We start from the raw sequence: 57,671 nt of genomic DNA, 5'->3' as shown, positions 1-57,671 counted from the left end.
CCGACGCTAACTATATACAAACCATGCAAGCCTTCAACCGCGCCATCCTAAACCCCGTATTCTTCCTTACTTTCATGGGCACCGTTTTCCTGCTGCCACTATGTACCTACTCCCAGTTCAATGGCTGGCAATCCCCCAGGTTCCTGTTCCTGCTGGCCGCCAGCGCCTGCTACCTCATCGGCGTATTCGGTGTAACCGTAGTAGGTAATGTTCCCATGAACAACACCCTCGAAGCCTTCCAGCTACAAGGAGCCTCCGCAGAAGCCATCGCCGCCCAACGCCTGCAATTCGAACAACCCTGGAATACGTTGAACCATATACGTACCATCGCCGCCACCATCTCCGTAATACTGATAACCCTGGCCTGTTTAAGTCCGGCCAGGGATTAGTATAATCATATTATTATTATAGGGAAGGAGTTTAACAGGCTGACAAAAAAACATTACTTTAGTGCCTTAAAATCAATTCCCAATGCAAATCACCTCTACCAGTATCCTGAATGAAAACAGGGTCCCCTTGGAAGAAGCGCAAGCGCGCATTGAAAAATGGCTGGACAATGTCACTCCGCTCTTCCGCGAAGACCCAAACGCTACTCCGCGTGCCCTTTTCATACCTATGGAAGATGTTAAAGCACTGCTGGCCGAACATCCCCATGCAGATGGCATCCGCGTATATTATGGCATTAAGCCGCCGGTAACAAAACTCCCGCCTTCCCTGGATCCCCCGCTATCCCTGGAAGTATGCGGCCTACTGGTACCAGTCGTACAAGACGACGCTGGCAACCACACCGACGTACTCTCCGGCACAATCAATGAAGATGGCACCGTCAGCAAAGAAAAAGAAGATGACGACAACATCTACGACTTCACCACACCTTGTCCGGTGTATTGCGACAGAAGCAGCAAACTCTTTCTGCCTTTACCTGATCAGGCCGTAAACGGACAATAGTATCTATGACGAAATACTTGCTTGCAGGTGTAATAGTACCTGCAACTGTACTAGTGCCGCTGGGGGCGGCCGTGTATAAGCGCCGATACGAACATCCTGTATCCCGAGCGATGTTTGCATACGTAGTACTATCGGGCTTAACCAATGTAATAGCCAGGGTCTTGGGAAGCTATGGCGTCAACAATCTCTGGGTACTGCATATTTATACCTTACTCGAATGCATCATCTTGCTCTATTATTACCAGCTATTATTTCGAAACAGGACCATTACAAGATTAACTATTTGGGGCATGATCCTGTTCACATTGTTGTGTGTCGTAAACTTTTTCTTTATTCAGTACGGGAATCGATTTAATTCTTATACACGGTCGCTGTCAGCAGTCTTTTTTATTACATTTAGTGCAGGATACTTCCTCCAACAGAGTGGAAAATCTCAAACGTCAGCCTGGTGGGAATCTGAAGCAAACTGGATCAATACCGGTATCCTAATATACTATGGTAGTGCACTGGCACTATTCGCATTCGCTAACCTGTTATATCAGACAGCAACAGTAAAACAACAACTATTGGTAGGCAATATCCATGCAACACTCGTCATGGTAGCTTACCTGCTGTTCGCTGCCGGCTTTTGGTATGGAAAAGATCGGAGATAACGTATTCCTACTGGTACTCATTAGCATGGGAGGAGTGTGCCTCCTCATCGTCCTGTTCGTACTAGTATTCGCCCGCTATCAGGGACGACTGCTCCGACAACAGGAACGCCTCCACGCCGAACGCATGAAACACCAGCAGGAACTACTCGAAGTACTCATACAGTCCCAGGAAGAAGAACGCCGCCGCATCGGCCGCGACCTCCACGATGAAGTAGGAAACGCCCTCTCAAACCTACGCCTCACCGTAGACGTATTCTCCGCTCGCGTACCCACCGCCGACGCAATGGTAGCGTTTACCCGTGACTGTAAACAAACAATCGACAGGGTCATCAAAGACGTAAGAGCCATCTCTCACGACCTGTCTCCCGTAACACTCGAACTGCTAGGCCTCGAAGAAGCCATCGCAGAACAGGCAGAAACCATCAGCCGATCCGGTAAAATCAAAGCCCACTTCGAAAACCAAGCCGGCCAATGCGTGAACCGCCTCTCCGATAACCAGGCACTGGCCTGCTATCGCGTACTCTGCGAACTACTCACCAATACCGTCCGACACGCCGGCGCCAGCGAAATAAATATCCTTTTCTCCGATGATGGTAACCACTTCAGTATCCGATATCACGATAATGGAAAAGGATTGCTGCAAAACAACAGCAGCAAAGGAATGGGGATGCAAAATATTGAAAGCCGGTTATCCGCGATTCACGCTATCTTTGAACTGTCTGCCGTGAATGCCGGTTATTTTAGTATGGAGATAAAACTTCCTCACGCATTATTAACTGGAAAGATATGAAAGATGAACTCATCCGTGTTGCAATAGTAGATGATCAGCAGTTGTTCCGACAAAGCCTGGCGACATTGATTAGCCTTACACCCGGACTGTCCCTCGTAGGAGAAGCGGCAGGAGGGGAGCCTTTCCTCGAAATGCTCGCAGCACTACCCGAACTGCCGCATATCGCTCTCATCGATATGAACATGGACGGCCTCAACGGCATCGCCCTCAACGACCGCCTCCATGCCCTCTACCCGCAGATCAAAGTCATGGTCCTGTCGGTACACACACACGAAAGGCTTATCTGTAAAATGATCGATGCCGGAGCTTCCGCTTATCTCGCCAAAAATTGCGACAAAGAAGAACTACTGACAGCCATCACCACTGTCCACAAAAGCGGCTTTTATGTAAACAGCCAGTCCCTCAAAGCTATCCAGCAAAGCGAGTCCTATCGCCACCAGGACATCCGAAACATCAACAACATCCCCATTGTGCTGACACCTCGAGAACAGGAAATTTTACAACTGATTTGTCGTGAATTGACCAATGGAGAAATCGCAGATGCCCTCAACCTTAGCGTTCGCACCGTCGAAGGCCATCGCAACAACCTGCTGCTCAAAACAGGTTGCCGGAATACGGCAGGACTGGCCCTGTTTGCCGTAAAGTACCACATTTTCGAAGTGGAAGTATAACACCACAGTAACTGTCATCCCAAAATATAGGAAAAGATACCAGCGGCTGATATTCAGCCGCCAGATAACGTATTGTATCATATCATACCGGCAACAACCGCTTTATCCGCTCCTTGTCCGTAATAACCTTCGCCCGCAAATCACTCAACATCGAATACAACCCGAAATACGTCCGGTTAATGTACAACGAATGTCGACTGCCACGCGCTACCTTCGACTCCCGCACCTCCTTCAGATTATATACATAATCCATATATGTATAGATCTCCGTAAAATAAGCCTCATCCCCAAAATCAAAAGTTGACACCGTAAATGGCAACGTAAGCAACCGGATCATCTCCTGGAACAACCCGGAGAAAAAAACAATCTCCTGCGCCGTATCCCCCGGATGGATCATCTCCAGGTTAGTATAGATCTCCTTCCGCCGAACATCATCCTTCAATACCTCCTTATCCGTCAGCAAAAAGTAATGGACATAAAAATCCTCCGGTATCTCCTTCACACAACCAAAATCAAAAATCCCTACCGTTCCGTCCTCCCGCAACAGGAAATTACCAGGATGCGGATCCGCATGCACCTTCTTCAAATGATGCACCTGGAACTGGTAAAAGTCCCACAACGCCTGCCCGATCTTATCCCGGACCTCCTGCGAGGGTTCCGTCAGCAAAAACTCCTTCAAATGCTGACCGTTCAGCCAATCCATCGTAATGATCCGCTCCGAAGACAACGCCGGATAATACCGCGGAAACACCAGGTTAGGAATATGCGCACACTGCGCAGACAACTCCTGCGAACGCCGTAACTCCAGCTGGTAATCCGTCTCCTCCAGCAACTTACTCTCTATCTCCTCAAAATACTTATCCATATCCACCTCGTTCATCCCCACAATACGGATCGCAAAAGGTTTCACCAACCGCAGATCCGATTGCACACTGTTCGCCACCCCGGGATACTGTATCTTCACCGCCAACGCCTGCCCATCCTTACTGGCCTTATGCACCTGCCCGATAGAAGCCGCATTGGATGCCTTCATCTCAAACCGGTCGTACATCTGCGCAGGCGTCTTACCCAATGTCTTCATGAACGTATTCACTACCAGCGGCCCCGACAACGGAGGCGCACTGTACTGGCTCATCGCAAACCGCTCCGTATAGGCCTTCGGCAACATGCCCTTATCCATACTCAACATCTGCGCCACCTTCAATGCACTGCCCTTCAGATTACTCAGCGTATCATATATATCCTCCGCATTCTCCTGATGCAACGCCTCCTTAGTAGTAGATGGGTCCATCAGCTTACGGGTATAATGTTTTATATAATTAGTACCTACCTTCAGCCCGGTAGTAACGAAACGGCCTGCCCGCTCCACCTTACTGGTAGGAATGTTGGTCTGCTCTTTCATAACTGCTATTTGCGGGTGAGTATGAATTTTCCAAAGTCTAGCAAGCTATCCAGTGTATTCGACTGGATCAACTGAAAACTCAGGTTCACCGCCTTCTCTATTGCGGCATCCGTCATCTCAAAATTAGCACTGGTATCGTCTATCCAATATTTTAATACAAACAACGCCTGCATCCAGAACCCGTGCACATACTTGTCAGAAATGTATTTCCGCTCCTTGATCTCAGCAGAAACATACCCTTCCTTGATCAACCCGCTCGCATACTCCAGGAACGCCTTCTTAAACGCCGACAACTGCCGGAGCTGCAACGCCGGAAACTGATAACGGTCCTGCTGTAAAAGAATATAACTACGCTCCGCCTTTAACTGCTGCACCCATAGGAAATAAAATGCCAGCAACTTCTCCTGCGCCGTATACTGCTGGTACGTCTCCTCCGTCACCAACTGATCCAGCGTACGCTGGAAAATATCCAGCCAGATATCCGCCTCTATACTCTCAAAAGAAGAATAGTGCGAATAAAAATCAGCCTCCGGCGATTCGATCAGCTTGCACAATGCAAATACCGAAGCAGGCTTCTTTCCATGCTCTAACCAATAGATCTTGTAAGCATCGCGGATAATATGTTTTTCCATATCCAATATCTTTTAAAAAGGTAATGAATCTAAAGTCTGTAGGGGTGGGTCACGTCTCCGTTCTTAATCCACCCTACAAAGGTAAAGCTCACAGGATTATCGAAACGATGATAATTGTCATGTATAAACAACACACTTCCTATACAAATGATAACCAGCCATTTATACAATTTGTTAAATGTTTGCCAACACCGCTATCCTATCCTCGCTTCCGTCGCAACATGCGGCTCTTTCATAGCTGGATCCCGCTCGTTGATCTACACGCCTCAAACCCATCCACCAACCATCCCTAGCTTTGATAACGTAAACCAATGCAGGCGCCCGGCACTGGCGTCATCACCCGCATCTTCATGAATGCACCGATACCAGCAGACAATAAATTCAACGGAAACCAGGCATATAAGGGCTGTCTTAACAGCAAAAGACAGCCTTTTCATATTTAAACCGGGTATACAAAACGCCTACAACTACCACAAACCACCTCGCATAAATGAGCAAAAATCATCTACAATAGATATACAATAAGTGTTAACTTAATATTAATACACTAACAATCAGACAATTGTATTTTTAACTCTAAGAAGGGAGAAGGGGAGGACGTAATTTTAAATTGTACCTTTAACCTATCAACGAATACCTTAATTCACCTGTATGGCACTACCATTTATCGAGATAATAGAATCGATCACACCGGAACCGCAGCTGCTGATGTGGAAATTTCCCGATGCAGACCGGGAGATCAAAAACGGAGCAGCCCTCACAGTACGGGAAAGCCAGGCAGCACTCTTCCTCAACGAAGGACTACCCGCCGATATATTCACCCCGGGACGGCACACCTTGGAAACGGCCAACATTCCCGTGTTGTCCCGCCTCAAAGGCTGGAAATATGGCTTCGAAAGCCCCATAAAAGCAGATGTCTACTTCTTCAATACACACCAGTTCCTCAACCTGAAATGGGGAACACCCGCCCCCGTACTCTTACGCGATACCGAATTCGGACAAGTACGCGTGCGGGCATTTGGCTCCTATAATATTCGCATCTCCGATGTTGCCAGGTTCTTCCGCGAATACGCCGGAACTTATCCGCGCCTCAGCATCATCGAACTGGAATGGCAACTTCGGGATTTCATCGCACCACGCTTCGCAGAAGCCCTGGCCCAAGCCAATATCCCCGTCATCGACCTGGCTGGCAACCTATCCCTCCTCAACGAAAGGATCAGACCACTGGTACAAGCCTGCTTCACCGACCTGGGCCTGGAAGTAACCCAGTTCACCGTCACCAGCGCCACATTGCCCGAAGAAGTGCTCAAACACTATGATAAAATTACCGGCATGAATATGGTAGGAGACATGCAGAAATTCACACAGTTCAACCTCGCTAACGCGATGGAAAACGAAAATAGCGTGGTCGCCGGCGCCGCCGCTGCCGCCCAACAAGCCATCGTAGCAGGCATCATGATGAATGAAGTCAAAACTAATACCCAACCACCAACAGAAGATGTAACAGCAAGACTCAAAAAACTGAAAGAATTGTTCGACATGCAGTTGATCACAGATGCCGAATACACGGCCAAAAAAGAAGAATTGTTGAAATTATTATAAAGCCTATGACTGAAAAAGAAAAACCTAAAAGCACCGCTTCCTATATCGATAAACTTAAACAACAGGCACGCGATCAGAAAAACTATGGAGGAGAGCTGCAACACCAGGCAGCAAAGATGGAAGTACGCGATTGCCCCAACTGTGGCGCAGGAAGAGCATATCAAACAGGACTGACCGCCTGCGCATACTGTGGCTACTCGTTTATGGATATACGATTAACAGATGGCATCTATATCAAAAAGGAAAACAACTCCTGAATATGTTCGGTTTCTTCCACAAAAAAATAGACTACTCCCCGCAGATAGAAAACATGCAACAGATCCGCCAACGCTGGCTGACCTTCCTGCATAAACTCGACGAAAGAGTAGAAGAACTATACCAACAGTCACTTCCCACATTGAAAGAACTGTTCAATGAAGACGAAGATCCATATAAACGCGCCCACGGTCGCATGCTGGCTGGCATCTCAGGACAACTATCCAACATGCGCACCAAAGCCAACGACGTAAAGGAAGAACAGATCATACCAGTCCTCTATTCCACCCAGGCCGTAGACCTGCTTACTAAAGAAGGCCGACAATTCCACGACCAGGTAGAAGACTTCAGAAACACCTGCTTCCTGGCACACGATCGCTTCGAAGACAAAATCAACAAATACCAGGAACACCTCCGCGCCACCGGCCAACGACACGACCTGGAACAACAATACGAACAGGAACTCCGCGCCTTCGAAACGATCAAAGATCAATTCAAATGCCACCAGTGCGGCGGTAATATCAGCATCCCCGGGATGTTCTTCATCGCCACCTACGTCACCTGCTCGTATTGCCACACCCAAAATACATTCATGCCGTCTACCGGCGCACAAATGGTGTTACATAACGCCCGCGCCATCGCAGAGCTACGTACCGCACACCTGTTGGCCGCATACGAACAAAGCGCTCCAAAAGACAAAGAACTGTACCGCCAATACCTGCGCGCCATGTTCGATGAATGGAATAAAATAGTCCCCGACATGACCGCAGAAAACGAAAAATTCTATCAACGGTTATTACAGGATAGCTTCGCAAATCACCATTACTAAATAAAAATCACATCACTAAATAAAAAATCAACGCATGTCTGAGAATCCTTTATTGGCACCCATCCACGGAATCACATTGGAAGATTATAGCGCCGCTTGCGCCAAAATAGGAAGCGGGCTAAGTGAAGACGATGTAGCAAAAGCGCTGGGCGTAGAACTGCCCGTATGGCAGGAAGCCAATCTGCTGTGGCCAGAACGCATGAAACAGGATAGTACATTCGAGATTGTCACCCTCTTCGGTCAGTACTTCGGCCAGGCAGATCAACATCCAAAATTCAGTGGCACACAACCACAAGGCAACACCGGCGGTAATGAAAATACCACTCGCATCAAAGCCGACAAAGATTTCTACCAGGAACTGGAAGTTGCCAGACAAGTAGCCTACGACTACGGCCTCGATGGCGCACAGTGGATACTAGATCAATACGGTATCACCCTGGGCGATTTCCAGATCGCCGCTTCCAATTGGAACGATCAGATCCATAAAGATATCGCCGCCGATTACCAGGGATACAACGACCGCCAGGACGCCTACCGCACCAAATACCAGCAACTATTCGCGGCACAACAAGGAGGCAACGTCGCTGACGATATCACCTTCTAATACCACAAAGCTATAGAGTAGGAGGTAGGCGACCCCATATCGCCGCCTCCTTTTTTATTTTAACAGGAAAGATAACCGGCCCCCAGCGATAACCGGGCGGTAATAATAGCCAGACCAGGCTACCACATTAAACGCAATCATTGTCGCAGCAAAAGCAAGTAAACCCATAAATGCCCCAATAAAAAGATGCATCAGAATGATCAACACCAATACAAAAGGACGCGTCACCTTCACAAAAACCAAAACAGGAAAAAACAACTCAATGAATAATACCCCCCAGCCAGATACCTTAAATAGAATCTCGTAATCAGACAGCCGCCCCGCCATATCCGTTGAAAACGTATTGACCACCAACCATACTGCATCACCGGTAAACCAATCCACCCCCAATACCTTACCAAAGCCGGAAAAAAAATAAATGATACATAACTGTACCTGCAAAAGCCGGATCGCAAAAGAATAAATAGTACGATACAACAACTCCCGCTTTATCACCTCATCCAGGCATATCAGTATGTTTATAAATAACAGGAAAGTAGTCACCGAATCACCACCATGGCTGAATAGAAAACTCGAAGTCACCGTCATCAACTGCAAAGAGAAAGCAACAAAAGCAAACACCAGCCGCTTATAATCCAGTAAAACAAAGATTAATGCCGTCACATAAACACCGATGATGATATAAAAACCAATACCTTCATTAACATGCAACAGATCAAAAAAACGACCCAATAGGGAAAAAGAAGGGACATAACGTCTCACCAGCGGGTCCGGCATTTTCGCACCTACTAACCCATGCGCACCATACAACTCGTAAATATCGGAACCGATCAGCAATAGGTTGACTAAACAAACAACCGCAATTATTTTTGATGATAAACGAGGCGGCAACACCTCCCCGGAATCGAATAGGGATCGGTTACACCAACTGACAAATTTCTTGTAAATCGTGTTCATTTTTTGTCTCTTGTAATGGTAAATGCCTTCAGATGCTTCCGCTCTATATAGTCTGCATGCCTCCTCGCCGCAGAGAGATACGCATAGCGCTCATAATCCAGGTACACATCCAGTTGATACACCTCCGGGTTCAGAGAGAAAATACGCGACGACATCGCCTTCAGCACATCATTCCTGATCGCCTCCTTATCCACATTGGTCAACAGGAAATAAGTAGCCACAATCATTTTGCTCCTTGACTCCCTCGTCTTAAGCGGGATCGTTAACTCCCTGTCATGATCGTAAAAAGAAAATGCAGCCTTTATAGGCGTGATATTTGGAGAGAAGAACGTATACCCCCTGTTCGTACCTGTATAAATACTGTAAATGTTGAATATCCTGAAAGGCCTCGCATTAAGATAACGAAGATATTTATTGTAGATAACGTATTCGCCTACACGATTCAATCGATCCACAGCCACTTTTGTCTTACTTAGCTGATGCAAACCCAGCATATTAAACCGGATACTGGAAAGTACGTGTATACAAAAAATGACGATTAGAAGCACCTTCAATACTCTCATAGGTTATATCGTTTCAACTATGAATGTAACAACTGATCAAGGGGAAGATACCAATGGTACCTTCCCCGTTGCAAGTAGAAAAAGCAACTATTCTGCTGACTCTCCAGCTGAAGGTGTGCTTGTTACCAGCACAAAGCTGCTGCCGAACAGTACATGCCAACCATAAGTCGCTGCCAATGTCTCATCAACAGTTACATTGATGTCATTGGTAGACACTTCTGCCTTACTTGCTTTTGCAGAATCAATGCTGGCAAAAAGGAAACCGGCCGCTACGGCCAAACCAATCATAGGTTTTACCATTTTTTTCATAAAAAAGGGATTTTAGAGTAAAACAAAATCTTATCGTCAAAACGAAAACGAATCAAAAGAATGCAGGAAATGGGAAGTAGTTGCTCTCAGGCGGTAAGGGGCTCAACAATTCCAGTTAGCATTTCAAGCGCATAGGGGGTCCATTCTATCGAAGTAAATTAAGGTATTGAGGTATATAACAAATCACTTATGAATCTCGTATAACGAAATTAATATTTTATTCTACATCTCCAAAAAATAAATTACATGTATGATATACAGTCTGTTATGAAGAAATACTAGGAAAAATATATTCTCTGGAAATAAATACATTGTATTACAATGTATTTATGTATCTTTAATTACATGGATAAAGAATATATATCAAATTGGACTTCCCAACTTAAGAAAGGAGTACTTCCTTATATCATATTGAAGCTCCTGAATAACGAAGCCTATTATGGATACGAGTTGATAAAAGAAATTAAAAACGTCCTCAATACCGGAGTAACAGATGGCACCCTTTATCCAATCCTGAATCGTATGCATAAAGATGGTCTCCTGAGATTTGAATGGGTAGAACAAGGATCAGGTATCCCCAGAAAATACTACTACCTCACCGACAGCGGTAAAGATACGCTAGTATCTATGTCTGACGTCTGGAGCGTATTATCACGCTCAATCAAACAAATCTAAAAATTTCGAAACTCCAACCAATGCAAAAGATACCGTTCAGGGATGCCGCCGCCCAAAAAGCCTATGAAGATTACCTGTCTGATGTAGAAAATGCCATCAGCCATCTCCCTAAACAAGACAGACAGGAAATCATTATGGAACTCAATAGCCACCTGTACGAAGCCTTACAGGAAACTCCGGGTAACACAGAACATGAAAAACTTATCAGCATAATTACACAACTGGGCGAACCCTATATCTCCCTCAGACCGGTAATAGCCGAAAAAACACTTAACAGGGCCATCAAAACATTCAATCCCAGGTTACTGCTATCGGCGCTATATGTTAAAGCTCTCAACAGCATTAAATACACCTGCTTTTTTATACTATACCTGCTTCTGATCTCGATAGCATCATTGCTTTTTTTTAAAGCATTGTATCCCCGTAATACAGGCCTGTTCTATAAAGAAGGGAAAATATCAGGTTTCGGTTTTTTATTGGATGTAAGCGATACCACAGAAGTATTACATGGCTGGTTCTACCCGGTAGTGATAGCCTTGGTCATACTGCTCTACGTAATACTTACACTGGCACTGAGAATAAGTCGAAAGAAAAAATAACAACAGCTCCCCAAAGCCTCCCTATACCTTGTAAGTAATCCCAACACGGTGAGAAGAATAATATTCATATTACTCACACATTGCCTGGCACTAACAGCAACGCTGCACGCACAAACCGTCCTGCTTTCAGGCAAGATTACCATAACAGATGGTACGCCCGCACCTGGCGCCAATATCGTACTACTCGATGCCAATAAAAATATATCAGGTATATACAAAACAAATGAGCTAGGAATCTATAGCCTCTCAATTAACCCTAAAGAAGATAAAGAAGTCTCCGTCAGCTTCTTAGGGTATCGGAAAATTACCATCAGCAGTGACTCCTTGCACATATCTGCCGACAGAAAATCCAGGCTCGACCTCGTACTAAAGGAAGATGCAGTACTATTAAACGAAATAGTTATCATGGATGAAAACCTCGAAAAAGACACCATAAAACTAAAACTGGGTACCCTCCACCTGAAAGAAAATGATGCCTTGGAAGATATCCTGAAGAAAATACCCAACTTCAGAATATCCGAAGATGGTAGCATCCTTTATAAAGGAAAAAACATCGATAAGATCCTGGTCAATAAACAAGGGGCCTTCGTCAACCAAAATAGCATCGCACTGAAGAACATAGAGAAAAAGATCATCGACGATATTGACATCATCAACAATTACCAAAATAGCTTCAACCTCGATTTTGACCAGAGAAATGAGACCGTCTTGAATATTAATACCAAGGAAAACTATCAGCATATTTTCCTCAATACCCTGTCAATAGGATACGGCGTAAAAGATAAATACGATGCACAGGGCAAAAGCTTTTATTTCTCTAAAGGAATAAATGCATTCCTGATCTCTAACACCAATAACACCGGAAGTGCAACCGTCCAGGAACGAGAAATATCAAACATCTTCTCCGTTGTACAGCCATTCTCTTCCTATCAGAAAAGTGCCCTGACGAATCTGTTCATCAGAGATGAAAACCGCACCAGCGACTTCCTGTCTACAAATAATTTCACCGTTCGTAAAGAAGGGGAGAGGTCCCGCTTCAGCAGCTCCGTCTATTATTTTAATGTCAATAATCAAAATAATACCTCTTCCAACAGCTTCTCTGAAACCGGAAAGAACTTACAGAATAAAAAAAGCGAATTCAAATACCAGGGTAATAACATCCTGTCAATAGTTGAATACGACCAAAGAATAGGCCGGAATAATATCCTGCATTACTTCCTGTCAGGAAACATGCTGCGTAATACCAGCAACGTTAGCCAGCTCAATATCACCTCTCCCGATGACCAGGAGAATAACCTGCTTGCCATACAGCAGAGTAATATCTTCTCCATTTTTAATAAACTGGGAATGAGCAGCAAAATCCATAAAAAACTCATACTCGACAACGAAATATCCTATTATCATGAATCCACGGATCAGCCGGACAACAGCATCTCCAATCTTTCAAAAGGAGCAGGGATCATATCACAGATATTAGGATACAAGTCTAACATCTTCGGAGGAAAAAGCGCGCTGAAATATAAGTATAACGATGCGTTAATGCCTTCCCTATGTTTTCAACTGAAATCAAACACAGAGGAAATAAAGTTTAGACCGGCACCATCCGTTGGTCAATTAAATAGGACAGGAAATGATCTCTCCGTCAGCCTCCAGTTTGCAGGAAATAACCTGTATAAAAAATTCAGCTACCTGGCCGCTGTCAGTTATCAATACCTCACGAACAATAGTAGCAACATAAGCAAACAGCGTTCTTTTATCCCCGTAAAACTCGAGCTGGATTATGAGAACAGATCAGATCATGTCAACCTCCAGTATTCCCGTAAAATGACCACCGGAGACATAGACGCAGGTATACTCTCTATAAGGTCTTTTGATCAGATAGTAATGGGTGCAATACCCCTGGCACTAAATATAGTTACCTCCAATGAACTCGCGTTTAGCTATGCATACAATAATTTCTTTAAAGGCATTTCCTACGATGCTAGCTTAAGTTACGCCAGCTACGCAGAGCAGATAAAACAAGGACTCGTATCTATCGATGAAAATGGCATTCAACTGTATAAACTATACCTTATCCCGCTAAGCAGTACCTATAGGTTTGCCGGCAATGCGTCAAGGATCTTATTCAAGTATCATTTCCCTGCAAAAGCAAGCATAGGACTGAATCATACCATCACAAATGCACCAGGTGTATATGATAATGCGATCACGCCGGTTAATAATAAACAGACACAACTCATACTGAATTGCCAGACGCTGACAGGGCACAGCATTAACTTCGAGAACACGCTGAACCTAACATATTCCCGGCTCAATATCGCATCAGCACCCTTTAGTTCGAACTATCTCAGTAATACCACCGCTATAAAGTTCTCCCGCAAAAGAACGGATATCAAATTATCTTTTATCTATCAGCATAACCAGGTACTCAGGCAGCACTATATCAGGAAAAACTGCCACCTCATCGCCAACTATAATATGGAAAAAATTACGCTGGGCATCGAAGCCAGGAATATCGACGACCTCTTCGGCCTGTTCAATAATAAAGCCTACAACACAGTACTTTCCTTCGATAATGGTATCACCAACATACGTGTCAAAAACACGGCATTACACTACGCAATCCTGATTATAAAATATAAATTCTAAAAACAATACTATGAAACAAAAACTCTTAGTTGCAGCGCTGCTCAGCCTGATCACCTGCCAAACCAACACACTATTGGCACAAAACAGCGGCAAAATATTGAAAGTGTCCTATGTCACCACGCCACAATCCCCCAAGATCTTATTATTGCTAAAAAAGCAGATTCCTAATCCCGAACAGTATAACAAGATTGCAGCCTTACTGTCAGAATATAAATTTTATCATACCCTGTACGTAGATACAAAAACACAGGCATCCGTCTTTTCCTTAGATTCTATTCATTCAGTACCCAACGTATCCACCATCGGAAATGTCGTATTCGCGGTAAAAGATGATAAAAATAACTATACGTGTAGAGAGAAATTCGGGGCATCTGAGTTCCTCTTTAAAGGCAACACCGCCGAATTGGACTGGGATGTAACAAAAGAAACAGCCGTTGTCAATGGCTTTAAATGCCTGAAAGCGATGCTGAAAAACTCTCCGGACGTAGCCGCCTGGTTTGCTCCGGATATTCCCATCGGCAACGGCCCCGGCATTTATTATGGCTTACCGGGACTCGTGATAAAGGTGCAAACCAACTACGACGAAACAATCACCGCAAAAGTCAGCTATACAGCAGACGCAAAAAATTTCCAGTCCGCCTATGACGAAAAATCAGAAGCTGCCAGCAAAGGAAAAGTATTAGCCCTAAAAGAAGTGACAACTTCCAAGATCGCATTTATGCGAATGGTAGAAAGCAAAGTCAATGAATAATAGCAGGAGAGAGGAATAAATAAAAAGGCACCCGGTTAAAAAAGGAAAAGCTAAAGCGATCTGGTGATAAAAGGAATCAGATCGCTTTAGCTTTCAATTCATTACAAACAATAATGACCAAGTACTCTATTTAACATAATATAAATTATGGGTAATATTGCGAAGTAGACTTTTAATGGGAATAATAGCCGGATCAGTAGCTGATGGCGCCAAACGAAGGTCTTATTAAGATACAGAAAATATCCCGACGTTAATAATATCACTGTGATGTCAAAATCCATAAAGAACCGTATAGGATAAAAAAAATAAAGGTTCTTTATGGATTTCAATATAAACAAAAAAGTACATCACCCTACTTATATAGCGGACAGCGCTTCAGCATATAACGCATCGCATCCTGGTACGAATCCTCTGATGAAAAGAACGCCGTACGCTGATTGGTATAGATACGCTCATTACGCTGATTGTAAATATTGATCGCTACCTGGTTTTCATATTTTCTCTCCACCGTCGTGTTGGTCATATTCGTCTGATTACGCTTGTTATCTTCTACTTCGGTAGACTTATTCTGGATCGTCTGTACCTCATCTTTACTGCTGCGCGATAATCCTCCGTGTATAATATACCCTACACCGAGTATCTTACACAACTCATCGTACGTATAACCGCTAAGCGTGTTTCCGTCAACACCATTCCGGTATAATAATGCATTCGTCGTCTGCGGATCCTGGAATTTGAATATCCGCGCCTTTTTTGTCATGTAGTTATACGCATCATCCTGCAGCTTCTGTCCTGTACCCTGACCTTGCGAGGGGCCCTCATTCAGGCTACGGTACTTGAATGGCAATATGGCCACCAGGTTAGGGTCTATCGCCTGGGTCGCGATCACCTCATCTTTAGTCTTACTCTGCGCATTGATCACTTCCGTACGGCCGCTGGCAAAGCTGATCTTGCTAATGTCATTCCTTTTTAACGTATACACTAATGTCTCGTTGGCGTGCACAAACTTATAAGTATCAGTGCCGACTTCAAGGATCTTACCGTGTTTTTCTTCTCCGCTCAACATGTAAATAATATCTTCTTTTGCTTTCGCGGTTTGTGACATGGCATAAGAAGAACAAAGTAACAGCAGGCATAATAATACCGGGTGTAACAAGTGGGATTTCGTTTTCATGGTTCTTTTTGGGTTTCAATTTGTGGGCATAAAGATAACGTCTTTGTATCTATTATATAATTACTTATTGTTATTCTTTAGCCACTCTTCCCGTACCATCGCATACAAATACAGATCTATAAATCGATTGTTGACATACTCGCCCTGACGGATAATCCCCTCCTTGGTAAAATGTAAGCGCTCAGGAACAGCCTGGCTCTTTTCATTCAACGTACCACACTTGATCTGTATCCGGTTCAGATGTAACACCTCAAAAGCATAACGTAACAACTCCTCACAGGCGAGTGTTACAACGCCCTGCCCCTGGTAAGCGGTCCCCAGCCAATAACCGATATCTGCAATCCGGTTATACCCGTCAATATTATATAACCCGATCCGCCCGGCTACCGCATCTCCTACCCGGATGATACAAGACAGCTCCTCTCCCAGCTCTGCACGCTTCATCGATGCTACCACAAAAGTTTCAAAATGAGTCACCGTCGTCATCCTCCCTACCCATGGCAGCCACTCTCCCAGTTGCTGCTTATTGGCTTTCACCAGTTCAAAAATGGCAGCTGCATGTTCCTGGCCAATGCTTTCCAATAAAATTTGTGCTGTTACGCTGATCTTCATGACGTTAAGATAGGACATTTCATTCTTCCCGCTGACAAGCAGCGGCCCCTTTCTACAATGCCATCCCATGGCGGGCTTAACAATTACATAATATTAAAGCCCTTCCTTTGCCGCCAGAAGGGTACCCTGCCGGGGACGCAGGGCAAATAGTTTAGACAGATGAGGACAACATTTTTTTTACTACCGCATATTTATATTTTATTAAGTAGCCTGCTTTTCGCTGGCGCATCTGCTAAAGCACAATCACAGCTGCAACAGTCAGCAGAACAGTTACCGGTACATACGATCCCGGCAGAAAATAGTACCAACAGCAGCTTCCTGGTATTAAAAGACAGCTGTAACCTGGCACTCGAAGCCAATCAACCGGTGAAAGCAGCGGGCTACCTGCAACGTATGGGCATCATATGTTTCCACCTGGGGCACTACCCCCAGGCACTCGACTACCTGCTACAAGCCGGGAAGCTATTTCGCCAGCGTTCCTCCTGGTCACAACTGGCCGCCTGTACCAACGACATAGGCATGTTATATTATTATAACAGACAACCTGCTGCCGCCAAAAAAGAATACGAAGAGGCCATGCGCATCTACCGCAAGATCAACGATCCCGCTGGCATCGCCACCACCTACGGTAAGATCGGCCACCTCTACGAAAAAGAACAACAACACGACAGCGCCTTCCTCTACCAGCGCATCGCCCTCTCCCACTATAAACAGCTGAACGACCAGGAAGGCATGGCCAAAATATATGAGAACATCGGCAGCATCTTCGAAGACCTCGAACAATACGACTCCGCATTCGCCAACTTCAACCTCGCCCTCGCACTCAATAAACAAACCAAAGATGAAACAGCACAAATAGAGATCATCAACAACCTGGGAGATATACTGAGAAAAACCGGCCGCTACCATGATGGCCTGCAGTTAAGCCGGCAGGCAGCCGCCATGGCCTTCGAAAGAAAAGAACAATACCAGCTCTGCAGCGCCTACCGGGATATGGGCAAAGCCTTTTACCTGCTAGGCAACAGCGATAGCGCCTACCACTACCTCGAACTAAGCCGCAATTACCTGCTCAATATCTACTCCGCCGGTAATGGCAAACAACTCGCCCTCCTGCAAACCATCTACGATATCGAAAAGAAAAATAACGAGATCGAAAAACTCCAGTATGCCCGCGATATCAACCGCCTCATCACCTACGCCTCCATTGTAGGGATACTGCTATTAATAATACTAGGCTGGCTCGTCATCAGCCGCCAACGCCTGAAAATTAAAAATGAACAACTGCTTAGCAGACAACATAAAGACCTATACGAAACAGAAAAAGCCCTCAAAGAAACCGCCCTCCAACATAAAATACTCCAGGAAGCCCAGCTCAAAGGCGAACTGGAAGTAAAAAGTAAAGAACTCAGTACCCATACCCTCCACATCATACAGAAAAATCAACTCCTGGAAACACTCCGCGGCCAGGTAGAAGTCATGATAAAAGACGAACGCCGCGACCAGAAAAAACAACTCCGCCAGATACTCCAACAGATCAATCAGAATTTTAACCACGACCAACATTGGGACGAATTCAGACAGATCTTCGAACAGGTACATCAGTCATTTTATGACAATCTTCGCCTGCGTTGTGATAATCTTACCTCCAACGACCTCCGCCTCATCTCATTGTTAAAAATGAATATCAGCTCAGCAGACATGGCCACCTTATTAGGCATCTCTCCCGATAGCTTACGCGTAGTCAGATACCGCCTGCGCAAAAAACTAGACCTCAAACAAGGCGATAGCCTCTCCGCTTTTATCCAGTCTCTTTAACCGTTCACATTCCCGTAATGTTACGGTAACATTTACTTAATGTCCATTTTGTTACGCCAAATGTCATTAATTATCAATTAGTTACGGTCCATATGTTAACGGTGTTGCCTGTCTGTCTACGCCCGCTGTAACGTTGTTCACTTTTTGTTTACGGGGCAAATTTGATCTCCAGAACACCTGTTCGCACATTTGCCGTGACAAAAAAAACATGTATGTCAGGTCGCCTTTTATTAGCATTTTTTTTATCCCTATATCTCGCCCTACCTACCTATGCAGGTGTCATTAAAGGTAGGGTCACCGTACAAAGTTCCGGGGAATCAATCCCCGGAGCTACCGTCCGGCTCACAGGCAGCAAATCATTGGGTACCATCACCGGCCTCGATGGCTCCTTCATTATAAAGGATGTCCCTTCTGGCCACTACCAGCTGATCGTCACCTCCCTCTCCTTCACCTCCGCCACCCACGATATACAGGTATCCGGCGACGCCCACGTGATTATCAATATCGTACTCTCCCCTGCCTCCGACAAACAACTCCATGAAGTCACCGTAGCGGGTCGCAGCAATACTACCGCCGAACAAAAGGCCAGGTCTATGGAGAAAGAGGCCCTCCAGGTAATGAACATCGTCTCCGCCAAAGCCATCGCCCTATCACCCGATATGACCGTAGCCAACGTCGCCCAACGTATATCGGGCGTCAGCATAGAACGCAACAGCAACGGCGATGGCCAATACGCCATCCTCCGCGGCATGGACAAACGCTATAACTATACCTTGGTAAATGGCGTAAAGATCCCCAGCCCGGACAATAAATACCGCTATGTCCCCCTGGACATATTCCCTTCCGAACTACTGGATCGCCTGGAAGTATATAAAGCACTCACGCCGTCTATGGAAGCAGATGCCATCGGCGGCGCTATTAATATGGTCATGAAAACAGCCCCTAACGGTCGCTCCCTCCTGGCCAGCCTCTCCTCCGGATATAACGAACTGTTCATGAACCGCGACTTCATGAGCTTCGAAGCAGGCAAAGTGTCCAAAAGCTCTCCTTACGAGAAATTGGGTAACACCTACAATGCCACCCCTTCGGATTTCGCTAAAGTAACCGCCACCTACTCCACCAAACGTCCCGTACCCAACCTATTAGGTAGCTTCTCCGCCGGAGATCGCTTCCTGCACAACAAACTGGGTGTACTCGTAGCCGGTAGCTACCAACGCACCTACCGTGGCAGCAACAGCCTGTTCTACGATGCAGAAGTAGTAGACACCGCCCGCGGCGTCTCACTCACCAAAATGAGCCAACGCGAATACTCCGAAAGACAGGAACGTATCGGCATACATGCCGTAACAGACTACAAATTCAACGATCGGCATAAACTGCAGTGGTACAACGCCTACATGCAGCTCGAAAATGTACAGGTAAGAGACGTAAAAGCCACCGTATTCAACACCGGCGGCTACAATCCCGCTAAAGGTAACGCAGCACTGGAATACAATACCCGCTCCCGCCTCACCAGCCAGCACATATTTACCAGCAACCTCCAGGGCGAACACCAACTTAGCAACCCCCTAAGCCTCCAATGGTCCGCCGTATACGCAAAAGCAGGCAATCGCGAACCGGATAATACCACCATCCCACTCCGCGGCGTCCGCGAAAACTTCGTAGAAAGACGTACCACCATCGGCAATGCCAGCCGCCGCTGGGAACATAATACCGATCGCGACCTCGCCGCATACCTACAGCTCAACTACCTGCAACCCATCGCCGGCATACCCGTAGAATGGAAACTGGGTGGCCTCTATCGCGATAAACAACGCACCAACTTCTATAATAACTACCAGCTGCTGCCAGCCAACCTCACTGCCGAATACGGAAAAGACTTCCAACGCTACGAAGACATCCAGTGGACCGTACAAAACCCACAGGGTAGCGTAGCCTCCGGACAAACATACGATGCCTCCGAAAAGATCAGCGCCGGATTCCTGCAGTTCAACCTCCGCGCCTCCCACCTCGAAGTAACCGGTGGCGCCAGGGTGGAAAATACCCGCCAGGGATATGTCATGCGCTTCAAAGTAGGAGAAGATCGCCCGGAATCCGAACAAACCTACACCGACGTGCTGCCCAGCCTGCATGTTAAATACATGCCGGACCAACGCACCAACCTCCGCGCCTCCTACTTCAGGTCTCTCAACAGACCCGGATTCGCAGAGATCATCCCCACCGGCATCATCCGAGAAGAATACCGCGAAAAAGGCGATCCCGATCTTAAACACGCCACCGCAGACAACTACGACCTCCGATACGAATTTTTCCCCCGCCCTTCCGAACAATTCATGGCGGGCATATTCTACAAGAAAATATACAATCCCATCGAGTTCACCCTGCAACCGGATAAAAACCGCGGACAAGACATCTACCTCATGCCGGGCAACTTCGGTAACGCCACCAACTACGGCCTCGAACTCGATATGATCAAATACTTCCGCCACTTCGGCATAAAAGCCAACTATACCTACACCCACTCCGCTATCACCACCGCCAAATCCAAAAGGATACGCCGCACAGAAAATAATGGCGACCTCGAAACCATCACCGTCGAACAATCACGCCCGCTATACGGACAGTCCGCTCACGTCGGTAACCTCTCCCTGCTCTATAAAGACCTCGCCCACGGCTGGGAAGCCCAACTAGCAGGTAACTATACCGGCGAAAGGATCAACACCGTATCGCAGTTCCTCGACAACGACCTCTGGCAAAAAGGATTCGTACAACTCGATTTCTCCGTGGAAAAAACATGGGGACATATCACCTGCTTCCTCAAAGCCAACAACCTGCTCAATACGCCACTCGAAGTATATATCAAGAACAATCCGAACAACAAAGACTTTATTCCCGAACAGGCACGCAACGGACAAACACTCATCCGCCGCGACTACTACCAACGTACCTACCTCGCCGGTGTACGCTATAAACTATAAACAAAAATCTATCATTCATAAAAAGAACGACACATGAAAAAGTTATGCTTACATGCCTTTGTAGTAGCCAGCCTGCTCTCAGCCTGTAGTAAGAAAGACAATACCACTCCTGATCCCCAGGGCGGCAACCCTACACAGGAAAACGTTTCCGGAGACGTTTCCGGCGTTTGGAAAAAAGGAAGCACCTACAAGATCAGCGGACACCTCTTCATCCCGGAAGGCAAATCCCTCACCATCGAAGAAGGCGTCACCGTATTACTGAATGATACCGTAGTAAAACCCGAGATCATCGTAAAAGGTAACCTCTACAGCCTCGGCACCGCCCAGAATCCCGTAAAGTTCACCGTAGCCGACAACAATAAAACCGCCGCCAACCAATTCGGTAACCTCTGGGGTGGTATCATCGCAGCGCCTACCTGTAATGAAATGGTTCTGCAATACACCACCGTTGAATATGGTGGCGCCGTAACCACCGAATCCTCCGCCTCCGTAAAAGCCGGCCTGTACAAAGCCATCGCTGGCGAACACGTACCGGCCCTCTACTACGGTAACGTTAATGGTAAACTCGTAGTTGTCAACAGCACCATCCGCAACTTCAACGAAGATGCATTCTACCTCGAAGGGGGTAAACTGCTCATCGCCAACAATACCTTCTACACAACCGGTATCTCCGGCGGTGAAGCCATCAACATCAAATCCGGCAGCCTCGCCGACATAGCCTTCAACGTGATCTACAGCCCCAATACCAATGGGATGAAACTGTCTAACGCCGGCGAACGCAGCCCCCAGGCTTATGTGATCGGTTATAACAATACCATCGTAAACGCTGGCTGGAGAAGACCTACCACCAAAGGTGGCTCCATATGGCTGGAAAAAAATGTAAGAGTAGACCTCTACAACAACCTGCTCGCAAACGATCGCTATGGCATCAAAAGAGATAAAGTAAACCCCGAAGATAACCGCTCTACCTTCGGCAATACCCTCTACTACGGCGCTACCCAAGATGGCGTAACCCAGTTCCAGCCGTCCGCAGAGATCATCACTGGTACCAATGATGTCATCAGTACCACCGTAGGCGCTAACGATCCTAAATTCATAAACTACCCGCTGACCACCGATACCAAGAACGCTACCTTCAATACCGCATGGGACTTCGCCCTCCAAGCAGGCTCCCCCGCCATCGGTAAAGGTAAAGTAGGCTTCACCCGCCACCACGCCGCCGGCCTGGTAGTAAATGGAGTAACCTACAAATCTCCCGAACCGGCTTCCTTCATCGGCGCACTCGGCTCCAAGTAATTTTTACGGCGGGCAGGGACACCAACATCCCTGCCCTTCAACTGATCAATTATGATTAAATATGTGATTCCAATAGCTGCCGGCGCATATACCGCACTGGCAGCCTGTACTACCTATGACACAAAAACAGCAGTACAGCAATCTCAAGATAGCACCATACAGCCTGCCATCGTAACCGAAGCAGTCGCCTACGACAGCGATGACCCAGCCATCTGGATCAACCCTGCCAATCCCGCCCAAAGCCTCATCATCGGTACCGACAAATCCGAAGATGGCGCCCTCTACGTATTCAACCTGCAGGGCAAGATCCAACAGGATAAAGTAGTGAAAGGCCTCAAACGCCCTAACAACGTAGACATCGCATATGGCCTACCCCTCCTGGGCAAACCCACCGATATCGCCGTCGCCACCGAACGCCTGAACAGCAAACTACGCATCTTCTCCGTACCCGGCATGCAACCTGTCGACCAGGGCGGAATACCCGTATTCTCCGGCGAACAACCGGAAGATAACCACGCACCCATGGGTGTCGCCTTGTATAAGAATAAAAAAGGACAACAATATGCCATCGTAGGCCGCAAATCCGGCCCCTCCGGTAGCTACCTCTGGCAATACCTCCTCGAAGATGATGGCGCCGGCCATGTAAAAGCATCCCTCGTACGCAAATTCGGCCAATATAGCGGTGGCAAAGAAATAGAAGCTATCGCCGTCGATCAGCAACTGGGATACATCTACTACTCCGACGAAGGAAAAGGTGTCCGCAAATACTTCGCCGATCCCGAAAAAGGTAACCAAGAACTCGCCCTCTTCGCCACCACAGGCTTCACAGAAGACCACGAAGGCATCTCCATCTATCAACTCACCGATAGCACCGGATACATCCTCGTCTCCGATCAGGGCGCCAACAAATTTCACATCTTTCCACGGGAAGGCGCCAATGGAAATCCTCATCAACACAACCCACTCAAAGTCGTGAAAGTGAGCGCCAACCACAGCGATGGCTCCGATGTCGTCGCCATCCCCCTTAACGAGACCTTCCGCCATGGCCTGTTCGTCGCCATGAGCGATAACAAGACCTTCCACCTCTACCGCTGGGAAGATATCGCTGGCAAAACATTAAAGATGGCCCCAAGCCGTTAATAACAAGGGCCCACACACGAACGCCTCCTTCACCGGCAGCTTGTCGCTATCCGGTAAAGGAGGCGTTCCCCTGTATAATCTATCGCCTATTTCAACAGGCTGTTCTTCACATACGTAAAACTCTTCGTCACACTCTCGATCGGATCAATCGTGATCCGGTCCTGCTCCACATACAGATGTTTAACACCTGCCAGCTTCGCCTGCGCAAAGATCTTACGGAAATCAATACTTCCCGTACCCACCTCCGCAAACGTAACACCGCCAAGCAACTGCTGCGAATTTTTACCTTTCGTATCCGTAGCAAACAAACTGGCCGTATTGTTCTTATCCATATCCTTCACATGCCATGCCATAAACCGGCCCGGCGCCTCACGGAATAATTTGATAGGATCAAATCCCGACTTCACCGCCCAGAACAAGTCCAACTCAAAACCAACCAGGCTGGGGTCCGTCTCCTTCAACATTACCTCATAACCCGTACTACCGCCGCCCAGCTGCTTGAACTCCCAGTGGTGATTGTGATATCCCACCTTCAGGTTAAACTGCTTACAATATTCACCGGCCTTATTCAGCTGATGTCCGATATGTTTATAATCATCCGCCGTCAACTCCTTCTCCCACAATCCCAACGGTAAAATAGGCACAATCAGGTACTGCTGACCCAACACCGCCGCCAGCTCCGCCTGCACCTTCAACGCATCATCCTTGCCATTACCGGGCGTCAGGTACTCATTTAGCTGATAGTGCCCACTCGGAGTACGCAGCTGATTGTCCGTCAATACCTTCTTCAGCTCCTTCGGCGTCAATCCCCAGAATAATCCCTTATCCTGTGCACCCTGGTAACCATAAAATGTCTCCGCTTCCCGGAAACCAATCGCCCCTACCTTCGCCAACGTACCCCTCGCATCCTTCGCCAGCAGGTCACGCAATGTATACAACTGCAAACCTATCTTCTTAGGTAACGCCTTATCAGGTGCATAAGCAAAAATACTACGGGGTAATAAAAGACCTGCTGCCAGGAGCCCGGTCTGCTGAAGAAAACTACGTCTTGAACTATTAAGTGCCATAAATCGCTTTACTTACTGCGTGGAATAATGTTTAAACGCCTAATTTAATACTTCATTGTTATTTATTCCGGATTTCTTTTTAGCACATTTTAGCACCCCCCTACCCGATCGCCGTCGCAATACCAAAAGCCGCCGCCGCCGCAATCAACCCGATCGCCGTTACCTTCAACGCCCCCGTAAAGGGCGGCTGCCCCGTCAACTTACTCTTGAAATACCCGAAAATGAACAAACAAACCGTCGTCACCACCACCGACAACAACAACCCGTCATGCGGCCGCGCCGTAAAGAAATAAGAGGACAATGGCAACAATCCCCCCACCACGTACGCCAGCCCGATCGTCAACGCAGAATCCCTCGCTCGGTACTTGTCCGGCTCCTCCAACCCTAACTCGAACTTCATCATAAAATCGACCCACTTGTCCTTATCCTTCGCCAACGCCGTAGCGATCAGCTGCTGCCCGGCTTCATCGATCCCATAACCGGCAAAGACCTCCTTCACCTCCTGCATCTCCTGCTCAGGTACCTCCTCCACCTCCCGGTGCTCCCGCCGCCACTCGCTGGCATAATGCTCCAACTCCGTCTTACCCGCCAGGTAACCACCCAACCCCATCGCAATACTCCCCGCCACAATCTCCGCTATCCCCGCCGTAATAACAATCGAATTACTGGCCACCGCCCCACTCAACCCCGCCGCCAACGCAAAAGGAACCGTCAACCCGTCACTCATACCAATAACCACATCCCGTATAAAATCCGAACTCTTTAAATGATACTCCTGGTGATTCATATACCTAAGATACTACGATTGACACATAAGAACACTCATCAGCAAAAAAGACCATAAGAACCTCATCGCTTTCCAGTCCCAAAGAAAAGCATTCGACCTTGCCAACCCCACCTCCTAACACTATCTGCCATTACTATACACTTTAGTCCTCCAGGATGACAAAGAATCCGTTTCTTTGTTCAACGATCAGCTGGTCATGGGCTCCATCTCCATGACGCCCCTGCTGATCCACTAAAACTGGCTGATTATGCAACTGGATATCTATCAGATCGACGCCTTTACCGATACCCTCTTCGGTGGCAACCCCGCATGCGTAGTACCCTTGACCGAATGGCTACCCGACACACAAATGCTACAGATCGCAGCAGAAAATGCCGTAGCCGAAACGGCCTTCTTCATACTACAGCAGGAAAGCGCCCTCCTCCGCTGGTTCACACCCGACATAGAAATGGACCTCTGCGGACATGCCACCCTCGCCACCGCCCACGTCATCAAACAACACCTGGGCTACACCAATGACCAAATATCCTTTCATACCCTCAGCGGTGAACTCATCGTCACCTTCGAAAACGATACCTATCGCCTCGACCTCCCCGCACGTATGCCTTCCCCCGCACCACTGCCAGATATCATCCGCGATGCCATCAGCATACAACCAGTCGCCGTCCTCAAAGCCCGCGACTACGTCCTCGTATACAACACAGAAACCGATGTCAGGAACATCCGCATCGACAGACAAATATTCGATCAGATCAACCTCGACCCCGGCGGCGTCATCATCACCGCCAAAGGCGAACGGTCCGACTTCGTATCCCGCTTCTTCACACCACAATCCACCATACTAGAAGATCCCGTAACCGGCTCCGCCCACTGCTCCCTGATCCCCTACTGGGCCTCCATACTCAATAAACAGGAAATGTTCGCCTTGCAGGTGTCCAGCCGCCTGGGCAAATTGTATTGTACAAACAAGGGCCAAAGGGTCAACATCAGCGGCAAAGCTCGCACCTACCTCAAAGGCGCCTGCTGGATAGTATAACATTACATGCCTGGTCATTGAGTATACCAACATTTTGGTATTTTAATTCTATCATACTATACAGATCTTGCAGTCATATGAATAATCCCCTGCCTCACTGCCTGCTGATCGTGCTGATCATCCTCCACGCCCTCACCGGTGCAGGACAGGCCCGGGAGCAGCACAACCAACCCATCCTGCAACTCAAAGATCGCAATGACGAACACCTCGCCGACTATTATACCTACTGGCTCCAGTCATACCACGATACCATCAACCCCTTCACCGCTGACAGCGCCTTCATACAGGGCGCCTTCCGCAAATGGACACCCCATCGTACCCTCAACTTGGGATATGTAGAAAAACGTATATGGCTCAGGGTAAGTGCCAGAAACTCCTGTACACTACCCACAGCCTTCCTCTGGAGTATATACAACTTCGTCGATACCGTATCCCTCTTTAAAAAAGATACCGCCGGCATAAAAGCACTGGGACAAAGCTCCTCGCACCTCGTCGCCGCCAACCGCCTGTTCCCCTCCAGGGCCTTAAGTATGCCTTTCGTACTACAACCGCAGGAAAATGCCATACTATACCTGTGCATATCCCATCCCTCCGGAAATATTTACTTCCCCACCGATATCACCACCACAGAAGACTTCCTCAAATGGGAACAACTTTTCCTATTCGACCAGCATTGGTCATGGCTGCTGGGCTTTTATCTCTTTAGCTTCTGCTTCAGCCTCATCCTCTATTGTTTCCTGCGCGACAGGATATACCTCTGGTACAGCCTCTACGTACTCGCCAACACCTGCTTCCTACTCATGGAAGATGGCATCGATGCCCTCATATTACCCCAGTGGCTATACGATGCCGCCTGGTACATCGGGCAGTATAATTTTATGTTGCTAAGCTGCGCCGCAGGTATCATGATCATGCAGCTGTTCATAGGCCAGCAGAAACAGATGCCCCGCTGGAACCGTATCGGCATTCTCTTTACAATAGCATGCATACTTTTTATAGCCATACAGTCTCTCGTCATATATCTTACCTATCGGCATCATCAGTATGCTACCATACATACACTGAAGAAAACAGCCGACCTCATCATCGCACTCTCGTTATTATTTATATTGCTCTCCCTCGCCAAAGGTATCTTACAAGGCCGCCGGCTTTGCTGGTACTATGCCATCACCTTTTTTTTCTTCGCCGCCGGCTGCACCTTGTTTATGCTCAACCACCTAGGCATCACCAACTTTAACCTGGTCAAACCCAACGCACTGGCCTGGGGCCTGTTCTTCGAACTCCTCTCCCTATCCATACTCCTCACCGGCCGGTTCAGATACACCTTGCAGCAGGTAGGCAAAATGCAGGTACAGGAACTGCAAAACAAAGCCTCCCTCTCCGCTCGCCTCATCCTCGCTCAAGACGATGAACGCAAACGCCTCGCAGCAGAACTACACGATGGCCTTGGCGCCAAGATCATGTACATACGGCTCCTCCTGCAACGAAAACAACTGCGCACCCTCATCGAACAATCACCCCTACTCAAGGACTACAGCCAGGAAATAGCACAACACCTCCAATCCGTACAACACGATATCCGCAACCTCAGCCACGAACTCATGCCGGCCGACTTCGCACAGAAAGGACTGGTCACATCCCTCGAAGACTGGATATCCAACATCAACCGCTCCGCCACCATCGTGCTCAGAAGCTATCTCGAAGCCCGGCTGGACATCCTGCCACAGGATATCCAACTCGTCATCTTCCGCATCATGACAGAACTGACGCACAACATCCTCCGCCATGCCAATGCATCAGAAGCCATGATACAGGGCCTCATAGATGATCAACGGATACAACTGATCGCCGAAGACAATGGGAAAGGATACAACACCAACCCATCCACCACCCCCACCGGCATCGGCATGAAAAATACCCGCTCCAGGGTCGAATACCTCGCCGGCGAAATATTCATCGACAGCACACCGGCAGGAACCACCATCATCATTAACATCCCCAACAATTATGCAGCCTCCTGAAATAAATATCATCATCGCCGACGACCATAAAATGCTCGTATCCGGACTCATACACATCCTCGCTGAAGAAGAGGACTATACCGTACAGGAAACATTCTCCAATGGCAAAGACCTCCTCGACTTCCTCCATGCCAACCCGGGCAAAACCGACCTCGTCATCCTCGATATCAATATGCCTGCCCTCGACGGCCTCACCGCCCTCCCACTCCTGCATACCGCCTTCCCCCTCCTCAAAATCCTCGTCCTCAGCATGTACACCTCCGACGAGATCATAGCGCGCGTCCGTAAAGCAGGCGCCAAAGGATTCCTCTACAAAGGCGCCGATGCCCCCGTACTCATCGATACCATCAAAAGCATCCTCCAGGGAAACTACGTATTCCCAAAAGATAAAAATACCTTCCAGGCAGAACTCTCCGATAAAGCATTCATCAAACTATCCCTCCTCTCCCCCAGGGAAAAAGAAATCGCACGCCTCATCCGAGACGGCCTCACCACCCCCATGATCGCCGCCAAACTATTCCTGTCTGAATATACCGTCAACACCCATCGCAAAAACATCATCCATAAACTCGAACTGAGATCAACCGCCGAACTTATCAGGTTCGCCACCGAACATAACCTCTGATCCAACACATCATTCCTATAGCTCTCCTGTAGCATTCCTATAGCATTCGTATAGTCATTGTATAAGCGAGGCATATAGTTGCATATACAATGCTTATACAACGCTTATACAGCCTATAGGCAACAAAATTGCAACCGGCTGATAACGAGATAGATAGTCGAATATAAAAAATCAAGCATATCTTCCGCGGGGCACAAAAAAGAGGCTGCCTCTTCTAAAGAAACAGCCCCTTTTCGCAGCTGCCGTACTGAAAGTACACAACTGATGCCCCCAACCTTACTACGGCCTTTCACTCCCCTTCGTCCGTATCCGATCCAGCTCCGCAGCCAGCTCCTTCACCAACGCAGGATGCGTCGCCGCCACATTCCGCTGCTCCCCAAGGTCCTTTCGAAGATCATATAATTGCGGAGCCGGATCATTACCGAGCTCTATATTCACGTGATTGTCCTTCCGGGGCCCTTTAGAGGCAGGAATATACTTCCAGTCACCTCGGATAATGGAAAGTACCCCGGCGTGCGCTACGAGGCTGTTACGCCCCTTTTCTGATTGATGCAGGAAAGCGGGCAACATATCAAAACTATCCGGCGCATCCTCCTGACCCAAAGACTGCCCCGTCAGCTTCGCCAGCGTAGCTAACAGGTCCACCTGGCTTAACAAAGCCCCGGAGGTCCCCTTCTTTACCTGCCCCGGCCAACGCACGATCATCGGGATACGCGTCCCGGCATCAAAAGCACTGTACTTACCTCCGCGCAATGGCCCGCTCGGCCGGTGACTTCCCAACAACTCCACCGCCTGGTCCTGGTAACCGTCATCCACCACCGGCCCGTTATCACTGCTGAAGATCACAATCGTATTATCCGACAGCTGCAATCGCTGCAGCGTCTCCATAATCCGGCCTACCGTCCAGTCCAGCTGCAAAATGGCATCCCCGCGTGGCCCCATACCGCTCTTACCCGCAAACTGCGAATGCGGCACCCGCGGCACGTGTATATCATGCGTCGCCAGGTACACAAAAAAGGGCTGCTGCCGGTGCTGCGTTATAAAGGAGATCGCCTTATCCGTAAATGTCTTAGCCAGGTCCTCATCCACCCACAACGCCCGCTTCCCACCGGTCATATAACCAATACGCCCCACGCCGTTCACAATCGCCTGGTCATGACCGTGAGAGGCTTTCATCTTCAGCAACTCCGGATTATTACGCCCCGTAGGCGCATCCCCGAGCGGCTGCTTATAACTTACCGTAATAGGATCTGCCGGGTCCAGGTTTACCACCCGGTGATCCTCCACAAACACACAGGGCACCCGGTCAGCAGTAGCTGGCATCAGAAACGCATAGTTAAATCCTACCTCCAGCGGCCCGGGCTTCAACTCCCCATTCCAGTCCGGCCCCTCCGGCCCACCTATACCTAAATGCCACTTGCCGATAGCTGCCGTCTGATAACCAGCACGCTGCAACATCCCCGGCAGCGTGATCCTGTCCTGCGGAATGATCAACGCCGCATTACCGGGCGCAATACCCGTACCCGCATGCCGCCACGCATACTCCCCCGTCAACATAGAATACCGCGATGGCGTACACGTCGACGAAGAAGCATGCGCATTCGTAAACCGTACCCCCTGCCGCGCCAGCTGGTCAATATTAGGCGTCGAAATCCGCTTCGCACCATAACAACTCACATCCCCAAATCCCAGGTCATCCGCATAAATAAGCACAATGTTAGGCCGCTGCGCAGATTGCCCGTATACAGAAATACTTAACAGCGCACAGATGCCTATACCGGTCATTCGCAGCTTTAATCGCAATCGCTTCATCATTCATCGTTTTATAGTCAATTAAATACTTACTTCGTTACGTACCTCCCTTCAGCAAGCTATCACCGGCAGGATATGCGCCCGCCGATGACCACTGTTCTTCGCTTGCCTGGAATAATAGCTGCTTATTCCTGCGATAGAGTACTTATCGCTTATTTTAAATTAGGATTGATATTCGTCTCACTCTGCGGCACCGGCCACACCTCGTCCGTACCCACCCGGAATGCCCGCGTCGTCACATACCAACGGCTATAAGGGTCCGTCACCGTTCCCTTCTTTCGCAACTTCACCGCCCCGGGATATGGCGCCCCGTAAAAATCCCCGTTCAACGCCTGCCCCGCCACCTTCCATCGCAACAGGTCCCAGTAACGGATACCCTCACAGGCCAGCTCCACCCGGCGCTCACGCCGCACGATATCCCGCAGCAATGTCACATTCGTCTGCGTGATCCGAGGCATGTTCACCGTCGCTCGGCCTCGCACCGCATTGATCGTCTGATCCAGCAAAGCCTGCGTCACCGGCTGCCCACTCTCCAACACCGCCTCCAGATAACTCAACAACACCTCCGCATACCGGATCACCGGCACATTCCCCCCATAGTTCACCAGGTTACCCGAAAACCCTTCGTCCACAAACTTCTTTAGTCCATAACCCGTCTGCGTCGTCTGCTTACCGGCCCCCAACTGATCCGGCGTATTGAAATCCGGATGCGTACTATACGCCAGCCCCTTAAAGGGCTGCCCGTTATATAAGATCGTATACTTCAACCGCGGATCACGGTCCCTACCTATATCAACAGCCGTATAACGGGCATCCGTATAGGAAAATGGCGTGCCGTCCGCAAACTCAAATGACTCCACCAGGCTGCCCAGCGGGCAGAAAATATGCCAGCCGCCAGCCACCGCCGGAAAGAAATGCTGTAACATCCCATTCGGCTCCAGATTCTCCAGGTACTGCGTACTGAACACATGCTCATTACTGTTCTTGTTCGATACCAGGAATATCGTCTGGAAATTAGGGTCGATGATATTATCGCCAAAATCAATGATCATCTTGTAAGCAGCGGCCGCTTCCGCATAACGCCCTTCCGCCAGCAGGATACGGCCTAAAAATGCCAGCGCAGCCTGCTTGCTCGCACGCCCCCGCTCCGATGCGGGTATATCCTTGTGACGGGGCAATACCGCCGCTGCCGCCGTCAGCTCGTCGATCACAAACTGCACCACCTGCCCCTTCGGCGCCTTCCGCACCGTATTCGCCTGCTCCGGCGTCAACGTCTGCGTCACCAAAGGCGCCGCCCCCCAATATTGCGATAAATAGAAATACTGACATGCCCGGATAAACCGCACCTCCGCACTCAATCGCGCCTTCAGCACATCAGATATCGGCGCCTTCCCCACATTCTCCAGGAAATAATTACTGCGCGCCACCCGTACATAACTGTTCGCCCAGTACTGCGGCAAAATACCATTCGTAGCCGTCAATGTACCGTCACTCAGCTTATGAAAGGGCGAATTCTCCCCCCGCCGGTCAAATGCATTGTCACTGGCAAATTCCAAAAATAACAACCCGTTATAAGACCACCAGTCCGTCGGACTGAACTCCGCACCGTTCGCCTGTATATTACCTCGGTACACCCCCGTCAATGCCAGCATCACATTCGTCTCGTTCGTCCAGAATGTACTGGTGTCAAACCGGTCCAGCGGCGACTTCTCCAGCTCCTTGTTACAGGCCACACCGCCTAATAATAACAGCAATAATAGTTGTATATAGTAATTGCGTATCTGTCGCATAATCAATAGTTGAATAGTTAGAACTTCACATTCACACCAAAAGTATAATTAGCCAGTATCGGGTAATAAGCCCCGCTGGTATTGATCTCCGGATCCCAGCCCTTACGGTAACGACTCCACGTATACAGGTTCTCTCCGCTTACATAAAATCGCAGCGACTCTATCCGCATACGTTGCAACAGCGCCTTCGGCAAACCATACCCGAGCTGCACATTCTTCACCCGCAGATAAGATCCGTTGATCGCCCAGAAAGAAGATACCACCGTATTCGGTGTACCCGAATTAGGGATCAGCTCCAGCCGCGGATAACCGGCATTACGGTCCGGGTTAGCAGCCGTCCACCGCTCATCCATCTGCCATTGCTGCACCGATGCCGTATTGTAAAATGCCCAACCTGCCGTATTATCCAGGTATCCCTTCACACCCGTCACCCCTTGCAACAACACACTGATGTCAAATCCTTTATAGTCAGCGCCCAGATTCAATCCAAATGTGTACTTAGGAATAGAACTACCCAGGAACACCCGGTCATAGGTAGCATCCACCTTCCCGTCCGGCTTGCCATCCGGACCGCTGATATCACGATAACGGATATCCCCTGGCTTCGCATTAGGCGTCACCGCCCGCTGATCCGCCCAGTTCTTTACATCGTCCGCATTGGTGAACAATCCGTCCGACACATAACCATAGTACATACTCATAGGATAACCGATAAACAGGTTACTCCCGTTACCCACCATACCATTTAACTGCCGGATATTACCCACTCCCAGGTCCAGCACCTTGTTGTTGATAATAGATAGATTACCGCCCAACCGGTAAGTAAGATCCCCTACATGATCATTATATCCGAGCGAAAACTCCCAGCCGGTGTTCTTTAATCTACCGGTATTCTGCGGCGACAACTGGTACCCCAATACCGCCGATACACTGGCACTGGGACTGTATAAGATATCATAGGTATAGCGATCAAAATAGGTCACCCCGAAATTCAGCTTACTCTTGAACAGACTGCCTTCTATCCCCACGTCCGTAGTACGGGTAGATTCCCATTGCAGCGTACTGTCCGTCAGCGTCGTCCTCGCTGCCCCAGAAGTGATCACCCCGCCGAAAGGATAACTATATGCCGATCCAGATACCAGCGTGTTCTGATAGGGATAATATTCCTGCCCGTTACTGTTCGTGATATTCTGGTTCCCCAACGTACCAATAGAGGCCTTTAACTTCAACTCATTCACCCACGATACATGGTCCTTCATAAAATTTTCCTGCGAAATACGCCAGCCTACCGCCACAGAGGGAAAGAAAGCATACTTACGGCTGGTAGGAAAGCGCGAAGATCCGTCAAACCGCGCCACCGCCTCCAGCAGATAGCGACTGTCGTAGTTATATCGCACACGCCCGAACACCGACTGCAATCCCCACTCATTCGCCCCACCGTTCGCCTTCTGGTTGTCTTCCGCACCCACACCCAACTCCGTCAGACTGTTGCCGGGCAACTTATCCCTCGATGCCGCCAACGTCTCCAGCCGGCTGCTCTCCAGCGAATAACCCGCCAGCACCCCCACCTGGTGACGCCCCACATGTTTGTTGTACTCCGCCAACGCCTGCACCGTCTTGTAATAAGTAGTATTGTTATTCTGATTCAGCTGATTCGGCCCAAGCAGGATATTCGCATTCACCCGCTGCGTCGCCAGAAAACGTTTATTGTTAAAGTTCACCTGGTTATAACCGCCTATCAACGACAACTTTAGATCAGAGATCACCTGCCAGTCCAATCGCAAATTGGCATTCAGATCCATCCTCCGCTCCTTGTAAAACGACTCGCTTTCCAGCCATGATACCGGCGTACCTTTCTGTACCACACCTACCCCATAATAGCCGTTGGATAACTTGTCCGCATATATGGCCGGATAACGAACCGACTGCCCGATAATACTCACCATATCATTGAAATCCAATGTAGCAGGCGGCGCCGGCTCATTCGTCACCGTACTGATACCGGCCAGCCGGGTCGTCAGCTTCAGCTTATCGTTGATCTGGCTCGTCATATTGAATCGCAGATTGTAACGCGAATAGTTATTCTTTACCACAATACCGTCCTGGCTCAGGTAGCCCAACGATAATACGTACTGATTCGTCTTTCCGCCACCACTAAGCGATAGATTATGCCCCGTCTGCACACCACTGCGTGAAAACACCGACTTAATAAAATCCGTATTCGGAAAGTTATCCCGGTCACTGCCATCCCTGAATTTCTGAATGTCTGCGGGCGTATAGGCCGTACTGTTAGTTGCCTCGTTATACAATTGCGCATAATCCCAGGAATTCACAAACTTCGGATAAGCCGTCGCCCGCTGGATACCGACATACCCGTTATACGACACCTTCGTCTTCCCTTCCTTACCCGATTTCGTAGTCACTAATATCACCCCGTTAGCAGCTCTCGCCCCGTATATCGCGGCGGAAGATGCGTCCTTCAACACCGAAATAGTCTCTATATCGTTAGGATCAATATCGTTAAAGGAACTGGTAGGTATCCCGTCTACTAGTATCAACGCTCCTGAAGCAGCACCAAAAGACCCTACCCCTCGTACATTGATAGCGCCGCCGGAATTACCTGGCCGCCCGGATCGCTGTATCACCGTCACACCGGGCATCTGACCCGTCAACGCATTCGATACCTGCGTCACCGGCCGGTTGTTGAGCTGCGTAGCAGACAACTGCGACACCGATCCGATCACATCCACCTTCTTCTGCGCTCCATACCCCACCACCAACACCTCATTCAGGCTGCTGCTCGACGCCGCCAATACCACCGTCAGCTCCGTCTGTGCCCCTACCGTCACCGTCTGCTGCTGGTATCCGATAAAGCTGAACTCCAGGCTCGCCCCCTCTGGTATCGACAACTGGAACTGTCCGTTCACATCCGTGATCACCCCCTGCGGCCGCCCGCTCACCTTCACCGACACCCCGGGCAGTGGCGTCCCTAACTGGTCCTTCACCACACCCTTCACCACCTTGTCCGCCACAACCGCCGCCGCCGGCTCCATAGCTAGGTTAGCACGGCCCGCCGGCACCGAAGTCGCCGGCACAACCACCGGCTGTATCACATACTGATGCGTACCCGTCTGCACCAATCGCAAACCGGCTTGCTGCAACTGCTGCGTCACCTCCGCCAGGCTACTCGCTCGCACATTGCTGACATACTTACCCTTCAGCAACGCCGGGTCATAAATGAAATGAATCTTCTTTTCTTTACTGAATCGCAGCAACCATTGCTGCAATTGCGTACTGTCATTCGTTAAGCGCTTTGCTGCATACGGAACAGTCGTATAGTCGGAAAACATGGCCGCCTGTAAAGGACATAGCGGTAGTACAATGAGTAGCAAGCTCGCGCAACTACCCACAGATCTGGTTGATAATCGTGGCATCCACATGGCATGGAAATTTAACTGTTAGTTAGAACGATTCGGTATGATAGTGATAATATTCTCCTGCTGAATAAAATTGATACGGAATGCGACAGATAATGTATAAAGTAAAGAGGACTCATTGTCAGCAGCAATACTACCGCTGATCTTTCTGCTCAGCAACCCCGGTTCGTTCGGACAACGAACCTCGTAGCCATAAGCATACGCTAATAGCGCAATGATATCTTTCATCGTGGTATTCTCAAATTCCAGTTTTCCTGTTCTCCATCCGGAATATAATTGTATATCTATTGTCTGCTTGCGCAAATGTGTACCACTGCGGTAAGCAATCTCCCCAGGTTCCAACAACACCTCCCGATGTGCCTCCGTCACCTTCACCCGCCCTTGCTCCAGCATCACATGCTGCTGCCGCTGACGGCTCATCACATTAAACCGGGTCCCCAACACCACCACTTCCATACTGTCCAAATGCACCACAAAAGGCGCCTCCCGCTTACTCACATCCAGCCACGCACCGCCCTTCACCCATATCTCCCGCCGGCCAGCCCTCGCCAGGTCCGTATAATAACGACACTCACTGCCTGGCTGCAATACCAACCGCGTACCGTCCGGCAACATGATCTCACGTGCCCCCGCCTTCGTCATCGCTACCACCTTAGATGGCAACTGCCACCAATAAACCACCCCTCCGCCAATACCGATCAACAGTAATATAGATGCCGCCAACGCCACCATCCGCCGGCTACGATATACCGGCCGGGACACCGTCTCCGCTGCAATACGCTGCCATACCTCCTCAACATCAACCGCCGTCGGTACCACATCCTCCTGCATATGCATCAACCGGTACAACTGCGCAGCCATCTCCAACTCCTGCTCCCGCCCGGGATAACGCTCCCGCCAGGATAGCCAGAAATCAGTCTCATATGGCCTCGCCGTACGCATAGACGACAGAAACCCAGGATGCTGCAACAGATCATCCGCAGCATAGTCCGGATAGTCATTGTTCATATGGAAAAACAGGTAGTATTTGCTATAAAGACTAACGGGTCAAACAAATCACCCCACAGTACAGTATATTTTTTTAATTTTTTTTTCCTTCCCGAAATAACCCTGCCCCCCCCCCACAACATCATCCTCCCAATACGCCCAATAACAACACCAGCAACGTCCACCAATGACGGATACCGGGAATATGCTGCAGGTTCTCCCGCAACGTCTCCAGAGATCGCGCCATCAGCTTATAACCGGCCTTCACCGTAATCTGCATTATGTCACACACCGCCTCATAAGACATCCCCCGCATATAACGCAGGTAGATCATCTCCCGCTGCCGCGGCGTCAACTTCTTCATCGCCACCTTAAAATGCGCATACAATAACGCATGCTGCTCATCCCGGATCAACCGGTGCACCACCGGATAACTGATCTCAAAATCATAGTTCTCCTCCTGCAGCTCATCAAAAATAACAGTGGTCTTGGAAGATAATCGCGTCAGCATCCGGTTACGCATCGCACGCACCAGGTATGCCGGGATATCCCGCACCGCCTGCAACTCCTCCCGCCGGTTCCACAGCGTAATGAAAAGATCCTGAATACACTCCTTCACCACCGCCTTATCCCGGCTGAGATACATGCCATAAGTAAAAAGATCCGAAAAGAAATGATGGTACAAACGGGTGAACGCAGACTTGTCACCTTGCGTAAATGCATGCCACACTGCTGGTAGCATCAACTGTTCACTGTCTTGGTATGCTGGCATTAATATGGATTCGCCCCCCTAATTGGTCTTAAAAATAACAATAAATGCCAAATTTCCAATTTTTATCCCTCACACACTTTTCCAACGCTTTTAGGTAATTTCATCATAGCTATTAAAACAACCATTGCCATGCTCATGAAAAAATTACTCCTGCTGCCAGTACTACTCCTGTCACTACATGCCGTCGCTCAAAACAATGACCTCGTACAATTCGTCAACCCGGCATCCGTATCCACCCCAAAAGGATATTCACATGCCGCCGTCGTCGATCTCGGCACCTGCAAAATGATCATCATCGCCGGACAAGTAGCCCTCGACAAAGCTGGTAATCTCGTCGGCCCGGGCAATCTCGGGGTACAAACAGACCAGGTTTTTCGTAACATCAAAAATATCGTAGAAGAACTGGGGGGCAACATGAACAACATTGTTAAACTGTCCTTCTTCACCACCGATGTCTCCAAGATCACCGACATCCGCGATGCCAGGGATCGTTATATCAACACAAAGGCCCGCCCAGCCAGTACCCTCGTACAGGTAAGCCGGCTATTCCGCGAAGACCTGCTCATCGAAGTAGAAGCCACCGCCATCATCCCCAAAGACAACACTAAAAAGTAGCCGCCGCCGGCTGCTTCGACCGCACATTGATCAGGATACGGTTAATGAACGGCGCCGTCACGATCAGGCACATCACCGCTATGATCAATAAGGTGATCATCTCGTAATAGTCCATAGCGAAATGTAAGAAGGCTTGCTGCTGGGTCGCCCTATCCAGCAATCCTTGCGCAGCCTTCGCCGCCTGGTCCGATCCCATCCCACGGTACTGCAACGCCGCACGATATACATACAACCGCTCCTGCACCCCCTCATCCACACCCGAAAGATGATCGCTCAAACGCATCGCATGCGTACGCGAAAAGAATAACTGCCCGTAATTGATCAACGCAATACTGGCGGAAAAACAGGCAAAACGGATAAACACCCCCGCAGATGCCGCCGACTGACTCATATGCTCCGGCACCGCCGATACCATAAACAGGATAATAGGTGTCATCAACATACCCGCTCCAACACCTTGTAATACCAAAGGCCATACAAACGTCATCGCATCCGCCTGCGCACTGAATAAAAAATACATCCACACATGAAACACCCCCATCAAACCAAAACCTATCATCCATATCAACTGCATCGGCCGCTTCCGCTTCACCATCGCCGACGAACAGAAGATACCGGCTACAATACCGCCGATATTAAATAATAACAACTCATACAGATTATACGGGTCCATCCCCAGCACATTGGCAAAATAAGCAGTCGTAATGTTTAAAGAGCCCCTGATAATATACAGGATCGCCAACAACAAAGCGCCGAGCAAAAAACCCTTACTACGAAATATCCCCAGATGCATAAATGGCCGCTTCCGCCGGTACTGACGAATACCATAACCCATCGCCAGCAACAAGATAGCCATCAGCACACCCGAAATACGGGGATCCTCCAGCCAGTAATATTGCTGCCCATATACCAGCACATACCCAATACCTACCAGTAAAGCAGCATATAGTATAAAACTGGACCCATCCAGCTGATACAACGGCGTTTTAGGGCTCAACCGCACATTCCTCATCAATAACAATAACAATACCGCGCCGGGCATAAACGTGAAAATAATCGCCTTGTAAAGCACAGGGTACTCGAAATTATCAACCAACGGCGCACTGAGTAAAGAGGTCAGCGGTGCCGAACAAAGGATCATCCCGTAAAAAATAGCATAACCCGTCTCCCGCGAATACTCCGACCGCAATCGCCCGAACAGCAACGTCAGACAAATACTCGTCACCCCGCAATTGATCATCCCTTGCAAAAAACGGCCTATAAACAGTACCGGTATCTCCCGCGTCTCATAACAACACCAGGTCACCAACACCTGCAATACCAGGCAAAGCAGGAAATACTCCTTCGTAGCAATACGACTGAAGAACCGCCGCTCCAAGGGCGGAAAACATGCCACCGCCGCATAGAACAACAACATCGAAAACTGCACATCCGCCGGCTCCGCACCATAATACCCCGCCGCAGCATTCACATTCGCCACAGACAATGCAAACAACATCACCGTCGGCAACATCACCAGCACGATCGTCAACCGTATCAACCACTCCGGTACCCGCGACCGGAATACATCCGCTGCCATATTACCCCTTTTGATTTTTGACGACACACACAATCGCACTCATCCCCGCATTCAACCACCGCAACGTTTCAGGGGGCCCGTTTAATTGTATACGCACCGGTATCCGCTGCGCGATCTTCACAAAATTACCCGTAGCATTATCCGGTGGCAACAACGAAAACCGCGACCCCGTAGCTGCCGATAAAGAAACGATCGTCCCCGAAAACCGCTGCCCGGGATACGCATCCACCGTAATAGCTACCTGCTCGCCAATATGCATATGCCGGATCTGCGTCTCCTTGAAATTCGCTATCACCCACTTACCGGCCTCGTGATCCACAATATATGCCAGCGTCTGCCCCGCCTGTACCAGCTGCCCGGGCTGTATCGTACGCCGGCCCATCTTACCGTCATAAGGCGCGTTGATCACCGTATAAGATACATCCAGCTCATTCTTTTTCAGTATCGCACTACGACGACCCACCTCGGCAATCGCCACATCCTGCTGCGTACGAGCATCTTCTATCCTCGCCAGCGCAGCAGCATAGGTCTCCTGCGCCGCCGCATACTCCGACCTCGCCACCTCCAGCGCCGCCTGCTCCCGCTCTAGCTGCTGCCGCGTAGCCGACTCCACATCATATAGTTTCCTGTAACGCTCATACTCCTGCTCATGATGCCATAACCGCGCCTTCGCAGCCGATATCTGCGCCTCACTCACCTTCGCCGACTGCCCCGAAGTATGTATCGCACTGCGCAATACCCCGATCTGCGCCTCCGCATTATGCAACGCCGCTACCGCCTCCTCCTGATGCGCCGCATACTCCCGGTTGTCTATCAGCACCAACGTATCCCCCTTCTTCACCTCCTGGTTCTCCTCATACCGGATCTCCGCAATATAGCCTGTCACCTTCACCGTAACCGGGTTAATGTACTCATCCACCTGCGCATCATTCGTCTCCTCATATTTCAACTGGTACAGCAATGTGCGCCCTCCCCATACCACCAGGCATAACACCACCAGGATAGCCATACCCGTACTGATCCGCGCAATCACCTTGTCCGTACGATTCGATTTGTGTTGTTGATTCATATAGTTTATAAATTGCCTATAGCTTTCTGTAATTGATAATAACGTACCCTGGCAGCCACCTGCGCCGTCGTCAGGTCAAATTGCGACGATAATAACTGCGTCTCCGCATCCAGCAGATCCGTCAGCAGCGACAACTGGTTGAAATAAGTATGGCGTACAATACGGTAGTTCTCCTGCGCCTGCACTATGTTCTCCCGCGCTACACCGATCCGCGTCAACGCCTCCGTATACCGCAGATACGCCGTATACACCTCCTCCCGGATATGGTCTTCCATATCAGCATGCACCACCTCCGCTTCCGCGTGTGCAATACTGGCTGCCTGCACCTTCCGCTTGTTATGATAAAAGGCAGATATCGGCACACTGGCCTTCACTCCCGTCTGCCCCAACCCGTAGGGCGCTACCGAATAGGGATAGAACTGTATCTGGGGGTAAGTGTAGGCATACTCGGCAAAAAACTGAATAACCGGTAGTATGCCTGCTTTTACCTCCCCGAGCGCTAACGCACTGAGCGCCGTTTCATAACCGGAGATCTTAAAGGCAAACGAATGCTGATGTGCCGCCTCCAGGCACGTCTCATAAGAAGATACCGGCATCGGCTGTACCAATGTCGTATCCTCCGCTACATGCAAATCCGTACTGTCTGGCAAACCAATCATAATGCTCAGCTGCTGCATCGCTATACGGATACTATTCTCGATCTCCAGCAACGACATCCGCTGCTGGGACAACTTCAACTCCGCCCTTAACAGATCACTCTTGAGCACCACCCCGTTCTGATGCAACTGCCGTATCTCCTGCAACTGCCGCTCCCGCTCCGCTATGTCCTGCAGGACCAACGACCGGTAACGCCGGCTACGGTAAATATCCAGGTAATGCAACGCAGCAGTGTAATGCACCTCCGCAGCCGTCAGATGCTGCCGCTCCTCCGCCAGGTGTGCTGCCGTCTTTTTTATACGGATATTCCTGTTGATACTGCCGCCCCGGTAAATAGCAAGGGTGGCATCCGCCCCGGCCTTGTAAAACGTATGTACCACCGGATACTGACTGGGCGTTTTTAATAACCCGGCTTCATAGATCGCCAGGTTCGAGACCCGGGCATATAACCCTTCCGCCTTTATCTCCGGCAAACGGGCCTCCGTCGCTATCTCCACCTGCGCATAACTATGCTGTACCTTCAGCTGCTGTATCCTTAATTGCTTATTGTATTCGTCGGCACGCCGCCAGATATCGGAAAGGGTCATCCCGTCAGGCACACGACCGTCTTGTGCCCCCGCCGGATGACAGACACACAAAGTGAGCAAAGCCATTAGCCAGCCACACTTTTTGCTGTTTAAGATCATACTGCTTATAATGAAGACGCAAAGTTCCGCCAGCAGCAGTTATTTTATTTTCTATAAATTGCCAGAAAATTGTTAGATCCGGCCAAATGAAGAAAGTAGGACTCGCTCAGCTGCTCACCGCCGTAGAAGAAATACCGGCTGCAGCATTTATATGGCACGAAAAAGAAGAACACAACCTCCCCTATCACCAACACAACAAAGGACAACTCATGTACATAGATGGTGGCGCCGCCTTCCTCTATACTAGAGATCAAACCTATTTCCTGCCCGCCAGACACTACATGTGGGTGCCCGCCGGCGTCGAACACTATTTCGAACATCGATACCCGGCCAACTACATCCGTACCATCTACTTCTTTCTCGATCCCACAGAACACTCCGATCCCTTCTACAATAAAACAGGCATCTACCCCGTCAATAACCTCCTGCTGGAAATGATCATGTACACCGCCAAATGGGATGGCAATATCCTGCCGGGCACAAAACCTTTCCAGTTCCTCACCACCCTAAAACAACTACTCCCCGAGATCAGTATCCAACCACTACCCATCTCCATCCCCACCACCCACCAGGAACGCATGCGCCCCATCCTCCTCTATATACAAACACACCTGCACGAACCCCTCTCCCTCGAAAGCGTCGGCCATACCTTCGGCTTCAGCGAACGTACACTCACCCGCATGTTCCGCTCCGCAATGGACATCTCCTTCTTCCAGTACCTTAAACTGGCCCGCATCATCCGCGCCATGGAACTACTGCTGCAAACAGATAAGACCATCAGCGAAATCGCCTACGATACCGGCTATAACAGCATATCCGCTTTCAGCAATACCTTCTGCAAACTCGTCGGTCAACGCCCTTCCGCATTCGCCGCCAGCGCCACCGGCAGCATACGCGAAGAAGAAGAATGACCGCATATCGCATATAACGCCCAAAGCCGGTACAGACATGCTGTACCGGCCTGACGGTATCCATCTTGTAACAGGTGCAATTATTAACTGGTTATTTCCATACGGAATACAACTCTATCTGCATACGGGAATTAAAGAGCGTATTATAGTCAATCCACATACAGCCACGGTTAGAAGCATCTCCACCACTGGTACCCCAGCTGTTCTGGATCAGGACCGCATTTTTAGCATCACTATAACCAATGATACAAACCGCATGTCCACCCAGTACAGAACCAGAAATGGTTTTGAAAGTAGTACCGTAGCTGAACGCAGTTTCAAAACTGCTGTACACAGTAAAGCCCATCAACACAGGCAAGTGCATACTCAACGCAGTCTTTACATCATTCAGGTTAGATAAGGCTGCATAGTTCACTACCTTGTCAGTGGCAGCACTGGTATTCATAGCAGCGGTAGGCCGGCGACAGGGAGAACCTAACGAAGGATCAGCCGCATAAGTAGGCACACCGTAATTGATCAGGATATCCAAACCGGGTGTCAGGTACATACCGTCATTCGGATCACAGTTGCCAGCAGCAGAGTGGTCCATCTGGTATACATACCAGGGACTCCGCGGATTGGTAACGCCAGCTACCGGAAACTCATTGTTCAGTGTACCACTCAACGCATAACCAGATGCCCAGGATACACAAGTACCCGTACTGCCCTGATCACCAATAGAGGGGTGATTGAGAATAATACTGCTGGGCAACGCAGCTGCCTTCGCATTGCTGGATACCTTCTCACCAAAACCCAACTTCGTCATACGCGCACGCACCTCGTCAAAGTTGATATGACGCATATTGCGGAAGGCTTCCGGATTAAGTCTCGCTCCTAAGCCATATTTCGGGGTAACAGTGGTATTATCAGGTGTGCTGCCGGCTTCATTGCCCGCGTTATCTTTTTTACAGGCAGTCATGCCCCATACGATTGCTATCACTAGCAACGATAAACGTACATTTTTCATAAAAATAGTGTTAGAGATTTTGGTGTTGTTTGGTGTTCATGAAGGGTTGAAGTAGGTTACAAAATGGATACATGGGTCTTTCAATCTGATGATTTTGCTCCTAATGCCATGCTTGTTTTGGTTTATACGGATATCAGTAACACGCACCTGTCACACACATCTTCCGTCGACAAGAAGATGCAGACAATATATCATCGCCGCCTGTAGCCAGTAACAGAACAATACACTTGCCCTGACAGACAATGGCGCTGAGATAAATAAGTTCGCATTAAATGAAAATCCAGTCAGAGGATCTGCCGGAGGGAACAGGGGTTGAAGTCGGGTTCCCAAGGATACTAATACAATTCGCTCATAGAATGTTTCAACTGCTTGATGACGCTGGAATCACAATATTGGTTGAGACATGCAGTTATCAAATACGCCGATAAAGTTATCTAATTCCAGCTATATAAAAAAACAGACAACCACCAATTACAGAATTATTAATACTTACCTAATAAGCATCGGTTGCATTTCCGCTTCATTTAAAATCCGGGCACAGGCAACGGTCCACTAATACACACCTGCCCGTAACCCTATCGCACAAACACCGCCTCAGCTCGCTGGCTGCTCCTTCGTCACATCATGGATACTACTCCCACTCTCACATAGCTCATCTACATTCACCTGTACCACCTTACGATCCGGATACAACCCTTGTATCACCTGCCTCGCCTTATCATCCGCAGTCTTATCGCCATAACAGGGCATGATCACCGCACCATTACATACATAATAACCGGCATAGCTGCGCACAAATCCCGCAGAGGCCGAACGCACCTTCTGCGGCACCTCTATCACCTTCACCTCCAAAGCCTGCCCGCTGGCATCCTTCGTATGCTGCAATACCTCTATCGCTTCCCGTATCACCTTCGCCTCCGCACTGTGATACCCCTCATCCCAACCTGGATATCGCTCCGCTAATACCACCCCGGGACGCACAAATCGAATAAAACCGTTAGCAGGCGCCGCCGTCATACGCAACTCCTGCCGCCCCTTCATCCAGATCACCTTCCGTACTCCCAATGTCGCCGATAACTGACGCTCCAGCATAGGCTTCGACACACCCTTACCTGCTTCCCCAGGTATCAATAAATACTCCGAAGCGATCAACGTACCAGAACCGTCACCTTCCAATGCCCCGCCTGCTGCCGCAAAGCCTGCACTGACCACCGGAATACCCAGCTGCTTCCCCAAACATTGCGATAACAGACTGTCTCCCGCCACCACTTGTGCATCACCGCCTGCATGGGCGTGCATATCAACAATCGTCATCCCACCACTGTCATCCTTTGCAAAGGCCGGACTGATATCCCGTATACGACGTCCGCTCAACGCTAAAGGCATGATCTTCACCCCGGGCCCGCAAAGCCGCCGCGCATTCTCCAACTCCGCACTGCCGGTCAACATTACCACCTCCTCAAAGTCAGCAATCGTCCTGGCCAACAGCGCCATGTTGACACGCACCTTCTGCAACTGCCCCGGTTGATGATAACTACTGTCACCCACCGGCCATTGCATCCAGGTACGCGCATGTCTTGTATACTCCCCGGGTATATGATAAGCACTGTAAAGAGATGGTTTGTTGGCTACCTGCTGACTGCGTACTGGCGTAATGCCCGCTATGCCCAACAGTACAGCTACCCTGATGGATAGTTTTATTCTTTTCATTGTCTGATTAAACTAAGTGTCGCTAACTGGTTCCTTCTCCCATACAACCCCCATATCCTCCTCCCCCCTACGTGCCGGCTGGGTTAAATACGTGTTAAAGTTGTTATAAAAAAAGAGCGGGCCGTGCATCATGCACAACCCGCTCCACTAAAAGTGATAATAGCACGCCAACGACTACAGGAACAAGTCCTTCTGTAATTTGCCGCCAGGTACTACCGCATAACTATCAAAATTATCAATACCGGCATACTGCTTCAATACCTCCTCATCCAGGAAAAGATGACCGGTACAGCTATCCGCCGGCTGACGCAATACCTGGTAAGCCGCTTCCGCAATGATATCAGGCGTCCGGCTCATACGTGCCATCGTCTCTCCACCCAGCAGGTTCTGTACCGCCGCCGTAGCAATAGTAGTAAATGGCCAGAGCGCATTGGCGGCAATCCTGTCCTTCCGGAACTCCTCCGCCCATCCCAACGTCAGCATACTCATATTGTACTTGGCCAAAGTATACGCCACATGCGGCGCAAACCACTTCACATCCATATTGAGCGGCGGAGATAACGTTAGAATATGCGCATTCTCCGACTGCCGTAAATGAGGAATACAATGCTGGGTCACCAGGAAAGTACCCCGCACATTAATATCATGCATCAGGTCAAAACGTTTGGCTACCGTCGCCTCCGTACCCGTCAGCGAAATAGCAGATGCATTATTGACAAGTACATCAATACCGCCAAACTTTGCCACCGCCTGCTCCACCACATGACGTATCTGATCCTCCTCCCGGATATCACAAGGCACCGCCAACGCTTGCCCACCAGCCTGTTCGATCTCCTCTGCCGCAGAATAAATGGTGCCTCCCAGGCGGGGATCTTCCGTTACCGACTTAGCAGCTATGACGATCTGTGCACCTTCCTTCGCCAATCTTAATGCAATAGCTTTTCCTATTCCCCTGCTTGCGCCCGTGATGAGCACTGTTTTATTCTTAAATGACATAACAATTTGTTTCTTTGGTGTAAATGGAAGTTAGCATTTTTATCAATGCCAACACCATACAATATCATTCACTACAATACCTCAGCCAGATCACTTGAAGAAATCCCCGGCCTTCTGCACACTTTCTACCCAGATACCGGAATTAGGTTGTAATACATACTCACTCAACCCCACCTTACTGGCGCCCGGCGCCCAGTCTAGCGTATATCCCAGACGCGTCCACGGATAATGATAATCCCCCGATGGCTGCAACGGACGGTAATACGCAAAAATAATATAGCCGTTGAACCAGGTCGTATGCTCCGCACTCACAGTAGGTATCAGTGTAGCCGGCGCCGTTGTAGCTGTAATATCTGGATTACCGGCAGGCCGGAACAACCGGGAAGCCTTTACCCAGATCTGCGCAATATGTGTATTGCTCTTACTGTTCACCGGCGGTAACCCCAGCAACTGGCAGACACGGTTGATCGTATCCACCCCTGGCTTAAATGCACCGGCTAAACGTTGCTTCATCTGCCCGGGAATAAATAACCAGGACTCCCCCCAGGAATTAGTAATAGAATCTCCTACCGGATAACTACCGGGGTAACGCATAAATGTCGCTAGCAACACATATTGCTGACCGTTCACATTTTTCCATTGAAGACGCTGATTGTCCGCTTTGATAGGCCACAGACTATCTACTTTCTCATTACCAGCTGCATACATCGCATCCGTAACAGCATCATTGTAAAGTTGATCATCAGTTGCAGGCGGGATGACAGGTTTCGTATCGTCTTTTTTACATCCACTGACTGCCATCGCAGCTACCAATAATAAGGACGCTATAGTCCGACAAGTGTTTGGGAAGGTTCTCATGTATATGGGTTTTATATATAGAAATCGGGGTTTGGCACGCGAAGTAAACAACTTTCTATTAAATAAACAAGCATAAGGTATTCATTCCCAATTTATACTGTGCAACAAAAGCAAGAGGAATCATATTTGCACCTTCCTCGCAAACCCTATCTGTCAAAGGGAGTAAAATCACAACCATCGCCGGCCAGCTCTCCTACAAAAAGCCCCTTATTTCCAATAAAAAAATATTCCCGCCCGCCAGCAGGTCACACACCTACTGACAGACGGGAATATCATCTCCGTATCTACTACCGCGCTGCTTTGATCAGCTTACGCGTGATCACCTCTTTACCATTGTTGATACGAAGCAGGTACAACCCGGGCTGTAGCTTGCTTACATTCAGTTGCTGTCCGTTCCGGAATCGCTGCACCGGCACCACCATATTACCGGCAACATCAAACACACTCACGAAAAACTGCTCATTACCAGCCTTCGTATGACGGATAGTGAGCTGTTCCGTAAAAGGATTCGGCATAGCCAGTACCGCCACACCGTTCACTTCCGAATCAATCTGCTCTTTAACACCGGGTTTAATACTACCTGGCGTAGCGCCCGGCGTTACTGCAGCAGCAGTATCTTTTTCAGGTGCAATCGTATCCGGCTTATTGGCATAAGGAATCGTACCGTCGATAAAATATGATCCCAAGGAAGCATAGTCCGAATAACCATCCGTAGCAGGATTGCCGGCACCGGTACCGTCCACTGATACATAATAGGTGCCTGCCGCCACGTTAGTATTGATAGCCGCAGACAAAGTAGCTGGGTTACTGGCGGTGATCAACGCGCCACCATTATCATACAACCGGGCTATAATATCCAGATTAGCATGGCGGGCCGCCGTGTTAAAGTTCAGCGTAATATTACCACCGGATGTCCGGAAACTGAATACATCCACATCCGTAGTCCGCTCTATAACACCGTTGTTCACACCGGCCGTCACCGTACCACTGGCCGTAATCACCAGCGGTGTAGCAGTAGCATTCGTGTTACCGTGATCATCATCCCGATAACCTACACCATAAGTAGTAGACGAGATCTTCGCCAGGTCATCTTCCGTATTGTTCGATGCAGCATATTCTCCCTTACTCCATTGTACAACAGGCTTGTAATAACCTACACCCATGATCGGCGCCCAATTGCCGTGACCGGCAAAATACCCTTCAGATGGCGTAGTCCGGCCGTCATGACGAAGCCCGAATGTATGCCCTACCTCATGAGACGCAGCCTCGCCTGCCCCCTTTACACCGCCGTTGAACACCCAGCAGGGCGTTTCATCATTCCAGTTGAAAGAGCCGATATAAGCCACACCACCGGCGCCGGGTGCCGCCGTATTGGTAGGTGTAATGATACATCGCATACGCTTGGTCTTCGCATAACTGTTAAACACCGCCTCGTTAGTAGTAATATTTACCTTAAATGGCCGGTAATCCTCTGATACCATCTCCCAGATTTCCTGTATCTGCGCATTCGTTAACGTAGAAGGCGCCGCATTAATAGGATTTCCCCCGTTCCAGGGCGTACCCGATACATACTGCCCGTCAAAATCCAATAACACACAACCGGCGCCACCGGGGAAACTCTCCAGCAACGGTACCGCCCGCGCCGGCGATGCGGCTGGTGCCTGCGGCACAGCAGATGCCGGCGCCTCCAGCAAATTGATACAAAGGACCTTGTTGATATCCGTCTCCCGTATAAACGCATTCCCACGCTCATCCGAAAAATATTCGTAAGCCTGGTTACTGTTACGCAACACGATATTACCGGTCAACCGGCTCCCCGTAATGTTCAGATAAAAAGAAGATCCGGGTATCTTCTCAATTACACCGGCCAACCGATGCTCGTCAGGCGCTCCCGCCTGCTCAAAATTGATCCTCGCCGCCAACGTAGCCGTAGCAGATACCCGCAGCTGGATCTCCCCAGCTACCGCCTGCCGCCGGTGTACACGCGACTGTTGTTCGAATTGCTGCAACAGATCAGCACTGCTGCCCAAAGGATACACTTTTTCCTGCGAATAGCCACGCTGGCTAACCAGGACACTGGTAAGACAAATAAGGGACGCGTAGATAGTTTTCATAAAGCAGTTTGGTTTTTAATGGATGCTAATAGGGTTAAACGATTAAAAAAACAGCTACAAGGGGCTTGTAAAGGGGAAGGGGCAATGGTTCATTCTGGCTAAAAACTGAGTATCTTTCCTTCTCTAACTAATTTAACAATTTTTTCATAATCCGTATGTTAACCTTTAACAGGCTACCTGTCATATACACTGCTTAAAACAAGAAACTGTAATTTAGCTGCTGTAACTATCGCAGATAAATCATGTTACGTCCAATTGACCAATTCTTTTTAAAACAGGAAGAATCTGCTAAAAGCTGCCTAGAATACCTGAGGAACTATTGCTTACACCTCGACGACAGCATAACCGAAGCCTGGAAATATGGCATGCCGTTTAACACATCGACCACCCCGACCTGCTACAGGAAAAACGCGCCCGCATGAAAATACTACTCATAGATCCCACTAAAGATATACCTGTCCGCAAACTCAACACCATCATGAAAGCCGTCCTGGCCCTCTACAAGTAATCGTTCCTACCCTAAATATTGACAGGCAGATCGTATATTTTGACATCCCCGGCTGCCGGACGCGCCCTATCTTTGTACCTTTATAAGGAAATACCTGACAGATGATGGTCATCACCAGCCCAAATACAGAAACAGCGATCGACAACACCTTTTCTATACGGCCCCTCGCCGGCGAACCGGCCACAGACAACTGCCGCCTGGTATATCACCGTATCATATATGTACTCGAAGGAACAGGAAATCTGCAGATAGACGACCAGTCATTCCCCGTAAATGGACAACAGCTATACCTGATCGCCCGCGGCCAGGTATACCGGGAAAGCCCCGGCCTGCAATGGTCAGGCTACCTGCTGTCATTCGCCGACTGCTTCTGGGAACGTACACCGGCCAGCGCCAATAACTGCAAAGCCGTCCTGTTCAACAACGCCGCCGATAATCAATGCCTCCCGCTGGCTGCAGAAGACAGGCACTCACTCCTGCCCCTGTTCCAAACCATACAACAGGAAGCTGCACAAGCATCCTACATCAACCAGCTAGATGTACTAGCCGCCTATCTCAAGATCATCATGATCAAAATTGCCAATATCAACGCCGCACTTGTCAACGCTTACGATACGGCAGACAAACAACTCTACCGGCAATTCGTCGAACTGGTGAGCGAACATTACCATACCTTACATGAAGTAGCTGACTACGCCGGAAAGCTACATATCACACCGCGTCGCCTCTCTGACCTCTGCCGCCGCTGTGCTGGCAGAGGTGCCAAAGATATCATCAACGGGCAGCTCATCGCAGCAGCCAAACGCCACCTGCAATTCTCCTCCATCGCCGTCAAAGAGATCGCCTACCAACTCAATTTCACAACCCCGGAACAGTTCAGCCACTTCTTCAAAAAAAATGTCAACAGCTCCCCCTCCGACTACCGCTCCGCATTCATCAATCAAGGCAAATGATCCCTGGACCTCATTTGTTAAAGGGCAGTTAATTGTTAGCACCACAAGACTATTTTGCATACTACTAAATAAGGGAAGGATTAGTTTTATGCCTTCGATCATTAACCAATATCAGTTATGGCAAACGCTTTAACGGGACTACAGGCATTCCCGAAATATGAATTATTGGATGGCCCTACCGCCGTACAGGAATTAAAACAACTCAATAAAACCTTAAATGGAGTACAGGTATTTGTAAAACGGGATGATGTAATGGGCATCGCCCTCGGCGGTAATAAACTGCGCAAACTGGAATACCTGCTCGGCGATGCCTTACAGCAAAAGGCAGAGCGGATCATCACCGTAGGAGCCCGCCAGTCCAATCATGCAAGACTCACCGCCGCCGCAGCAGCCAAAGCCGGCCTCTCCTGCGAACTATTCCTCACACGCACCGTTCCGATAGATACCGCCGACTATAGCGATAATGGCAACATCGTACTGGAAAATATCCTGGGCGCCCGCATTGTAGACCTCCCGGCCGGCACCAACGCCCTCGCCCTCGCCGAAGAACGCGCAGCAGCACTGAAAGCAGCGGGCAGAAACGCCTATGTAATGCCTATGGGGGGCTCCAGCCCCACAGGCTGCCTCGGATATGTGCATTGCGCACAAGAAATACAACAACAGGCCGACAACGCAGACCTCGTATTTGATTATGTACTGGCGCCCAATGGCAGCAGCGGCACACATGCAGGACTGCTCGCCGGCTTCAAAGCCTTGCAAAGCAATACCCAAGTGCGTACCTACAATGTATTGGCAGAACCAACAGCCGTATACAATAACACCCTCGAAAAGACCAACGCCACCTTACAGTTGATCGCTCCCCAACTGATAGTAACCGAAACCGATATCGCTATCAGCAATGATTACAGGGGCGAAGCATATGGCATCCCCACCGCCGCTATGCTGGCAGCTGTACGTTTGCTGGCAAGGACAGAAGGCATCTTACTCGATCCCGTATACAGCGGCAAAGCCTTCGCCGGTATGTTGGAAGATATCAGACAGGGATACTATAAACCGGGAGATCGTATCCTCTTCATCCTCACCGGCGGCACACCTGGACTGTTCGCTTACCGCAACATCTTCACTCCGTCCGCAGGCGAAATATAACGGCACATCGTCATTTTTTGCAGGTGAACAGCAGGTTTTAACATTGTCAGGGCCTCCCTGCATGGGTAATTTTGCTGTAAAAAATACAATGTCGCAAATTACATTAAGATCAATCGCTGGTATCAGCATACCAGATAGTTCCATCGCCCGGCAGGCTACAGAGTTATTGTTGACACATGGTACCGAATTCCTGTACAATCACTCCCTCCGCGTATTCCTGTTTGCCTCGTTGAACGCAAAAAGAGACGATATCAGATACGATCAGGAACTGCTGTATATAAGCGCGGTATTCCATGATCTGGGCCTTACCACCCATTATAGCAGCCCGGATAAGAGGTTTGAAGTAGATGGCGCCAACGCAGCCCGTAACTTCCTCCAAAGCCAGGGCATCGGCAAAGAACAAGTACAACTCGTATGGGACGCGATCGCCTTACACACCACCATCGGCATCGCCGAATATAAAGAGCCCGAAGTCGCCTTGTTGTATTCCGGAGTAGGCCTGGACGTAATGGGAGAAGGATATGAACGGCTAAGCGACTCACATCGCGAAGAGATTATCACCGCGTTTCCCCGGACCGGTTTTAAAAAACAGATCATACCTACCTTCTTCAGCGGTTTCGAACACAAGACAGATACCACCTTCGGTAATATCAAAGCAGATGTCTGTGCATTCATGATACCAGGATTCCAACGCAAAAATTTCTGCGACTGTATCCTGCACTCCCCCTGGAGCGAATAAGAATACCACACATAACAAAGCGGGTTGACCGAATACATCAGTCAACCCGCTTTGCTATATATGAATAATATTATCTCCTACATCCTCGTCGCCATATCACTGTGTGACAACAACTGCGAATTAGCGAGGTAATGCGTATCAGGGCTGTAAAGGAAAAGACAGGAACCATTCCGGATCTTCTCAATGATCTTTTTATGCAGGCTGATAGGAATAGCCGGACATCCCAAACTACGCCCTATATATCCCTGACTGTTGATCAATGCCTCATTTACATAATCCGCACTATGCATCACAATGCCACGGCTAAGCGCATTATCGTTAATGCCTTTCTCCTCTCCAATCAGTTTCAGCGAATAACCGTGCTCCCCTTTGTAAGTAGCACCAGTCACATAAAAACCTAAACTACTCATGAAACTGTTCTGCGCATTGGAAAATGCCGTCGCCAGCTCCCTACCCGAATTACGCCCGTGAGACACAAAAGTGTTGAACAACAAAGCACCTGTCTCCAGGTCCAGGATAAATAACCGCTTCTTACTCGACGGCAAACTGAAATCAACGATAGAAAGCAACTGCTTATTCGCCAGCTTCTCATCATCCTTCAGCCTTTCATAACCTTGAATAGCATAATCATATGCCCTGCGGGATAGTCCCAGGGAGTCTAATTTAAGACTGTCATACAGGGTGGTATATGTAGGCATGGCAACCTTTTTCACCACTGGTTCATTAACGTGACCTGCCGATGGCTCCTTTGCCTGGAATAACAGGGTGGAAAACAATACACAAAAAGCCACCAGCCTGATCTTTTTCTGATCCGGTTTAATCATTCATTACACTGTTTAGTTACTAAAAAGAGCGAACCTCAAAATGTCAAATGGAAATGCTGCTTTGCGATGGAAGATCAAAATTAACAATAAATGTCCAAAAACACCCCAAAATGGAATGTTGGGACATGCTTTTTAACAATATCCTAACAGGATATTTCCGCGCAAAAAGGGAACGCTACAGCACAGAATAACGCAGTACAGTGGCTTTTTATGATAATAAGTTTATTGTGGATCGCTGAACATTTTACCAGCAGTTTTATGGTCGTGCTCGTATATGTCTTCCCGGAACTGCAATACCTTGTTTTCATCCTGCCAGGCCGTATAATAGGTAATCAACACCGGCACAGGATCCTTGATCTTTACCCATTTCTCCTTTCCGGCATTCATCGCACTGTCAATACGCTCCGGCGGCCAGGCACTGTTATCAGCCAACACGTATTGCGCTAACTTCACCGGGTCTGCCAGTCGGATACATCCGTGGCTATAAGCCCGCTTATCCCGGTTAAAAAGTCCCTTCGCAGGGGTATCATGAAAATAAATATTGTAACTGTTAGGGAACAGGAATTTGACCCTCCCTAAAGCATTTTTAGGACCCGGTTTCTGCCGTATCACCGGCAAACCATTCCGCGTACCCGTAGTCTCCATCCCTTGCGAAGCCAGGTATTGCTTACTCTTGTTTAATATCTCCTTACGTACAATACTGGATGGTATATTCCAGTAAGGACTGAAAACGATCTGGTTCAGCTCGCCGGAGAACATCACCGTACTGTGGCCTTCTCTCCCCACTACCACCGCCATATCCATCACCTGCTTACCGCCTTCCCGAACATGCAGCATAAACTCCGGAATATTCACCGTGATCAGCTTGCCTTCTTTGCTGGCAGGCATCCATCGCATGCGCTCCATATTGATGAGCAACTGCTGCAACCTGAACCGCGCCGGAATATTCATCTCACGCAACAGCGTATCCGACACCACACCCGAGGCCGTATACCCATGACTTTGCTGGAATGCCTTTACCGCCTGCTCCAGCCCCTCCGTAAAGGCAAGCGTTGTATCCTGCTCTTTAAACTCTCCTGATACGTATAATCGCTTTTTTATACCGGCGATAACAGCATCATTATCCCCTTTTTTATAGGATCGCTTTTTCTGCACCGGCAACGTATCCCATCCGCCCTTTTCTACCAGTGCCGCATACGTTTTTACCTGCTCATGCAAAGCGCCGTAATCCGCATTATTGTCACTCAGCTTACGCTGATCCTTGTCTTTCACTACCGCCGCCGCAAAAGATAGTAACTCCTGCCGCTGCGCGGGAATAAAGGACTCCAGCTGTTTAATATGCAATCCGCCGGCCTCATGGAAGTTCTCCAGGAAGTATTGCACGAACCGCCGTGTCAACTGCAACTCCGTCTTTACGATCTGAGGATCGCTGGCCGTAAGCGCCGAATCATTCTCGCCCGTAATGAGAGCATCCAACCGGTATTCCAACCCCTTATTCGTCACGGTATCACTGGCATAGTCATACAAACTGCGGAAACTAAGCGCCTGCTCCGTAAGACCAGTATGGTCAAACCAGGCAAACTCAAAGTTCCGCGCATTGTAGAAACTACGCATGCGATCCGCAATAGTGTCATTCACCTTCGTACTGGTAATGAATTTCTCTACAGCACTACTATCCAGGAACAGGTCATTATAAGCATTCCCGGGCTGTATAGCCGTATTACGTGGGGTGATCGTGGTGGCAGCCTCCTTCTTGCTATCAGGGCCGCATCCCCAGATCAATAATAGTAGGGTAAAAAATAAAATACTGGACTGTTTCATACCGGACTTAGCAGCAAAAGCCATGCCTCCGGAACCGTTACATTTCTTCCACAACTCATACGCCTCCCCACCTGATTTAAACATTTAATAATAATCATTGCAGAACCAACAGACAGAAAAAACCTATTTTCAAGCCTAACCATAATCTTGTTACCCATGCAAAAAACACTGCTTTTCAGTTTGTTGTCCGTCTTCATCTTTGCCAACAGCTACGCCATTATCCCCAACAGCAACAGGACCAGTATTAACATCCAGCCAACACCAGCTGCCGCCACTTACAATGTCCGCATCGCCCTGCAGGACAGTAAAGGCAATCCGGTAAACGGCTCCGGCCTTCGAGGATACTGGGCCAGAAACGTTCAGACAGGAGAATATATCTACCCCGGCGAACGCGCTGAAGAAAACAAATTCTTCGACCTGCCCGCTGGTACCTATACCTTCGGCGCTTATGAAGGTGCCTGGGAAGGCGCCTCCCGCGAAACAATCACCCTGAGCCAGGGTAAAGTTGGGAGCGATGGCTTTATCGTAGTAACACTTATTCACTGGTCAGAATAATATTATCAGCACAAATGACAAACGCCCTGCCGTTGCCTCATCAGCAACGGCAGGGCGTTTCCCTTCGTACGATTGTCGTACGAGATAGGTCAGTTCACATCGGTCAGTTAATGTCCACACATTGACCAATAGTACTACCCGGCCGCATCGGCTCACAACGGCACTCATCCGGACATGGATTATTGCGCGTACATAAATAACTGGAACAAAGTTCTACTGTCTTTTTCCCTCCGCCCTTTATAGTTCGGAGCGCCTGACGGGATAATTTCATCTTGCCGGTGATTGTTTTCATGATAATGGTTGTTTCATTGAAAATAATGACACTCCACAGCAACCTAACAGCAGCGGCTGTATGTTATTTAAAATTCCTGGCTTCAGGGAATATCTCCTCCTGCCGGCTATTCAATGCCGCCGCTCCCTGCGGCGAAGGCGTATACACCTGGTGCCCGGGATCGCCGGCTACAGGTGCTACATCCCGGTTAGCCACCTCGGCCGGAGCCGTCAGCTGCCGCAATAACCGCGACACATTATAACAACGCTGTACCACCACATGTATCACCGTCCCCTCCCGCTGTAACGTCCCATCTACCATCAATAATTTCGCCCGTACGATCTCCTTCCGGTACTTACTGAACAATTGCTGAAACACTACCAGGTTGGCAGTACCCGTTTCATCCTCTATCGTA

The 57,671-nt window shown here is 49.0% G+C and carries 52 protein-coding genes (2 of these 52 running past the window's edge); 26 read left to right on the top strand and 26 right to left on the bottom strand.

The genetic code is table 11. The features are described from left to right. The 5 genes from KTO58_RS09550 to KTO58_RS09530 form a co-directional block, all read left to right on the top strand. Positions 1-389 carry the 3' portion of an anthrone oxygenase family protein gene (locus tag KTO58_RS09550; protein ID WP_095839578.1) on the top strand. Its footprint begins 109 nt before the window's first position, so only the last 389 of its 498 coding nucleotides appear in the window; its start codon lies off the left edge, out of view; the stop codon is at positions 387-389. Positions 390-471: 82 nt separating this feature from the next. Further along, the gene (locus tag KTO58_RS09545) at positions 472-948 is read left to right on the top strand and encodes a hypothetical protein (protein ID WP_095839579.1); all 477 of its coding nucleotides are present in this window, start codon (positions 472-474) and stop codon (positions 946-948) included. Positions 949-953: 5 nt separating this feature from the next. Next, positions 954-1,601, top strand: coding sequence for a hypothetical protein (locus KTO58_RS09540; RefSeq protein WP_095839580.1), 648 nt, complete (start codon positions 954-956; stop codon positions 1,599-1,601). After that, positions 1,582-2,391: a sensor histidine kinase gene (locus KTO58_RS09535; RefSeq protein WP_095839581.1), complete on the top strand. Its 810-nt coding sequence runs from the start codon at positions 1,582-1,584 to the stop codon at positions 2,389-2,391. Before KTO58_RS09540 ends, KTO58_RS09535 begins: the two co-directional genes overlap by 20 nt. Beyond that, the gene (locus KTO58_RS09530; protein WP_095839582.1) at positions 2,388-3,062 is read left to right on the top strand and encodes a response regulator transcription factor; all 675 of its coding nucleotides are present in this window, start codon (positions 2,388-2,390) and stop codon (positions 3,060-3,062) included. Before KTO58_RS09535 ends, KTO58_RS09530 begins: the two co-directional genes overlap by 4 nt. An 82-nt stretch (positions 3,063-3,144) precedes the next feature. Here the strand turns inward: KTO58_RS09530 and KTO58_RS09525 are convergent, their stop codons facing one another. The 3 genes from KTO58_RS09525 to KTO58_RS28780 all read right to left on the bottom strand — a co-directional run bounded on the left by KTO58_RS09525 (position 3,145) and on the right by KTO58_RS28780 (position 5,517). Continuing rightward, positions 3,145-4,464: an ABC1 kinase family protein gene (locus KTO58_RS09525; RefSeq protein WP_095839583.1), complete on the bottom strand. Its 1,320-nt coding sequence runs from the start codon at positions 4,462-4,464 to the stop codon at positions 3,145-3,147. Between the two features lie 5 nt (positions 4,465-4,469). Then, the gene (locus KTO58_RS09520; RefSeq protein WP_095839584.1) at positions 4,470-5,096 is read right to left on the bottom strand and encodes a TetR family transcriptional regulator C-terminal domain-containing protein; all 627 of its coding nucleotides are present in this window, start codon (positions 5,094-5,096) and stop codon (positions 4,470-4,472) included. A gap of 289 nt (positions 5,097-5,385) precedes the next feature. Continuing rightward, positions 5,386-5,517, bottom strand: coding sequence for a hypothetical protein (locus KTO58_RS28780; protein ID WP_255408015.1), 132 nt, complete (start codon positions 5,515-5,517; stop codon positions 5,386-5,388). Between the two features lie 230 nt (positions 5,518-5,747). On the opposite strand from KTO58_RS28780, the gene KTO58_RS09515 reads away from it, so the two are divergent. Genes KTO58_RS09515 through KTO58_RS09500 form a run of 4 tightly spaced genes read left to right on the top strand, consistent with a single transcriptional unit; the run spans position 5,748 to position 8,386 of the window. Continuing rightward, positions 5,748-6,698, top strand: coding sequence for an SPFH domain-containing protein (locus KTO58_RS09515; protein ID WP_095839585.1), 951 nt, complete (start codon positions 5,748-5,750; stop codon positions 6,696-6,698). A 5-nt stretch (positions 6,699-6,703) separates the two neighbouring features. Then, positions 6,704-6,955, top strand: a complete 252-nt coding sequence (locus KTO58_RS09510; protein ID WP_095839586.1) for a hypothetical protein — start codon at positions 6,704-6,706, stop codon at positions 6,953-6,955. A 2-nt stretch (positions 6,956-6,957) separates the two neighbouring features. Continuing rightward, complete coding sequence (locus KTO58_RS09505) at positions 6,958-7,782, top strand: hypothetical protein (protein WP_095839587.1); 825 nt, start codon at positions 6,958-6,960, stop codon at positions 7,780-7,782. Between the two features lie 34 nt (positions 7,783-7,816). Beyond that, entirely contained in the window at positions 7,817-8,386 is a 570-nt protein-coding gene (locus tag KTO58_RS09500; RefSeq protein WP_157753055.1) for a DUF6620 family protein, read from the top strand. Positions 8,387-8,440: 54 nt separating this feature from the next. Here KTO58_RS09500 and KTO58_RS09495 read toward each other — a convergent pair whose 3' ends face one another. The 3 genes from KTO58_RS09495 to KTO58_RS09485 form a co-directional block, all read right to left on the bottom strand. Beyond that, positions 8,441-9,343 carry an HTTM domain-containing protein gene (locus KTO58_RS09495; RefSeq protein ID WP_225860166.1) on the bottom strand — a complete coding sequence of 301 codons (903 nt, stop codon included), beginning with the start codon at positions 9,341-9,343 and terminating at the stop codon, positions 8,441-8,443. Then, complete coding sequence (locus KTO58_RS09490) at positions 9,340-9,906, bottom strand: hypothetical protein (RefSeq protein ID WP_157753057.1); 567 nt, start codon at positions 9,904-9,906, stop codon at positions 9,340-9,342. The genes KTO58_RS09495 and KTO58_RS09490 overlap by 4 nt, the downstream gene beginning before the upstream one ends. Before the next feature lie 87 nt (positions 9,907-9,993). Beyond that, the gene (locus KTO58_RS09485; protein ID WP_095839592.1) at positions 9,994-10,215 is read right to left on the bottom strand and encodes a hypothetical protein; all 222 of its coding nucleotides are present in this window, start codon (positions 10,213-10,215) and stop codon (positions 9,994-9,996) included. Positions 10,216-10,560: 345 nt separating this feature from the next. On the opposite strand from KTO58_RS09485, the gene KTO58_RS09480 reads away from it, so the two are divergent. The 4 genes from KTO58_RS09480 to KTO58_RS09465 are packed head-to-tail and all read left to right on the top strand — an operon-like array spanning position 10,561 to position 14,889. Continuing rightward, positions 10,561-10,890 (top strand): PadR family transcriptional regulator, encoded by a 330-nt coding sequence (locus tag KTO58_RS09480; protein ID WP_095839593.1) that lies wholly within the window; start codon positions 10,561-10,563, stop codon positions 10,888-10,890. A gap of 20 nt (positions 10,891-10,910) precedes the next feature. Next, the gene (locus tag KTO58_RS09475; protein WP_095839594.1) at positions 10,911-11,489 is read left to right on the top strand and encodes an HAAS signaling domain-containing protein; all 579 of its coding nucleotides are present in this window, start codon (positions 10,911-10,913) and stop codon (positions 11,487-11,489) included. Between the two features lie 48 nt (positions 11,490-11,537). Then, positions 11,538-14,138: a carboxypeptidase-like regulatory domain-containing protein gene (locus KTO58_RS09470; RefSeq protein WP_095839595.1), complete on the top strand. Its 2,601-nt coding sequence runs from the start codon at positions 11,538-11,540 to the stop codon at positions 14,136-14,138. Positions 14,139-14,148: 10 nt separating this feature from the next. Next, positions 14,149-14,889 carry a GLPGLI family protein gene (locus tag KTO58_RS09465; RefSeq protein ID WP_095839596.1) on the top strand — a complete coding sequence of 247 codons (741 nt, stop codon included), beginning with the start codon at positions 14,149-14,151 and terminating at the stop codon, positions 14,887-14,889. A gap of 352 nt (positions 14,890-15,241) precedes the next feature. On the opposite strand, the gene KTO58_RS09460 is transcribed toward KTO58_RS09465, so the two are convergent. Beyond that, complete coding sequence (locus KTO58_RS09460) at positions 15,242-16,063, bottom strand: hypothetical protein (protein WP_095839597.1); 822 nt, start codon at positions 16,061-16,063, stop codon at positions 15,242-15,244. A gap of 60 nt (positions 16,064-16,123) precedes the next feature. Then, positions 16,124-16,744, bottom strand: coding sequence for a GNAT family N-acetyltransferase (locus tag KTO58_RS09455; protein ID WP_095839598.1), 621 nt, complete (start codon positions 16,742-16,744; stop codon positions 16,124-16,126). A 90-nt stretch (positions 16,745-16,834) separates the two neighbouring features. Here KTO58_RS09455 and KTO58_RS09450 point away from each other — a divergent pair, with 90 nt between their 5' ends. The 4 genes from KTO58_RS09450 (at position 16,835) to KTO58_RS09435 (ending at position 23,904) form a co-directional block, all read left to right on the top strand. Then, positions 16,835-18,490 (top strand): tetratricopeptide repeat protein, encoded by a 1,656-nt coding sequence (locus tag KTO58_RS09450; RefSeq protein ID WP_225860165.1) that lies wholly within the window; start codon positions 16,835-16,837, stop codon positions 18,488-18,490. A gap of 212 nt (positions 18,491-18,702) precedes the next feature. Continuing rightward, positions 18,703-21,468 carry a TonB-dependent receptor gene (locus KTO58_RS09445; protein WP_095839599.1) on the top strand — a complete coding sequence of 922 codons (2,766 nt, stop codon included), beginning with the start codon at positions 18,703-18,705 and terminating at the stop codon, positions 21,466-21,468. Positions 21,469-21,501: 33 nt separating this feature from the next. Then, positions 21,502-22,764 carry a right-handed parallel beta-helix repeat-containing protein gene (locus tag KTO58_RS09440; protein WP_095839600.1) on the top strand — a complete coding sequence of 421 codons (1,263 nt, stop codon included), beginning with the start codon at positions 21,502-21,504 and terminating at the stop codon, positions 22,762-22,764. 51 nt (positions 22,765-22,815) lie between these two features. Then, on the top strand, positions 22,816-23,904 hold the full coding sequence (locus KTO58_RS09435; RefSeq protein ID WP_095839601.1) for a phytase: 1,089 nt from the start codon (positions 22,816-22,818) through the stop codon (positions 23,902-23,904). A gap of 86 nt (positions 23,905-23,990) precedes the next feature. Here the strand turns inward: KTO58_RS09435 and KTO58_RS09430 are convergent, their stop codons facing one another. Further along, positions 23,991-24,971, bottom strand: coding sequence for a sugar phosphate isomerase/epimerase family protein (locus KTO58_RS09430; RefSeq protein WP_095839602.1), 981 nt, complete (start codon positions 24,969-24,971; stop codon positions 23,991-23,993). A 100-nt stretch (positions 24,972-25,071) separates the two neighbouring features. Continuing rightward, complete coding sequence (locus tag KTO58_RS09425) at positions 25,072-25,758, bottom strand: VIT1/CCC1 transporter family protein (protein ID WP_095839603.1); 687 nt, start codon at positions 25,756-25,758, stop codon at positions 25,072-25,074. Between the two features lie 247 nt (positions 25,759-26,005). On the opposite strand from KTO58_RS09425, the gene KTO58_RS09420 reads away from it, so the two are divergent. From KTO58_RS09420 to KTO58_RS09410, 3 genes are all read left to right on the top strand, one after another. Continuing rightward, entirely contained in the window at positions 26,006-26,794 is a 789-nt protein-coding gene (locus tag KTO58_RS09420) for a PhzF family phenazine biosynthesis protein (protein WP_095839604.1), read from the top strand. Between the two features lie 77 nt (positions 26,795-26,871). Next, positions 26,872-28,815, top strand: coding sequence for a sensor histidine kinase (locus tag KTO58_RS09415; protein ID WP_095839605.1), 1,944 nt, complete (start codon positions 26,872-26,874; stop codon positions 28,813-28,815). Beyond that, entirely contained in the window at positions 28,802-29,440 is a 639-nt protein-coding gene (locus KTO58_RS09410) for a response regulator transcription factor (RefSeq protein ID WP_095839606.1), read from the top strand. Before KTO58_RS09415 ends, KTO58_RS09410 begins: the two co-directional genes overlap by 14 nt. A 279-nt stretch (positions 29,441-29,719) precedes the next feature. On the opposite strand, the gene KTO58_RS09405 is transcribed toward KTO58_RS09410, so the two are convergent. From KTO58_RS09405 to KTO58_RS09385, 5 genes are all read right to left on the bottom strand, one after another. Continuing rightward, complete coding sequence (locus tag KTO58_RS09405; protein WP_095839607.1) at positions 29,720-31,252, bottom strand: sulfatase family protein; 1,533 nt, start codon at positions 31,250-31,252, stop codon at positions 29,720-29,722. Positions 31,253-31,404: 152 nt separating this feature from the next. Further along, complete coding sequence (locus KTO58_RS09400) at positions 31,405-33,042, bottom strand: RagB/SusD family nutrient uptake outer membrane protein (protein WP_095839608.1); 1,638 nt, start codon at positions 33,040-33,042, stop codon at positions 31,405-31,407. A gap of 17 nt (positions 33,043-33,059) precedes the next feature. Further along, positions 33,060-36,476: a SusC/RagA family TonB-linked outer membrane protein gene (locus KTO58_RS09395; RefSeq protein ID WP_198314959.1), complete on the bottom strand. Its 3,417-nt coding sequence runs from the start codon at positions 36,474-36,476 to the stop codon at positions 33,060-33,062. 24 nt (positions 36,477-36,500) lie between these two features. Further along, positions 36,501-37,487 (bottom strand): FecR family protein, encoded by a 987-nt coding sequence (locus KTO58_RS09390; RefSeq protein WP_095839609.1) that lies wholly within the window; start codon positions 37,485-37,487, stop codon positions 36,501-36,503. 121 nt (positions 37,488-37,608) lie between these two features. Further along, positions 37,609-38,238, bottom strand: coding sequence for an RNA polymerase sigma factor (locus KTO58_RS09385; RefSeq protein WP_095839610.1), 630 nt, complete (start codon positions 38,236-38,238; stop codon positions 37,609-37,611). 135 nt (positions 38,239-38,373) lie between these two features. On the opposite strand from KTO58_RS09385, the gene KTO58_RS09380 reads away from it, so the two are divergent. Then, the gene (locus KTO58_RS09380; RefSeq protein ID WP_198314960.1) at positions 38,374-38,853 is read left to right on the top strand and encodes a RidA family protein; all 480 of its coding nucleotides are present in this window, start codon (positions 38,374-38,376) and stop codon (positions 38,851-38,853) included. Here KTO58_RS09380 and KTO58_RS09375 read toward each other — a convergent pair. From KTO58_RS09375 to KTO58_RS09365, 3 genes are read right to left on the bottom strand one after another with little or no spacing between them, the layout of a single operon-like run. Further along, on the bottom strand, positions 38,843-40,432 hold the full coding sequence (locus KTO58_RS09375; RefSeq protein WP_095839612.1) for an MFS transporter: 1,590 nt from the start codon (positions 40,430-40,432) through the stop codon (positions 38,843-38,845). The two genes, KTO58_RS09380 and KTO58_RS09375, sit on opposite strands and share 11 nt — an antisense overlap. Position 40,433: 1 nt before the next feature. Beyond that, the gene (locus KTO58_RS09370; protein ID WP_095839613.1) at positions 40,434-41,501 is read right to left on the bottom strand and encodes an HlyD family secretion protein; all 1,068 of its coding nucleotides are present in this window, start codon (positions 41,499-41,501) and stop codon (positions 40,434-40,436) included. 5 nt (positions 41,502-41,506) lie between these two features. Continuing rightward, positions 41,507-42,811 (bottom strand): TolC family protein, encoded by a 1,305-nt coding sequence (locus tag KTO58_RS09365; RefSeq protein WP_198314961.1) that lies wholly within the window; start codon positions 42,809-42,811, stop codon positions 41,507-41,509. Between the two features lie 119 nt (positions 42,812-42,930). Here KTO58_RS09365 and KTO58_RS09360 point away from each other — a divergent pair, with 119 nt between their 5' ends. Then, on the top strand, positions 42,931-43,755 hold the full coding sequence (locus tag KTO58_RS09360) for an AraC family transcriptional regulator (RefSeq protein ID WP_095839615.1): 825 nt from the start codon (positions 42,931-42,933) through the stop codon (positions 43,753-43,755). Between the two features lie 91 nt (positions 43,756-43,846). Here the strand turns inward: KTO58_RS09360 and KTO58_RS09355 are convergent, their stop codons facing one another. The 5 genes from KTO58_RS09355 to KTO58_RS09335 all read right to left on the bottom strand — a co-directional run bounded on the left by KTO58_RS09355 (position 43,847) and on the right by KTO58_RS09335 (position 50,439). Beyond that, a complete protein-coding gene (locus KTO58_RS09355) occupies positions 43,847-44,761 on the bottom strand; it encodes a C1 family peptidase (RefSeq protein WP_095839616.1) in 915 nt (304 codons plus the stop codon). A gap of 594 nt (positions 44,762-45,355) precedes the next feature. Further along, the gene (locus KTO58_RS09350) at positions 45,356-46,471 is read right to left on the bottom strand and encodes an agmatine deiminase family protein (protein ID WP_225860164.1); all 1,116 of its coding nucleotides are present in this window, start codon (positions 46,469-46,471) and stop codon (positions 45,356-45,358) included. A gap of 174 nt (positions 46,472-46,645) precedes the next feature. After that, a complete protein-coding gene (locus tag KTO58_RS09345) occupies positions 46,646-47,467 on the bottom strand; it encodes an SDR family oxidoreductase (RefSeq protein WP_095839619.1) in 822 nt (273 codons plus the stop codon). 90 nt (positions 47,468-47,557) lie between these two features. Continuing rightward, complete coding sequence (locus tag KTO58_RS09340) at positions 47,558-48,325, bottom strand: hypothetical protein (RefSeq protein WP_095839620.1); 768 nt, start codon at positions 48,323-48,325, stop codon at positions 47,558-47,560. 287 nt (positions 48,326-48,612) lie between these two features. Beyond that, on the bottom strand, positions 48,613-50,439 hold the full coding sequence (locus KTO58_RS09335) for a T9SS type A sorting domain-containing protein (protein ID WP_095839621.1): 1,827 nt from the start codon (positions 50,437-50,439) through the stop codon (positions 48,613-48,615). Positions 50,440-51,048: 609 nt separating this feature from the next. On the opposite strand from KTO58_RS09335, the gene KTO58_RS09330 reads away from it, so the two are divergent. From KTO58_RS09330 to KTO58_RS09320, 3 genes are all read left to right on the top strand, one after another. Continuing rightward, positions 51,049-51,900: an AraC family transcriptional regulator gene (locus KTO58_RS09330; RefSeq protein WP_095839622.1), complete on the top strand. Its 852-nt coding sequence runs from the start codon at positions 51,049-51,051 to the stop codon at positions 51,898-51,900. Positions 51,901-52,017: 117 nt separating this feature from the next. After that, positions 52,018-53,046 carry a D-cysteine desulfhydrase family protein gene (locus tag KTO58_RS09325; RefSeq protein WP_095839623.1) on the top strand — a complete coding sequence of 343 codons (1,029 nt, stop codon included), beginning with the start codon at positions 52,018-52,020 and terminating at the stop codon, positions 53,044-53,046. Positions 53,047-53,134: 88 nt separating this feature from the next. Further along, positions 53,135-53,785, top strand: a complete 651-nt coding sequence (locus KTO58_RS09320; protein WP_095841636.1) for an HD domain-containing protein — start codon at positions 53,135-53,137, stop codon at positions 53,783-53,785. A gap of 77 nt (positions 53,786-53,862) precedes the next feature. On the opposite strand, the gene KTO58_RS09315 is transcribed toward KTO58_RS09320, so the two are convergent. Both KTO58_RS09315 and KTO58_RS09310 read right to left on the bottom strand, forming a co-directional pair. Next, a complete protein-coding gene (locus KTO58_RS09315; RefSeq protein WP_095839624.1) occupies positions 53,863-54,609 on the bottom strand; it encodes a murein L,D-transpeptidase catalytic domain family protein in 747 nt (248 codons plus the stop codon). A gap of 222 nt (positions 54,610-54,831) precedes the next feature. Then, positions 54,832-56,514 carry a L,D-transpeptidase family protein gene (locus KTO58_RS09310; protein WP_225860163.1) on the bottom strand — a complete coding sequence of 561 codons (1,683 nt, stop codon included), beginning with the start codon at positions 56,512-56,514 and terminating at the stop codon, positions 54,832-54,834. Positions 56,515-56,586: 72 nt separating this feature from the next. Here KTO58_RS09310 and KTO58_RS09305 point away from each other — a divergent pair, with 72 nt between their 5' ends. Further along, a complete protein-coding gene (locus KTO58_RS09305; RefSeq protein ID WP_095839625.1) occupies positions 56,587-56,985 on the top strand; it encodes a hypothetical protein in 399 nt (132 codons plus the stop codon). A 355-nt stretch (positions 56,986-57,340) separates the two neighbouring features. Here the strand turns inward: KTO58_RS09305 and KTO58_RS09300 are convergent, their stop codons facing one another. Beyond that, a protein-coding gene (locus KTO58_RS09300) for an error-prone DNA polymerase (protein WP_095839626.1) crosses the window boundary here: on the bottom strand, positions 57,341-57,671 show its 3' end. Its footprint extends 2,852 nt past the window's final position; only the last 331 of its 3,183 coding nucleotides appear in the window; its start codon lies beyond the right edge, outside the window; the stop codon is at positions 57,341-57,343.

The sequence above is a fragment of the Chitinophaga pendula genome, assembly GCF_020386615.1.
Classification (GTDB): Bacteria; Bacteroidota; Bacteroidia; order Chitinophagales; family Chitinophagaceae; genus Chitinophaga; species Chitinophaga pendula.
This window is presented reverse-complemented; position numbering and strand designations above follow the sequence as displayed.

Bases quoted from the DNA above. Each gene is read 5' to 3' on its own strand.
- KTO58_RS09495 (WP_225860166.1), bottom strand. From the start codon at position 9,343: ATGAACACGATTTACAAGAAATTTGTCAGTTGGTGTAACCGATCCCTA.
- KTO58_RS09410 (WP_095839606.1), top strand. From the start codon at position 28,802: ATGCAGCCTCCTGAAATAAATATCATCATCGCCGACGACCATAAAATG.
- KTO58_RS09325 (WP_095839623.1), top strand. From the start codon at position 52,018: ATGGCAAACGCTTTAACGGGACTACAGGCATTCCCGAAATATGAATTA.
- KTO58_RS09330 (WP_095839622.1), top strand. From the start codon at position 51,049: ATGATGGTCATCACCAGCCCAAATACAGAAACAGCGATCGACAACACC.
- KTO58_RS09305 (WP_095839625.1), top strand. From the start codon at position 56,587: ATGCAAAAAACACTGCTTTTCAGTTTGTTGTCCGTCTTCATCTTTGCC.
- KTO58_RS09440 (WP_095839600.1), top strand. From the start codon at position 21,502: ATGAAAAAGTTATGCTTACATGCCTTTGTAGTAGCCAGCCTGCTCTCA.
- KTO58_RS09315 (WP_095839624.1), bottom strand. From the start codon at position 54,609: ATGATTAAACCGGATCAGAAAAAGATCAGGCTGGTGGCTTTTTGTGTA.
- KTO58_RS09365 (WP_198314961.1), bottom strand. From the start codon at position 42,811: ATGGCTTTGCTCACTTTGTGTGTCTGTCATCCGGCGGGGGCACAAGAC.
- KTO58_RS09340 (WP_095839620.1), bottom strand. From the start codon at position 48,325: ATGAGAACCTTCCCAAACACTTGTCGGACTATAGCGTCCTTATTATTG.
- KTO58_RS09475 (WP_095839594.1), top strand. From the start codon at position 10,911: ATGCAAAAGATACCGTTCAGGGATGCCGCCGCCCAAAAAGCCTATGAA.
- KTO58_RS09380 (WP_198314960.1), top strand. From the start codon at position 38,374: ATGAAAAAATTACTCCTGCTGCCAGTACTACTCCTGTCACTACATGCC.
- KTO58_RS09370 (WP_095839613.1), bottom strand. From the start codon at position 41,501: ATGAATCAACAACACAAATCGAATCGTACGGACAAGGTGATTGCGCGG.
- KTO58_RS09415 (WP_095839605.1), top strand. From the start codon at position 26,872: ATGAATAATCCCCTGCCTCACTGCCTGCTGATCGTGCTGATCATCCTC.
- KTO58_RS09400 (WP_095839608.1), bottom strand. From the start codon at position 33,042: ATGCGACAGATACGCAATTACTATATACAACTATTATTGCTGTTATTA.
- KTO58_RS09435 (WP_095839601.1), top strand. From the start codon at position 22,816: ATGATTAAATATGTGATTCCAATAGCTGCCGGCGCATATACCGCACTG.
- KTO58_RS09445 (WP_095839599.1), top strand. From the start codon at position 18,703: ATGTCAGGTCGCCTTTTATTAGCATTTTTTTTATCCCTATATCTCGCC.
- KTO58_RS09375 (WP_095839612.1), bottom strand. From the start codon at position 40,432: ATGGCAGCGGATGTATTCCGGTCGCGGGTACCGGAGTGGTTGATACGG.
- KTO58_RS09420 (WP_095839604.1), top strand. From the start codon at position 26,006: ATGCAACTGGATATCTATCAGATCGACGCCTTTACCGATACCCTCTTC.
- KTO58_RS09520 (WP_095839584.1), bottom strand. From the start codon at position 5,096: ATGGAAAAACATATTATCCGCGATGCTTACAAGATCTATTGGTTAGAG.
- KTO58_RS09385 (WP_095839610.1), bottom strand. From the start codon at position 38,238: ATGCCAGCATACCAAGACAGTGAACAGTTGATGCTACCAGCAGTGTGG.
- KTO58_RS09455 (WP_095839598.1), bottom strand. From the start codon at position 16,744: ATGGGATGGCATTGTAGAAAGGGGCCGCTGCTTGTCAGCGGGAAGAAT.
- KTO58_RS09510 (WP_095839586.1), top strand. From the start codon at position 6,704: ATGACTGAAAAAGAAAAACCTAAAAGCACCGCTTCCTATATCGATAAA.
- KTO58_RS09320 (WP_095841636.1), top strand. From the start codon at position 53,135: ATGTCGCAAATTACATTAAGATCAATCGCTGGTATCAGCATACCAGAT.
- KTO58_RS09460 (WP_095839597.1), bottom strand. From the start codon at position 16,063: ATGAAAACGAAATCCCACTTGTTACACCCGGTATTATTATGCCTGCTG.
- KTO58_RS09405 (WP_095839607.1), bottom strand. From the start codon at position 31,252: ATGAAGCGATTGCGATTAAAGCTGCGAATGACCGGTATAGGCATCTGT.
- KTO58_RS09335 (WP_095839621.1), bottom strand. From the start codon at position 50,439: ATGAAAACTATCTACGCGTCCCTTATTTGTCTTACCAGTGTCCTGGTT.
- KTO58_RS09425 (WP_095839603.1), bottom strand. From the start codon at position 25,758: ATGAATCACCAGGAGTATCATTTAAAGAGTTCGGATTTTATACGGGAT.
- KTO58_RS09310 (WP_225860163.1), bottom strand. From the start codon at position 56,514: ATGTTTAAATCAGGTGGGGAGGCGTATGAGTTGTGGAAGAAATGTAAC.
- KTO58_RS09530 (WP_095839582.1), top strand. From the start codon at position 2,388: ATGAAAGATGAACTCATCCGTGTTGCAATAGTAGATGATCAGCAGTTG.
- KTO58_RS09540 (WP_095839580.1), top strand. From the start codon at position 954: ATGACGAAATACTTGCTTGCAGGTGTAATAGTACCTGCAACTGTACTA.
- KTO58_RS09490 (WP_157753057.1), bottom strand. From the start codon at position 9,906: ATGAGAGTATTGAAGGTGCTTCTAATCGTCATTTTTTGTATACACGTA.
- KTO58_RS09545 (WP_095839579.1), top strand. From the start codon at position 472: ATGCAAATCACCTCTACCAGTATCCTGAATGAAAACAGGGTCCCCTTG.
- KTO58_RS09395 (WP_198314959.1), bottom strand. From the start codon at position 36,476: ATGCCACGATTATCAACCAGATCTGTGGGTAGTTGCGCGAGCTTGCTA.
- KTO58_RS09390 (WP_095839609.1), bottom strand. From the start codon at position 37,487: ATGAACAATGACTATCCGGACTATGCTGCGGATGATCTGTTGCAGCAT.
- KTO58_RS09505 (WP_095839587.1), top strand. From the start codon at position 6,958: ATGTTCGGTTTCTTCCACAAAAAAATAGACTACTCCCCGCAGATAGAA.
- KTO58_RS09430 (WP_095839602.1), bottom strand. From the start codon at position 24,971: ATGGCACTTAATAGTTCAAGACGTAGTTTTCTTCAGCAGACCGGGCTC.
- KTO58_RS09535 (WP_095839581.1), top strand. From the start codon at position 1,582: ATGGAAAAGATCGGAGATAACGTATTCCTACTGGTACTCATTAGCATG.
- KTO58_RS09465 (WP_095839596.1), top strand. From the start codon at position 14,149: ATGAAACAAAAACTCTTAGTTGCAGCGCTGCTCAGCCTGATCACCTGC.
- KTO58_RS09350 (WP_225860164.1), bottom strand. From the start codon at position 46,471: ATGAAAAGAATAAAACTATCCATCAGGGTAGCTGTACTGTTGGGCATA.
- KTO58_RS09360 (WP_095839615.1), top strand. From the start codon at position 42,931: ATGAAGAAAGTAGGACTCGCTCAGCTGCTCACCGCCGTAGAAGAAATA.
- KTO58_RS09500 (WP_157753055.1), top strand. From the start codon at position 7,817: ATGTCTGAGAATCCTTTATTGGCACCCATCCACGGAATCACATTGGAA.
- KTO58_RS09450 (WP_225860165.1), top strand. From the start codon at position 16,835: ATGAGGACAACATTTTTTTTACTACCGCATATTTATATTTTATTAAGT.
- KTO58_RS09480 (WP_095839593.1), top strand. From the start codon at position 10,561: ATGGATAAAGAATATATATCAAATTGGACTTCCCAACTTAAGAAAGGA.
- KTO58_RS09485 (WP_095839592.1), bottom strand. From the start codon at position 10,215: ATGAAAAAAATGGTAAAACCTATGATTGGTTTGGCCGTAGCGGCCGGT.
- KTO58_RS09515 (WP_095839585.1), top strand. From the start codon at position 5,748: ATGGCACTACCATTTATCGAGATAATAGAATCGATCACACCGGAACCG.
- KTO58_RS09345 (WP_095839619.1), bottom strand. From the start codon at position 47,467: ATGTCATTTAAGAATAAAACAGTGCTCATCACGGGCGCAAGCAGGGGA.
- KTO58_RS09355 (WP_095839616.1), bottom strand. From the start codon at position 44,761: ATGAAAAATGTACGTTTATCGTTGCTAGTGATAGCAATCGTATGGGGC.
- KTO58_RS09525 (WP_095839583.1), bottom strand. From the start codon at position 4,464: ATGAAAGAGCAGACCAACATTCCTACCAGTAAGGTGGAGCGGGCAGGC.